Origin of the sequence: Bacteroides sp. AM10-21B, from assembly GCF_003472565.1 — a bacterium.
Classification (GTDB): Bacteria; Bacteroidota; Bacteroidia; order Bacteroidales; family Bacteroidaceae; genus Bacteroides; species Bacteroides propionicigenes.
This window is the reverse complement of sequence record NZ_QRME01000003.1, coordinates 1-57671: the sequence shown is the minus strand read 5'-3', so window position 1 is coordinate 57671 and position 57671 is coordinate 1. Positions and strand designations below refer to the sequence as shown.

Annotated in this window: 60 protein-coding genes and 2 pseudogenes (1 of these 62 running past the window's edge); 28 read left to right on the top strand and 34 right to left on the bottom strand. The window is 47.2% G+C overall.

The window, feature by feature from the left end; genetic code table 11:
- Together DW121_RS04330 and DW121_RS04325 are read right to left on the bottom strand one after the other, a co-directional pair.
- Window positions 1-1149, bottom strand: partial view of a SusC/RagA family TonB-linked outer membrane protein gene (locus DW121_RS04330; RefSeq protein ID WP_118323117.1) — the 5' end (the start) only. The gene continues 1980 nt to the left of window position 1, outside the view; 1149 of the gene's 3129 nt are visible here — the first part of the coding sequence; its start codon is at window positions 1147-1149; its stop codon lies off the left edge, out of view.
- Window positions 1150-1327: 178 nt separating this feature from the next.
- The gene (locus DW121_RS04325; RefSeq protein WP_117710790.1) at window positions 1328-1729 is read right to left on the bottom strand and encodes a response regulator; all 402 of its coding nucleotides are present in this window, start codon (window positions 1727-1729) and stop codon (window positions 1328-1330) included.
- A gap of 86 nt (window positions 1730-1815) precedes the next feature.
- Here DW121_RS04325 and DW121_RS04320 point away from each other — a divergent pair, with 86 nt between their 5' ends.
- From DW121_RS04320 to DW121_RS04295, 6 genes are all read left to right on the top strand, one after another.
- Window positions 1816-3450 carry an ABC-F family ATP-binding cassette domain-containing protein gene (locus tag DW121_RS04320; protein WP_117710791.1) on the top strand — a complete coding sequence of 545 codons (1635 nt, stop codon included), beginning with the start codon at window positions 1816-1818 and terminating at the stop codon, window positions 3448-3450.
- 79 nt (window positions 3451-3529) lie between these two features.
- Window positions 3530-4909 (top strand): FAD-dependent oxidoreductase, encoded by a 1380-nt coding sequence (locus DW121_RS04315; protein ID WP_118323116.1) that lies wholly within the window; start codon window positions 3530-3532, stop codon window positions 4907-4909.
- Window positions 4910-4971: 62 nt separating this feature from the next.
- A complete protein-coding gene (locus DW121_RS04310; protein ID WP_117710793.1) occupies window positions 4972-5379 on the top strand; it encodes a DUF6769 family protein in 408 nt (135 codons plus the stop codon).
- Window positions 5380-5491: 112 nt separating this feature from the next.
- Window positions 5492-6718: an efflux RND transporter periplasmic adaptor subunit gene (locus tag DW121_RS04305; RefSeq protein WP_118323115.1), complete on the top strand. Its 1227-nt coding sequence runs from the start codon at window positions 5492-5494 to the stop codon at window positions 6716-6718.
- A gap of 11 nt (window positions 6719-6729) precedes the next feature.
- On the top strand, window positions 6730-9894 hold the full coding sequence (locus DW121_RS04300) for an efflux RND transporter permease subunit (RefSeq protein WP_118323114.1): 3165 nt from the start codon (window positions 6730-6732) through the stop codon (window positions 9892-9894).
- 218 nt (window positions 9895-10112) lie between these two features.
- A complete protein-coding gene (locus DW121_RS04295; RefSeq protein WP_117710796.1) occupies window positions 10113-11342 on the top strand; it encodes a TolC family protein in 1230 nt (409 codons plus the stop codon).
- A gap of 84 nt (window positions 11343-11426) precedes the next feature.
- On the opposite strand, the gene DW121_RS04290 is transcribed toward DW121_RS04295, so the two are convergent.
- Window positions 11427-12173 (bottom strand): hypothetical protein, encoded by a 747-nt coding sequence (locus tag DW121_RS04290; protein WP_118323113.1) that lies wholly within the window; start codon window positions 12171-12173, stop codon window positions 11427-11429.
- Between the two features lie 315 nt (window positions 12174-12488).
- On the opposite strand from DW121_RS04290, the gene DW121_RS04285 reads away from it, so the two are divergent.
- Window positions 12489-13028, top strand: a complete 540-nt coding sequence (locus DW121_RS04285; protein WP_117710963.1) for a flavodoxin family protein — start codon at window positions 12489-12491, stop codon at window positions 13026-13028.
- 16 nt (window positions 13029-13044) lie between these two features.
- On the opposite strand, the gene DW121_RS04280 is transcribed toward DW121_RS04285, so the two are convergent.
- A complete protein-coding gene (locus DW121_RS04280; RefSeq protein WP_118323112.1) occupies window positions 13045-14520 on the bottom strand; it encodes a methyltransferase RsmF C-terminal domain-like protein in 1476 nt (491 codons plus the stop codon).
- 148 nt (window positions 14521-14668) lie between these two features.
- On the opposite strand from DW121_RS04280, the gene DW121_RS15590 reads away from it, so the two are divergent.
- From DW121_RS15590 to DW121_RS04250, 6 genes are all read left to right on the top strand, one after another.
- Window positions 14669-15391: a DUF6249 domain-containing protein gene (locus tag DW121_RS15590; RefSeq protein WP_222704295.1), complete on the top strand. Its 723-nt coding sequence runs from the start codon at window positions 14669-14671 to the stop codon at window positions 15389-15391.
- Window positions 15388-15933, top strand: a complete 546-nt coding sequence (locus tag DW121_RS04270; RefSeq protein WP_117710800.1) for an RNA polymerase sigma factor — start codon at window positions 15388-15390, stop codon at window positions 15931-15933. Before DW121_RS15590 ends, DW121_RS04270 begins: the two co-directional genes overlap by 4 nt.
- Window positions 15920-16246 (top strand): DUF5056 domain-containing protein, encoded by a 327-nt coding sequence (locus DW121_RS04265; protein WP_118323111.1) that lies wholly within the window; start codon window positions 15920-15922, stop codon window positions 16244-16246. Before DW121_RS04270 ends, DW121_RS04265 begins: the two co-directional genes overlap by 14 nt.
- A 151-nt stretch (window positions 16247-16397) precedes the next feature.
- A complete protein-coding gene (gene cls / locus DW121_RS04260) occupies window positions 16398-17588 on the top strand; it encodes a cardiolipin synthase (RefSeq protein WP_255419889.1) in 1191 nt (396 codons plus the stop codon).
- Window positions 17589-17672: 84 nt separating this feature from the next.
- Window positions 17673-18467, top strand: a complete 795-nt coding sequence (locus tag DW121_RS04255; protein WP_117710803.1) for a thymidylate synthase — start codon at window positions 17673-17675, stop codon at window positions 18465-18467.
- Window positions 18468-18513: 46 nt separating this feature from the next.
- A complete protein-coding gene (locus tag DW121_RS04250) occupies window positions 18514-19002 on the top strand; it encodes a dihydrofolate reductase (protein WP_118323110.1) in 489 nt (162 codons plus the stop codon).
- 2 nt (window positions 19003-19004) lie between these two features.
- On the opposite strand, the gene DW121_RS04245 is transcribed toward DW121_RS04250, so the two are convergent.
- On the bottom strand, window positions 19005-19481 hold the full coding sequence (locus tag DW121_RS04245; RefSeq protein ID WP_117710805.1) for an Lrp/AsnC family transcriptional regulator: 477 nt from the start codon (window positions 19479-19481) through the stop codon (window positions 19005-19007).
- Window positions 19482-20177: 696 nt separating this feature from the next.
- Between DW121_RS04245 and DW121_RS15680 the strand changes: the two genes are divergently transcribed.
- The 11 genes from DW121_RS15680 (at window position 20178) to DW121_RS04190 (ending at window position 25086) form a co-directional block, all read left to right on the top strand.
- Window positions 20178-20588: a hypothetical protein gene (locus tag DW121_RS15680; protein ID WP_032588465.1), complete on the top strand. Its 411-nt coding sequence runs from the start codon at window positions 20178-20180 to the stop codon at window positions 20586-20588.
- A gap of 62 nt (window positions 20589-20650) precedes the next feature.
- Window positions 20651-20986, top strand: a complete 336-nt coding sequence (locus DW121_RS04235) for a hypothetical protein (RefSeq protein ID WP_004310306.1) — start codon at window positions 20651-20653, stop codon at window positions 20984-20986.
- A 7-nt stretch (window positions 20987-20993) separates the two neighbouring features.
- Window positions 20994-21209: a hypothetical protein gene (locus tag DW121_RS04230; protein ID WP_005643957.1), complete on the top strand. Its 216-nt coding sequence runs from the start codon at window positions 20994-20996 to the stop codon at window positions 21207-21209.
- Between the two features lie 11 nt (window positions 21210-21220).
- On the top strand, window positions 21221-21442 hold the full coding sequence (locus DW121_RS04225) for a hypothetical protein (protein ID WP_008019901.1): 222 nt from the start codon (window positions 21221-21223) through the stop codon (window positions 21440-21442).
- A gap of 23 nt (window positions 21443-21465) precedes the next feature.
- Window positions 21466-21885 (top strand): PcfK-like family protein, encoded by a 420-nt coding sequence (locus DW121_RS04220; protein WP_004310304.1) that lies wholly within the window; start codon window positions 21466-21468, stop codon window positions 21883-21885.
- Entirely contained in the window at window positions 21882-23147 is a 1266-nt protein-coding gene (locus tag DW121_RS04215; protein ID WP_008645912.1) for a PcfJ domain-containing protein, read from the top strand. Before DW121_RS04220 ends, DW121_RS04215 begins: the two co-directional genes overlap by 4 nt.
- 24 nt (window positions 23148-23171) lie before the next feature.
- A complete protein-coding gene (locus DW121_RS04210) occupies window positions 23172-23429 on the top strand; it encodes a hypothetical protein (protein WP_008645913.1) in 258 nt (85 codons plus the stop codon).
- A 19-nt stretch (window positions 23430-23448) separates the two neighbouring features.
- Entirely contained in the window at window positions 23449-23679 is a 231-nt protein-coding gene (locus tag DW121_RS04205) for a DUF3873 domain-containing protein (RefSeq protein ID WP_008645914.1), read from the top strand.
- Window positions 23619-23924, top strand: a complete 306-nt coding sequence (locus DW121_RS04200; RefSeq protein WP_032567514.1) for a DUF6956 domain-containing protein — start codon at window positions 23619-23621, stop codon at window positions 23922-23924. Before DW121_RS04205 ends, DW121_RS04200 begins: the two co-directional genes overlap by 61 nt.
- A 53-nt stretch (window positions 23925-23977) precedes the next feature.
- Complete coding sequence (locus tag DW121_RS04195) at window positions 23978-24286, top strand: hypothetical protein (RefSeq protein WP_008645916.1); 309 nt, start codon at window positions 23978-23980, stop codon at window positions 24284-24286.
- 164 nt (window positions 24287-24450) lie between these two features.
- Complete coding sequence (locus tag DW121_RS04190) at window positions 24451-25086, top strand: hypothetical protein (RefSeq protein ID WP_117678617.1); 636 nt, start codon at window positions 24451-24453, stop codon at window positions 25084-25086.
- 72 nt (window positions 25087-25158) lie between these two features.
- Here the strand turns inward: DW121_RS04190 and DW121_RS04185 are convergent, their stop codons facing one another.
- The 21 genes and pseudogenes from DW121_RS04185 to DW121_RS04085 form a co-directional block, all read right to left on the bottom strand.
- A complete protein-coding gene (locus DW121_RS04185; protein WP_008645928.1) occupies window positions 25159-25686 on the bottom strand; it encodes a glycoside hydrolase family protein in 528 nt (175 codons plus the stop codon).
- A complete protein-coding gene (locus tag DW121_RS04180) occupies window positions 25683-26189 on the bottom strand; it encodes a DUF3872 domain-containing protein (protein ID WP_008645930.1) in 507 nt (168 codons plus the stop codon). Before DW121_RS04180 ends, DW121_RS04185 begins: the two co-directional genes overlap by 4 nt.
- An 18-nt stretch (window positions 26190-26207) precedes the next feature.
- Window positions 26208-27080 (bottom strand): toprim domain-containing protein, encoded by an 873-nt coding sequence (locus DW121_RS04175; RefSeq protein WP_008645933.1) that lies wholly within the window; start codon window positions 27078-27080, stop codon window positions 26208-26210.
- Window positions 27081-27087: 7 nt separating this feature from the next.
- The gene (locus tag DW121_RS04170; RefSeq protein WP_117681730.1) at window positions 27088-27663 is read right to left on the bottom strand and encodes a conjugal transfer protein TraO; all 576 of its coding nucleotides are present in this window, start codon (window positions 27661-27663) and stop codon (window positions 27088-27090) included.
- A 2-nt stretch (window positions 27664-27665) separates the two neighbouring features.
- Window positions 27666-28256 (bottom strand): annotated as a pseudogene (traN, locus tag DW121_RS04165) (conjugative transposon protein TraN); the annotation flags it as partial.
- Window positions 28257-28362: 106 nt separating this feature from the next.
- Window positions 28363-30174: a reverse transcriptase/maturase family protein gene (locus DW121_RS04160; RefSeq protein WP_044545269.1), complete on the bottom strand. Its 1812-nt coding sequence runs from the start codon at window positions 30172-30174 to the stop codon at window positions 28363-28365.
- A gap of 34 nt (window positions 30175-30208) precedes the next feature.
- Complete coding sequence (locus DW121_RS04155; RefSeq protein WP_228683657.1) at window positions 30209-30544, bottom strand: hypothetical protein; 336 nt, start codon at window positions 30542-30544, stop codon at window positions 30209-30211.
- Between the two features lie 191 nt (window positions 30545-30735).
- Window positions 30736-31140 (bottom strand): annotated as a pseudogene (locus DW121_RS04150) (DUF4138 domain-containing protein); the annotation flags it as partial.
- Window positions 31141-31194: 54 nt separating this feature from the next.
- Entirely contained in the window at window positions 31195-32619 is a 1425-nt protein-coding gene (gene traM, locus DW121_RS04145) for a conjugative transposon protein TraM (protein WP_117678604.1), read from the bottom strand.
- A complete protein-coding gene (locus tag DW121_RS04140; protein ID WP_032567516.1) occupies window positions 32600-32908 on the bottom strand; it encodes a TraL conjugative transposon family protein in 309 nt (102 codons plus the stop codon). The genes traM and DW121_RS04140 overlap by 20 nt, the downstream gene beginning before the upstream one ends.
- A gap of 5 nt (window positions 32909-32913) precedes the next feature.
- Complete coding sequence (gene traK, locus DW121_RS04135) at window positions 32914-33537, bottom strand: conjugative transposon protein TraK (protein WP_004308925.1); 624 nt, start codon at window positions 33535-33537, stop codon at window positions 32914-32916.
- 31 nt (window positions 33538-33568) lie between these two features.
- Window positions 33569-34573 carry a conjugative transposon protein TraJ gene (traJ, locus tag DW121_RS04130; RefSeq protein WP_005643924.1) on the bottom strand — a complete coding sequence of 335 codons (1005 nt, stop codon included), beginning with the start codon at window positions 34571-34573 and terminating at the stop codon, window positions 33569-33571.
- A gap of 3 nt (window positions 34574-34576) precedes the next feature.
- Complete coding sequence (locus DW121_RS04125) at window positions 34577-35206, bottom strand: DUF4141 domain-containing protein (protein WP_004308927.1); 630 nt, start codon at window positions 35204-35206, stop codon at window positions 34577-34579.
- 30 nt (window positions 35207-35236) lie between these two features.
- Window positions 35237-35620, bottom strand: a complete 384-nt coding sequence (locus tag DW121_RS04120) for a DUF3876 domain-containing protein (RefSeq protein ID WP_008645944.1) — start codon at window positions 35618-35620, stop codon at window positions 35237-35239.
- Window positions 35621-35664: 44 nt separating this feature from the next.
- A complete protein-coding gene (locus DW121_RS04115; RefSeq protein ID WP_032567519.1) occupies window positions 35665-38169 on the bottom strand; it encodes a TraG family conjugative transposon ATPase in 2505 nt (834 codons plus the stop codon).
- Window positions 38166-38498 (bottom strand): DUF4133 domain-containing protein, encoded by a 333-nt coding sequence (locus DW121_RS04110; RefSeq protein WP_007749041.1) that lies wholly within the window; start codon window positions 38496-38498, stop codon window positions 38166-38168. Before DW121_RS04110 ends, DW121_RS04115 begins: the two co-directional genes overlap by 4 nt.
- 10 nt (window positions 38499-38508) lie before the next feature.
- Window positions 38509-38820: a DUF4134 domain-containing protein gene (locus tag DW121_RS04105; protein ID WP_008645856.1), complete on the bottom strand. Its 312-nt coding sequence runs from the start codon at window positions 38818-38820 to the stop codon at window positions 38509-38511.
- A 201-nt stretch (window positions 38821-39021) separates the two neighbouring features.
- Window positions 39022-39762: a hypothetical protein gene (locus DW121_RS04100; protein WP_032567520.1), complete on the bottom strand. Its 741-nt coding sequence runs from the start codon at window positions 39760-39762 to the stop codon at window positions 39022-39024.
- Window positions 39759-40121 (bottom strand): DUF3408 domain-containing protein, encoded by a 363-nt coding sequence (locus DW121_RS04095; RefSeq protein ID WP_008645858.1) that lies wholly within the window; start codon window positions 40119-40121, stop codon window positions 39759-39761. Before DW121_RS04095 ends, DW121_RS04100 begins: the two co-directional genes overlap by 4 nt.
- 24 nt (window positions 40122-40145) lie before the next feature.
- Window positions 40146-40595 (bottom strand): DUF3408 domain-containing protein, encoded by a 450-nt coding sequence (locus DW121_RS04090; protein ID WP_032567521.1) that lies wholly within the window; start codon window positions 40593-40595, stop codon window positions 40146-40148.
- A 5-nt stretch (window positions 40596-40600) separates the two neighbouring features.
- Window positions 40601-41356: a ParA family protein gene (locus DW121_RS04085; RefSeq protein WP_117678590.1), complete on the bottom strand. Its 756-nt coding sequence runs from the start codon at window positions 41354-41356 to the stop codon at window positions 40601-40603.
- A 232-nt stretch (window positions 41357-41588) separates the two neighbouring features.
- Between DW121_RS04085 and DW121_RS15805 the strand changes: the two genes are divergently transcribed.
- From DW121_RS15805 to mobC, 4 genes are all read left to right on the top strand, one after another.
- On the top strand, window positions 41589-41768 hold the full coding sequence (locus tag DW121_RS15805; protein WP_080728637.1) for a hypothetical protein: 180 nt from the start codon (window positions 41589-41591) through the stop codon (window positions 41766-41768).
- A gap of 270 nt (window positions 41769-42038) precedes the next feature.
- Entirely contained in the window at window positions 42039-42464 is a 426-nt protein-coding gene (mobA, locus tag DW121_RS04070) for a conjugal transfer protein MobA (protein ID WP_005944180.1), read from the top strand.
- Entirely contained in the window at window positions 42443-43693 is a 1251-nt protein-coding gene (mobB, locus tag DW121_RS04065) for a conjugal transfer protein MobB (RefSeq protein WP_008645598.1), read from the top strand. The genes mobA and mobB overlap by 22 nt, the downstream gene beginning before the upstream one ends.
- A 32-nt stretch (window positions 43694-43725) precedes the next feature.
- On the top strand, window positions 43726-45735 hold the full coding sequence (mobC, locus tag DW121_RS04060) for a conjugal transfer protein MobC (protein ID WP_008645597.1): 2010 nt from the start codon (window positions 43726-43728) through the stop codon (window positions 45733-45735).
- A 113-nt stretch (window positions 45736-45848) separates the two neighbouring features.
- Here mobC and DW121_RS04055 read toward each other — a convergent pair whose 3' ends face one another.
- The 8 genes from DW121_RS04055 to erm(F) all read right to left on the bottom strand — a co-directional run bounded on the left by DW121_RS04055 (window position 45849) and on the right by erm(F) (window position 57619).
- The gene (locus DW121_RS04055; RefSeq protein WP_008645594.1) at window positions 45849-47843 is read right to left on the bottom strand and encodes an ATP-binding protein; all 1995 of its coding nucleotides are present in this window, start codon (window positions 47841-47843) and stop codon (window positions 45849-45851) included.
- A gap of 2 nt (window positions 47844-47845) precedes the next feature.
- Complete coding sequence (locus DW121_RS04050) at window positions 47846-49303, bottom strand: ATP-binding protein (RefSeq protein ID WP_008645592.1); 1458 nt, start codon at window positions 49301-49303, stop codon at window positions 47846-47848.
- Window positions 49304-49452: 149 nt separating this feature from the next.
- Window positions 49453-50070, bottom strand: a complete 618-nt coding sequence (locus DW121_RS04045; protein ID WP_008645591.1) for an RteC domain-containing protein — start codon at window positions 50068-50070, stop codon at window positions 49453-49455.
- Window positions 50071-50280: 210 nt separating this feature from the next.
- Window positions 50281-50694, bottom strand: coding sequence for a dihydrofolate reductase family protein (locus tag DW121_RS04040; protein WP_008655868.1), 414 nt, complete (start codon window positions 50692-50694; stop codon window positions 50281-50283).
- A gap of 279 nt (window positions 50695-50973) precedes the next feature.
- Complete coding sequence (locus tag DW121_RS04035) at window positions 50974-52296, bottom strand: sigma-54-dependent transcriptional regulator (protein ID WP_008645588.1); 1323 nt, start codon at window positions 52294-52296, stop codon at window positions 50974-50976.
- Window positions 52289-54607: an ATP-binding protein gene (locus DW121_RS04030; protein WP_008645587.1), complete on the bottom strand. Its 2319-nt coding sequence runs from the start codon at window positions 54605-54607 to the stop codon at window positions 52289-52291. Before DW121_RS04030 ends, DW121_RS04035 begins: the two co-directional genes overlap by 8 nt.
- Window positions 54607-56532 (bottom strand): tetracycline resistance ribosomal protection protein, encoded by a 1926-nt coding sequence (gene tet / locus DW121_RS04025; protein WP_008645586.1) that lies wholly within the window; start codon window positions 56530-56532, stop codon window positions 54607-54609. The genes DW121_RS04030 and tet overlap by 1 nt, the downstream gene beginning before the upstream one ends.
- Window positions 56533-56818: 286 nt before the next feature.
- A complete protein-coding gene (gene erm(F), locus DW121_RS04020; protein WP_004295323.1) occupies window positions 56819-57619 on the bottom strand; it encodes a 23S rRNA (adenine(2058)-N(6))-methyltransferase Erm(F) in 801 nt (266 codons plus the stop codon).
- Window positions 57620-57671: the final 52 nt, after the last annotated feature.

Here is a 57671-nt window from a genome sequence, read left to right as displayed (position 1 = left end):
CAGATTGAAACGTTGGTAGCCGGATTCAAGAGCAATACCCTTGTCATTCAGATAACCGGCCGAGAAATAGTACTGGTTGGTTTTTCCGCCGCCGGAAACATTCAATCCGATTTCCGTACGCAGCGCCTGCTGTTCCATTTCTTTCTGCCAGTCTACATTCCAAAGCGGAGTAGCACCGGCAACCAGCTTGCCGTCCGCACCTACCGGTTGCGGATAATTGGGACCATAAGGATTGGGACCACCCCCCATTAACTTGCCGACCAAGTCTTTTGAGGCTTGGGCAGCTGCAGTCTGCGGAGTATATTTATCTGTATTCAAAGCATATTGGTTACGCAACGCTTCCCAATAAAGTTCAAAATACCGGTCAGTACCGATACGGTCGTAATCTCGGATAGCCCTATTGGAACCGCCGAAACTGGCATTGATGCTAACCGTGGTTTTAGAGTCGGTTTGTCCCTGTTTGGTAGTTATTATAATGACACCATTAGCTCCACGCGAACCGTAGAGAGCCGCCGAAGCGGCATCTTTCAATACTGTCAATGAAGCGATGTCCTCCGGATTAATGGAGTTGATGCTACCATCGAACGGTACGCCGTCCACCACATACAGCGGAGCGCTTGAGGCATTGATAGAACCGATGCCACGAATACGTATCTCCGCATCCGTACCCGGCTGACCGCTGGGCGCACTTGCCTGAAGTCCGGAAACCGTACCCTCAAGTGCACGCGACACATTGGATACCTGCATCTTGGCAATCTCACTTCCTTTCACCGTAGAAGCCGCTCCTGTAAAACTATATTTCTTGGCAGTAGCATAAGCCACCACCATTACTTCATCCAGTTGTTCACTGTCCGGAATCAATTCCGCATTAATGACAGAACGTCCATTTACTTTTTGTTCAATAGCCTTCAGTCCGATAAAGCTAAAGACCAGCGTACCGTCTGTCGGTACGGTAAGGGTATATTTTCCGTCAACATCGGTCACTGTTCCGTTGTGGGTTCCTTTCACCAATACCGATGCTCCCGGCAAAGGTTCCCCTTCCGACATCACAACGCCCGACACACGAATATCACCACTTGTGGCTGCATACAACTCCACCACGAAGAGTATAAACAGTGATGTTAAGAAAAAGCGCAGTTTACTATTCATTCTGTTAAAATTTAGTTAGACTTCATTAACAGAAGAAAATATATTTTGTTCAAATGTACCTCTTCTTTTTTCAAAAAGTAAACGGCGCGGATAACCGGAGATTTCCACTCCTGCTATCCGCGCCGTATGCGCTTGATAATTTAATAAAGAAAATTCTATTTATTCCCGACCGGGGCTCCTACCACTTCAATTCAGGCAGATAACTGCTCAGGCAATTACGTAACGCACTCAGTGTTATCGGCTTCACCAATACTTCCGAAGCGCCGCTTCTCATGGCATTTTCACGGTCGGTAGAGAACGCATAAGCCGTCTGCATGATAATAGGCAATGTCCCGCCTTCCTCACGAATAATTCGCGTGGCATCCAATCCATTCATTACAGGCATCTTGATGTCCATCAGTATTGCAGCCGTTTTGTCACGATTCTCGCGAAACAAAGAGACGATTTCTTCCCCGTTCTTTGCCCACATTATCTCACATTTTTTCCCAATAATAGCTTTTATCAACTTAAAGTTACTATCATCATCTTCCGCCACAAGAATGAGCGGACGGTAATCAGCTGATTGATTTTCGGTTTCCATGACTTATACCATTGTTTATACCGGGCAAAGATAAGAAAAATAATATATTTGCATTATCTTTGCGCCTTATTTTTAAAAATGACATAATGATTTCTATTGACGGACTCGCCGTAGAATTTGGCGGCACAACCTTATTCAGTGACATATCTTTCGTAATCAACGAAAAAGACCGTATTGCCCTCATGGGAAAAAACGGAGCCGGAAAAAGTACGCTATTAAAGATACTTGCCGGAGTACGGCAACCTACCCGCGGTAAAATTTCAGCCCCTAAGGATTGCATCATCGCTTATCTCCCCCAACACTTGATGACGGAAGACGGACGTACCGTCTTCCAAGAGACTGCACAGGCCTTTGCCCACCTGCACGAAATGGAAGCCGAAATAGACCGCATGAACAAAGAACTGGAAACCCGTACCGACTACGAAAGCGACAGTTATATGGAACTTATCGAACAAGTGTCCGCCTTAAGTGAGAAATTCTATGCCATTGATGCCACCAATTACGAAGAAGATGTTGAAAAAGCATTGCTCGGTCTCGGATTCACAAGAGAGGATTTCAACCGCCAGACAAGTGACTTCAGCGGTGGCTGGCGTATGCGTATCGAACTCGCCAAACTGCTGTTGCAGAAACCTGATGTGCTTCTGCTGGACGAGCCGACCAACCACCTCGACATCGAGTCTATCCAATGGTTGGAAGATTTCCTTATCAATAATGGGAAAGCCGTTATCGTCATCAGCCACGACCGCAAATTCGTGGACAACATCACGACCCGTACCATTGAAGTGACAATGGGACGCATTTACGATTATAAAGTAAACTACTCCAAATATCTGGAGCTTCGCAAAGAACGCCGCGAACAGCAACAAAAGGCTTACGACGAACAACAGAAGTTCATCGCCGAAACCAAAGAATTCATCGAACGTTTCAAAGGAACTTATTCCAAGACTCTGCAAGTACAAAGCCGTGTCAAAATGTTGGAAAAGCTGGTGCTTTTGGAAGTAGATGAAGAAGACACCTCGGCATTGCGGCTGAAGTTCCCTCCTTCTCCGCGTTCCGGCAATTATCCGGTCATCATGGAGAATGTAGGAAAGACGTACGGCGAACACGTCGTATTCAAAAATGCCAACCTCACCATAGAGAGAGGTGATAAAGTAGCTTTTGTAGGCAAGAACGGTGAAGGTAAATCCACATTGGTAAAGTGTATCATGGGAGAACTGGAACACGAAGGTACTCTTACCATCGGCCATAATGTGCAGATAGGCTATTTCGCCCAGAACCAAGCATCCTTGCTGGATGAGAACCTGACCGTATTCCAAACCATCGACGATGTAGCCAAAGGAGAAATCCGTAACAAGATACGTGATTTGCTGGGAGCTTTCATGTTCGGCGGACCGGAGGAGTCTATGAAAAAGGTGAAAGTCCTGTCCGGTGGAGAACGTACACGGCTTGCCATGATTAAGCTGCTGTTGGAGCCCGTAAACCTACTAATTCTGGATGAGCCTACCAACCATCTGGATATGAAAACTAAGGACATCCTGAAACAGGCGCTCATGGACTTCGACGGCACTCTGATACTTGTAAGCCACGACCGTGACTTCCTCGACGGACTGGTGAGCAAAGTCTATGAGTTCGGTAACAAACGGGTAACCGAGCATCTGAGCGGCATCTATGAGTTCCTCGAAAAGAAGAAGATGGATTCGCTTCGCGAACTGGAACGGTAAACTTTCATTAACTAACTTCCCGCAACAAATAAATTGTTATTATTGTTTCATTTCCATAAATTCTTAATTACGAATTAAAATGAAACAATATGACGCTATCATTATAGGATTCGGCAAAGGCGGGAAACTGCTGGCAGCCGAACTTGCCAACCGTAACTGGAAAGTGGCAATCATTGAACGTTCCCCGCATATGTACGGGGGAACCTGTGTAAATACCGGGTGTATTCCCACTAAAGCGCTGATTCATGAATCGGAACAAGCCGAACGGCTCTACCGGGACGACTACAGTAATCAAGCCAAATATTATGCACTCGCCATCGGACGGAAAAATAAGCTCGTATCATTCCTGCGAGATAAGAATTATGAACATATAAAAGCCCATTCCAATATTACATTGTATGACGGTACGGCATCTTTTGTATCCGGCGATACTGTAAAAGTCGTTTCCCATGATAAAAAGGAAGTCCTCCTCAAAGGGAAAGAAGTTTTTATCAATACAGGCTCCACCCCTATCCTGCCCGAAGTGGAAGGTCTTAAAGGAAGCAAGCATGTATTCACCAGTGAAACCCTGCTCCAGCAGAGCAAGCTTCCCGCCCGCCTGCTCGTTCTGGGCGCCGGAACTATCGGAATGGAACTTGCCACCATGTATGCCGGTTTCGGAAGCAAGGTTACTTTACTGGAATCCGGCAACCGCTTTATGCCCAAATCAGACCGTGACATTGCGGAATCCATGCTGGAGTCTCTGAAAAGAAAAGGAATTGAGATACGTTTAAATGCCTATGCCCTGTCGGTATATGACACAGTCAATGGTGTGACACTGACCTATACGGACAGTTCCGACAACACCCCTTATTTTTTGGAAGGAGACGCCCTGCTGCTTGCCACCGGACGCAGGCCGATGACCGATGACCTTAACCTCCATGCAGCCGGCATACAGACCGATGCTCAGGGAGCTATCATCGTCAACGGACATCTTCAAACTACTTCTCCACATATATGGGCCATAGGAGATGTAAAAGGCGGTGCGCTGTACGACTATTTATCTATTGATGATTTCCGCATCATCACCAGCCAGCTGTTTGGTAATAAAAAACGAAAAGTCAATGACAGGCTTCCTGTTCCTTATGTCATTTTCACAGACCCTCCGTTGGCACATATCGGCATGACCGAAGAAGAAGCCGTAAAGCAGGGTTATTCACTCCAAGTATCCCGACTACCGGCCGCCGCCATACCACGTGCCCGTACCCTGCAGCAGATAGACGGTATGATGAAAGCCATTGTCAATGCACATACGGGACGCATAATAGGCTGTACCTTGTTTTGCATCGACGCACCCGAAGTCATTAATTTGGTCTCACTGACCATGAAGAATGATTTGCACTACAGTGTCCTGCGAGATTTCATCTTTACACATCCCAGTATGAGCGAAGGATTAAATGATTTATTCAAGGCTTTTTAGCATCTTGGGTTTGGCAGTTAAATGATTAACTTCTATCTTTGCGACCAATCAAAGAAAGAGGGATGAAAACGAAAAGGTACATTGCATATTTCCTGTTCTTCATCAGCATGATTATGCTGGTAGTGCCTGTCATTCCCCATCACCACCATGAAGACGGTGTAATTTGTATGAAAAACGATCTGCCGTCCGAGGGATGCTGCCACCATCAAAGCTCTTGCAACGAACATTGTTGCTGTGACACAGGCTGCATGACCACCCATTTTTATCAAAAAACACCCAATCCGGACAACAGCGACTTACAGCCCGGCTTCGTATGGGTAAATACTTTATTTTCCGAACCGATTCTCAAACTCTTGACCTTACCCGAAGAAACAGGTATAGGGCAAGAGTTTATCTATTTGGAATCTCTTCACGGCACGTTCATTACACGTGCCACAGGGCTTCGCGCACCTCCTTTTGTTCTTGCTTAACCGATAGTTGCCGGAAACAGATTCTCTGTCGGCACAGGAATGATGCAACTTGGTTGCACAATCCATTCACTAATTTTGTATTTCAAAACAAGTAAGAACAAAAACAATTATCATGAAGAAAGTTATATTCATGGGAGTTATAGGATTGTTCCTGTTAAGCTCCTGTAACAGCAAGTCCGGTGAAGGACATAACCACGAAACAGAAGAACATACCCATGCGGGACATGACCACGAAGGTCATGACCATGCAAGCGAAGCCCCCGACCATAAGCATGACGACGGGCACAATCATGGTGAAGAAGCCGCTACGGCACATAGTGACGAAATCATATTGCCGCCCGCCAAAGCACAGGCCGCCGGAGTTATGGCAAGTGTCATCGAACCGGGTAGTTTCAACCAAGTTATAAAAACCAGCGGTCAGGTTATGGCTGCGCAAGGTGACGAAAGTGTTGCCGTAGCCACTGTGGCGGGTGTAGTTTCCTTTCATGGAAAGGTAATAGAAGGTATGAGCGTCGGCAAGGGTACTCCTCTCGTAGTGCTTTCATCCAAGAATATGGCGGACGGAGACCCTGTACAAAGAGCACGCATCGCCTACGAAACAGCCAAAAAGGAATACGAACGAATGAAAGAGCTTCTCCCCGATAAAATTGTTTCGGAGAAAGACTTTGCCCAGGCTCAACAGGCATACGAGAATGCCCGTATCAGCTATGAAGCCGTTGCCAAGAATCATTCTTCCCAAGGACAGTCCGTACCCTCTCCTATCAACGGATATGTAAAGAGCCTCTTAGTAAAGGAAGGCGACTATGTCACAGTAGGTCAGCCGCTCGTAAGTATCACTCAAAACCGCAGGTTATTCCTGCGTGCCGATGTTTCGGAGAAATATTATCCCTATCTCCGCACTATCGGTTCCGCCAACTTCTGCACTCCTTATAATAATAAGGTGTACACATTAAAGGAGTTGAACGGACGCCTGCTCTCTTATGGAAAAGCATCGGGCGAAAACAGCTACTATGTGCCCGTTACTTTTGAGTTTGATAACAAAGGAGATATCATTCCGGGAGCATTTGTCGAAATATTCCTGCTCTCCTCTCCTATGGAGAATGTTATTTCACTCCCCCATACGGCTTTGACCGAAGAACAAGGCAGTTTCTTCGTGTACCTGCAAGTGGATGAAGAAGGATACAAGAAACAACTTGTCACTCTTGGAGCCGATAACGGCGAAAGGGTGCAAATCCTTTCCGGCGTCAAGGCCGGTGATAAAGTCGTGACCCAAGGCGCATACCAAGTGAAACTTGCAGGCGCCACCAATGCAATTCCGGCACACAGCCACGAACACTAAACCTTACCATCATGTTAAACAAGATAATACATTTCTCTCTTCAGAACCGCATACTGGTGCTGGTGGCATCGGTACTGCTGCTGATTGGCGGTACATATACCGCAATGCATACGGAAGTGGATGTGTTCCCCGACTTGAATGCGCCGACCGTAGTTATCATGACCGAAGCCAACGGTATGGCAGCCGAGGAAGTGGAACAACTGGTGACTTTTCCTGTTGAGACAGCCGTAAACGGCGCTACGGGAGTACGTCGCGTACGTTCTTCCTCCACCAACGGTTTTTCTGTCGTATGGGTTGAATTTGACTGGGAAACGGACGTATATCTGGCACGCCAGATTGTTAGCGAAAAACTGGCGGTTGTCAGCGAGTCCCTACCCTCTAATGTAGGCAAGCCTACCCTCGGCCCGCAATCATCCATCTTAGGTGAAATGCTGATTGTAGGACTGACGGCCGATTCCACTTCCATGCTCGACCTGCGCACCATAGCCGACTGGACTATCCGCCCGCGCCTTCTCTCTACCGGCGGTGTGGCACAAGTAGCCGTGCTGGGCGGAGATATTAAAGAATATCAGATACAACTCGACCCGGAACGAATGCGTCATTACAGTGTGACCCTTACCGAAGTAATGAACGCTACGCGCGAAATGAACCTGAACGCCAACGGCGGGGTGCTTTATGAATATGGAAACGAATACATTGTACGCGGTGTAATCTCCACCGACCGTGTGGAGCAACTGGCAAAAGCTGTGGTCAAGCTGCAAGACGGAAGTGCCGGGCTCTCAACTGCCAATGCCGGACGTTCAACTGCCGCTTCTCCTGTTTTATTGGAAGACATTGCAGATGTGCGTATCGGAGCCAAGCTGCCGAAACTGGGTACGGCTTCCGAACGAGGCAAACCCGCTGTGCTGCTGACCGTAACCAAACAGCCTGCCACAAGTACCCTCGAACTCACCGATAAGTTAGAAACCTCTCTAAAGGACTTGCAGAAGAATCTGCCGTCCGATGTAAAAGTCAGCACCGACATTTTCAGGCAAAGCCGCTTTATAGAAAGCTCCATCGGCAACGTACAGAAATCACTGGTAGAAGGCGGTATTTTTGTTGTTATCGTCCTGTTCCTGTTTCTTGCCAATGTACGGACCACCGTCATTTCACTGGTTACGCTTCCTTTGTCACTGATAGCTTCTCTGTTGGCATTGCATTATATGGGGTTCACCATCAACACAATGAGTCTCGGAGGTATGGCCATTGCCATCGGTTCACTGGTAGATGACGCCATTGTCGATGTGGAGAACGTGTACAAACGCTTGCGGGAAAACCGGATGAAACCGGAGACGGAACGTTTGCCGATACTGGAAGTCGTATTCAATGCTTCTAAAGAAGTACGTATGCCTATCCTGAACTCCACACTTATCATTGTGGTAAGTTTCGTACCCTTGTTCTTCCTGAGCGGTATGGAAGGGAGGATGCTCGTACCTCTGGGCATCGCTTTCATCGTGGCATTGGCGGCCTCTACCGTTGTAGCGCTGACAGTGACCCCTGTACTGTGCTCCTATCTGCTGGGAAAAGAAAAGATAAAAGATGAAAAACGCTCCACCGGCGATTCACCGGTAGCGCGTAAGATGAAAGAGTGGTATGGCACGGCACTTACCTTTGTGCTTGGACATAAGAAGAGCGTATTGGGGGGAACTATCGGTTTGTTTGCAGTGGCGCTTGCTTGCTTCTTCACATTGGGACGTTCGTTCCTGCCGCCGTTTAATGAAGGCTCGTTCACAATCAATATATCATCCCTGCCGGGCATCTCGCTGGAAGAGAGTGACAAGATAGGACATCGTGCCGAAGAGTTACTGCTTTCCATTCCCGAAATACAAACCGTAGCCCGCAAGACGGGACGTGCCGAACTGGACGAGCACGCCTTAGGCGTGAATGTCTCCGAAATCGAAGCTCCCTTTGAACTGAAAGACCGTTCGCGCAGCGAGCTGGTGGCCGATGTACGCGAAAAGCTGGGTACGATTGTAGGCGCCAATGTGGAAATCGGGCAACCTATCAGCCACCGTATCGACGCCATGCTGTCCGGCACGAAAGCCAATATAGCCATTAAGCTGTTCGGTGACGATTTGAACCGTATGTTTTCTTTGGGAAATGAAATAAAGAATACCATTCAAGACATTCCCGGCATCGCCGACCTGAACGTGGAACAACAGATTGAACGTCCACAGCTCATTATCTCTCCCAAACGGGAAGTACTTGCCAAATATGGCATTTCCTTGCCGGAGTTTTCGGAATTTGTCAACGTATGCCTTGCCGGTGAATCCGTATCCCAAGTATACGAGAAGGGAAAAAGTTTCGACCTCACCGTACGCGTCAAGGACGACTTGCGGGATGAAATGGAAAAGATACGCAACCTGATGATTGATACCGGTAACGGACAGAAAATACCGCTGAACTATGTAGTGGAAGTCCGCTCGGCAATGGGTCCTAATACCATCAGCCGTGAGAACGTGAAACGGAAAATCGTAATCTCCGCTAACGTTGCCGACCGCGACCTGCGCAGTGTGGTAAACGATATACAGGAGCGTGTAGATGCCTCGGTAAAACTGCCGGAAGGCTACCACATTGAATACGGCGGCCAGTTTGAAAGCGAACAGGCTGCAAGCCGTACACTGGCTTTGACTTCATTCATGTCCATCGTGGTGATATTCCTGCTGCTGTACCACGAGTTCCGTAGTGTAAAGGAAAGTGCAATTATCCTTATCAACCTGCCTTTGGCATTGATTGGCGGTGTTTTCGCCCTGCTCCTCACCACAGGCGAAGTCAGTATTCCCGCTATCATCGGCTTTATCTCATTATTCGGTATCGCTACCCGAAACGGTATGCTGCTCATCAGCCATTACAACCATTTGCAACAAGAAGAGGGCTGCGGAGTGTACGACAGTGTGATACGCGGTTCGCTGGACAGATTGAATCCTATCCTGATGACAGCACTGTCCAGTGCGCTTGCATTGATTCCGTTGGCACTCAGCGGCGACCTGCCCGGTAACGAGATACAAAGCCCTATGGCAAAGGTTATTCTGGGTGGATTGCTGACTTCCACTTTCCTGAACGGTTTCATCATTCCGATTGTTTATCTGATGATGCACGGAAAGAAGAAGGAGGAGCCGCATACGTATAACGAATGAACCGGATTCATGGAGCTACCGAACGATGCTCCCACTGCAACCGAGGTATGCTCCCGATACGACTGAACGATGCTCCCAATACGACTGAAGTATGCTCCCATAGGGACTGAACGACACTCTCACTATAACAGAAACGGGTGGGACATCAACAGTTCAGTCAGTCAGCAACTTACAACATCCGTACACGATAACGAATAAATAACTTAATAACAGAATATATGAAACAAATACTTATAACCACCGTCGCCCTCCTTATCTGCCTGGGAATAAGGGCGCAAAATCAAGGTATCGACTCCGTACTCCGCCAAATAGAAGCGAACAACAAAGAGCTGCAAGCCAATGCACAACTCATTTCCTCGCAGAAGCTGGAGAATAAGACAGAGAACAACCTTCCGGATCCTACCCTTTCATACGCTCATCTTTGGGACTCCAAAAACAGTGATGAAACCGTAGGTGAAATGGTCGTTTCCCAAAGTTTTGATTTCCCTACCCTATACGTGACAAGGGGAAAGATGAACCGTCTCCGTACCGGAGCACTGGATGCGCAAGCGGCAACCATGCGCCAACAAATATTGCTGCAAGCCAAAGAGGTGTGTCTGGACATCATCATGCTGCAACACCAACAAGAATTACTCGATGCACGGTTGAAGAACGCTGAGGAACTGTCTGCCATGTATGCCAAACGACTGGCTACAGGAGACGCCAATGCACTGGAAACAAATAAAATCAATTTGGAACTGCTGAATGTCCGCACCGAATCACGTATGAACAGCACCGCCTTGAACAATAAAATCAAGGAGTTGCTGGTGCTTAACGGTAACCATCCGCTTACTCCCGGACACCCCATGCCCGAAGGACCGGCAGTACCTACCGCCAACACCCTCGGCCTGACAGACTATCCTCTGATTCCTTTGCCGGCGGATTTCTATCAGGTATGTGATGAATTATTGGCTGCCGACCCTTCCCTGCAATCATTCGACAGCGAGAGCGCGGCAGCCCGCAAACTAATTTCGGCAAGCAAACAAGGCTGGTTGCCGAAACTGGAGTTAGGTTATCGCCGCAATACGGAATCGGGACATCCGCTGAACGGCGTTGTCGTAGGATTCTCCTTTCCTCTGTTTGCCAATAAAGGAAAGGTGAAGATTGCCAAAGCCCAAGCCATGAACATCGACTTCCTGAAAGACAACGCAAAAGTAAAGGCAAGTTCCGAGTTATGGCAGCTCTATGAAGAAGCCCGCAATCTGGATGCCTCCATGCAGGAGTACAAACGGACTTTTCAAGACCAACAAGATCTGACTTTGCTAAAACAAGCGCTTATGGGCGGACAAATCAGTATGATAGAGTATTTCGTTGAGGTCTCGGTTGTGTACCAAAGCAAAACTAACCTCCTGCAACTGGAAAACCAGTACCAGAAGGCAATGGCACGGATATATAAGAGTAAGTTGTAAGATAATCACGCAACTATATATTTCCAAGTAAGCAAATGTTATACGTAATATTTGCTTACTTGGAAATATATAGTTGCGTAAAATTCAAAGAATAAAGTCTAATGACTGCCTTTCCAATTCCATCTCATATTGTTTAACAAGAGCTTGATAACTTAGAAAAGTAACTCGCCTGCCTTTACGCAATTCATCAAATGCATGATAATACAGTTTATTTTCAAACTCTAATTTACGTCTTGCATCTGCAACTATTATCATTCTAACATAAAAATCTTGCAAATCATTAAATTTCAATAGAGAATTCTGAATATCGGTTGAATACTCTACTTCAAAAAAAGAATGTGGCATATTGCGTTCATTAAACCATATTGTGTCTATTGTAGCACTACGATTAACCAATTGGGCATATGAATAATGTGGTTGTTCACTAAGCGTGGAAAGTTCACGTAAGGCTCTTCCATCATAAAATTTTTTATTCTTGTCTTGATTCGGAATAAAAGTATTCATATTTCGATATTTACCGATAATCAATAATAAACCTTGATAATAAGCATGATTTGATTTTACTAAAGATTCCGAATTCCTATTTACTTCCGTTTCAACAAGGAATCCCTTGTCTTCTATTTGCTTTTTGTACTTCTCAAGTCCATATAGCCCTGGCTTGATTTTATAAATGCCTTTTGTTTGCTGAACAATCCGGCGAATACTGGCAAATGGAGTTTTTGTTTTCCACTCGCATTCCTTTATTTTAAATACCTCCGTATTTAAATCTCCCAAAGTAGCCATGCCGCCCAATCTGTCTAAAGTTTCAATAACAGCTTCGTATTGTTTCATTATTCTATATAGTTTTATCTATGTCATCATCAACCACACCTTTTATATTTTTATGTGCCGACTGCATATGGAATAATATTATTTTCTTTCCCACAAATAGTGTTACAAAAATAATCAATTGCCGCCTACTATTTGTCAATAATAATAGATTTATTTTTTCATTATATAAAAATCAACATCCATTAATTACAATCTCCAGTATATCGCCCCATAATAAGCCAAATCTGTAATTCAGGTATTCCTTTCTGTAATTTATCTACCGGCATTAAGCCTAAAAAGCGATAATTTTGTACCAGCAACCTAATAAGAATGAATATGAACAAGAAAATTTTAATTCTTTCTTCCAGTCCACGCCGTGGAGGAAATTCCGACAGTCTTTGCGATGAATTTATGCGTGGCGCCATTGAAACGGGAAATCAAGTGGAGAAAATATTCCTGCGTGACAAAACCATTCACTATTGTACCGGATGCAGCACATGCAGTCATTTGCAAAAGCCGTGTCCCCAAAAGGACGACGCACACGAAGTGATTGAAAAGATGATTGACGCAAATGTCATCGTCATGGCAACCCCGGTCTACTTCTACGCCATGAGTGCGCAGATGAAAACGTTGATTGACCGCTGTTGCGGTGACTACACCCGGATAACGAACAAAGAGTTTTACTTTATCGCAACCGCCGCCGAAGAGGACGAAAGCATTATGCAACGCATCACGGACAACCTGACGGGTTTCCTCGATTGCTTGGAGAACCCCGTCCTCAAAGGAACACTCTTTTGCGGAGGTGTATGGCTGATGAATGAAATAAAGGGTAATCCTAAACTGAAGGAAGCCTATGAAATGGGCAAACAAGCATAAATATACGTATAACGACCTAAATCACCGTACTTATCACCTCCGGCAGGTATCCGCTACGAATGCGCCATTCCTGCGGATAAAGGTTATTGGCGCGATTGCCGATGTTCTTGACAAAGCCGAGAGGTACGTGCCTATACGTGAGTAGAACAGCTCCACGGGGAGAGGCATCCGACAACACGACAGCCTCTTTCCGTAAATAAGCGATGGCCTTTTCGTAAGATAGCTCTTCACGCGGAAAGGCATCCGACGCCAGTATACGGCTCATTGCCAAGGCATGACAGGGCATCCAGTCCTTTCCTTTCTCTTCGGCAAGCTCTACTCCCGCCTGTACAACGCGCAAGGATGCCTGCAACACCGACAACTCCGCAAGGTAACGCTTAGGGAAGGCACTGACATTACTGCCTTTTTGAATAAACTCGTACTTTTCAGGAGCCAGCACCCACTTCTTCAAAGCCGAGAGCTGTTCTCCGGAAAGCCCCAAAGTTTTCATTCCTTTCCCATGAGGATTCTTCCCTTTTTTCCGAGAGTTTTCACCATTTAAGCCCTGAATTCCGGAAGTATACCCCTGAACAAATTCCGGTTCACCTCCAGACTTGCAAGCATTCCCTCCCTGTTTTCGGAGAACAGCTAAAAAGAATCCCTCTCCTTTGGTTTTATGGGGCAGAAAACGATAAACGGGAAAATCCTCTCCCTGCAACAAATTGCCCATGATATTCCAATCTTCCGATACATCAAGCGGCAGCACCTCTGCTTCAAACTCATCTCTTATCCAACGGATGTTTTCTTCATTTTCCTTCGTGTTGCAGGTACAAGTACTGTATATCAGGATTCCTCCCGGCTTCAGGCAAGACCAGATATCCGAAATAATTCTTCGCTGACGCTGCCAGCATATTTCTACATTCTCCGGACTCCACTCACTCACGGCAACAGGGTCTTTGCGAAACATTCCCTCGCCGGAACAGGGCACATCCGCCAATATAATATCAAAGAAATCTGCCAACGGCGTAAAGTCCGACGGATCACTATTGGTGACCACCACATCGGGATACCCCCACTTAGTCAAATTCTCGGCAAGTATCTGCGAACGATTGCGGATGACCTCATTGGCCACCAACAAACTGTCTTCGGGAAGAACGCTGCGTGCGTGCGTCGACTTACCGCCCGGAGCGGCACAAAGATCGAGCATCACTACCGGCTCCTCACCCATATATTGCTTCAAAGCTCGTTCTACAAACATGGACGAAGCCTCTTGCACATAATAGCATCCCGCATGAAACAAAGGATCAAAAGTAAACGTCAGGCGTTCTTTAAGATAAAAGCCAGAGGTACACCAAGGAACCGCATCCTTCCCGGAGCGGAATGCAAAAAGTTTTAACGGGTTCAGCCGAATGCTGACAGGTTGTTCCGACTCCAAAGAGATGACTAACTGCATATACCCCTCATTTCCTAAAAGAGTGCGGGTATATTCTGTGAAAGAAGCGGGTAGTTCCATGTATTGTACTGTTTTATGCAGGCAAAGGTAACATAAATATTTTGCGGTCAATAATAGCTATTCTAAAAAAAATATCGTCTCTTTGCAACTTTCTAAATGATTGGAAACGTCTAACACACAAAGAAACTAATAAAAAACAAAAAATAGCATGATTATGAAACGTATCATTTTTGCACTAATGACAACCATGATGCTCTGCACATTGGTACAAGGGAAGAACAGAACTGTAACGGAAAATGACAGTCTGGGAAACAAACAAAGGGTTATAGAGTTGAGAGACACCCTAATTAACGGAAAAGCCGTAACGGATACACTCAGCGTCATGACTTATGAAAACAGTTCAAGCAGTAATTCAGAAAGCGGTAATGATTATAAGCACCATAGCAGTGCTTACGACTTCGGTTGGAATATCGGACATGATGTGAAAGAAACGATTGTAGCGGTTACAGCTATCGTATTCGTATTCGGCTTTCCGCTGATAATTGTATTCATCATTTTCTTTTTCCGCTATAAGAACCGGAAAGCCAAATATCGTTTGGTGGAGCAGGCTTTGGCCAGCGGACAGCCGCTACCGGAAAACCTTTTTAAAGAAGCCGAGTCGATAGATACCCGTAGCAAAGGAATCAAGAACGTATTTGTCGGTATCGGATTATTCATCTTCCTTTGGGCTATTACCGGAGAATTCGGGCTTGGTTGTATAGGTCTGCTTGTCATGTTCACCGGCTTCGGACAGGTTGTCATTTACTACACGCAACAGAGCAAAAACGGGGAACCTTTTATCCAAGTAAAAAATGATAAGGAAAACGAAGAACAAAGTGTAAAGATAGGCGGCATCGAAATCAGCAACCGCCGGAAGAATGAAGAAAAATGAGTCAGCTCAATGATATATCGTTAGTCGCACAGGTCGTGGTGTTCCGCAACACCAGGGCCTTCGACCAGTTGGTAAGGAAATATCAGTCGCCCGTACGACGATTCTTTCTGCACTTGACTTGCGGCGACAGCGAATTGAGCGATGACTTGGCGCAAGATACATTCATTAAAGCATACACTAACTTGGCCTCATTCAAGAACCTATCCAGTTTTACCACTTGGCTCTATCGTATTGCTTATAATGTATTTTATGATTATCTTCGCACCCGTAAGGAGACAGACTGCTTGGAAACACGCCAAGTGGACGCTCAATGCAGTACGCAGCAAAGCGACATAGGACAGCGTATGGATATTTACCGTGCGCTGAGTATGCTGAAAGAAATGGAACGAACCTGCATCACACTCTTCTACATGGAGGACCAAAGCATCGAGAAAATTGCAGGTATTACCGGTTGCCCCGCAGGAACTGTAAAAAGCCACCTGTCACGGGCTAAAGAAAAAATGGCTACCTACTTAAAACAAAATGGTTATGACGGAAAATAATGACAGACTTTTAGTTGCTTTCTTTGCCGAACACCGGCAGGATATACCGGACCATGGCTTCACCCACCGCGTGATGCGTCACTTGCCCGACCGTACCCGCCGGATTTCACAATTATGGGTTACGTTCTGTTTCACACTGGCATTAGTGTTGTTCTTTACCTGCGACGGTCTACAACTGATACTGGGTACGCTTCGTGAAACGTTTACCGCCGCTACCCAAAGCGGCATCACCGAACTCGACCCGAAATCTTTATTGGTTGCAGGGATAGTATTGCTTTTCTTGCTCTATCGCAAGATATGCTCACTGGCTTAAACGTTTCGGAAAACAGAGAAGGTAAGGGCTAATTTTTTATAAACGGATGAACATATCTCAATGATATATTGTATATTTGCCAACTCATAAAACTAAATAAGCATACAAAGTTTTGAGACAGGTTCTATTCGTCATATTATTTACATTTTTCATTGGAAGCGTCCGGGCACAAAGCACCAGCGATTCTCTCGTGATGGGCTATATGCAAGAAATGGGAATACCGCTGACTTACAACAATAAAGTTGAGCTGTTAATGACCGGTCGCGAGAAGTTTATTGATTTATTTGAAACCATCCGCCATGCCCGGCATCACATTCATCTGGAGTATTTCAACTTCCGTAACGACTCTATCGCCAATGCCCTTTTCGATTTACTGGCGGAAAAGGCAAAAGAAGGCGTGGAGGTGCGCGCCATGTTCGATGCATTCGGCAACTGGTCCAATAACCAACCGCTAAAGAAACGTCATTTGCAGGCAATAAAGGCGCGCGGTATCGAGATTGTCAAGTTCGACCCTATCACTTTCCCCTATATCAACCATGCCATGCACCGTGACCACCGCAAAATTGTTGTTATCGACGGAAAAATCGGTTATACAGGCGGAATGAACATTGCCGACTATTACATCAACGGCTTACCCAAAATAGGTAAATGGCATGATATGCACATACATATAGAAGGAGATGCCGTACGTTATCTGCAAGGTATCTTCCTGACGATGTGGAATCAGGAAACCGGACAACACATCGGTGGTCCGGCGTACTTTCCCAACCTGCCCCAGTATCCGGACAGCATAGCCGAGGAAGTTTCAATAGTAGACCGTACTCCGCGGGAAACGCCCCGTTCCATCAGTCATGCTTATGCCGTCTCAATAGAAGCTGCCCAGAAAAACATTCAAATAGTAAATCCCTATTTTGTACCAACAAAATCCATTCGTAAAGCTATCAAGAAAGCACTAAAGAAAGGTACGGAGGTGGAAATAATGATACCGGCAGTATCGGATATTCCTTTTACTCCCGAAGCTTCTTTCTACATTGCACACAAACTGATGAAACGGGGAGCCAAAATCTACTTGTTTAAGGATGGATTCCACCACTCCAAAGTAATGATGGTGGACAGTTCTTTCTGCACAGTAGGTACGGCAAACCTCAACAGCCGCAGCTTGCGCTACGACTATGAGACAAATGCTTTCATCTTTGACCCGTCGACAACGCACCAACTGAACAGTATGTTTGAAAGGGATAAGAAGAACAGCATCTTGCTTACCCCCGAAATATGGAAGAAACGCTCCGGCTGGAAGAAATTTATCGGCTGGGTCGGGAATCTGATGACTCCTTTCCTGTAAGTCGTTCCACCATTTTTTTAATCTCTAATCTTTAATTTCCCAAGAACTTTGTCTACCTTTGGCAAAGCTTTTAATAAGTAATCCATGAAACAGTATTTAGACTTACTCAACCGTGTGTTGACTGAAGGCATAGAAAAAAGTGATCGCACCGGAACCGGCACTATCAGTGTGTTCGGACACCAGATGCGTTTTAATATGGACGAGGGATTCCCTTGCCTGACAACCAAAAAACTCCATTTGAAATCTATTATCCACGAACTATTGTGGTTCTTAAAGGGCGATACGAATGTAAAGTACTTGCAAGAGAATGGTGTACGTATCTGGAATGAGTGGGCTGACGAAAATGGAGATTTGGGGCATATCTACGGTTACCAATGGCGCTCGTGGCCGGATTACAAAGGCGGAACTATTGATCAAATCAGTGAAGCGGTAGAAACAATCAAACACAATCCGGATTCACGCCGTATCATAGTCAGCGCATGGAATGTAGGTGATTTGGATAACATGAATCTGCCGCCTTGCCATGCTTTCTTTCAATTCTATGTAGCCAACGGGCGACTCAGCCTGCAACTTTACCAACGAAGTGCGGACATTTTCCTTGGAGTACCCTTCAACATTGCATCGTACGCATTGCTTTTACAAATGGTAGCTCAAGTTACGGGATTGCAGGCAGGAGATTTTGTACATACTCTGGGAGATGCGCATATCTATCTGAACCACTTGGAGCAAGTAAAACTCCAACTAAGCCGCGAACCGAGAGTACTTCCGCAAATGAAAATCAATCCGGATGTAAAGAGCATCTTCGACTTTAAGTATGAAGACTTTGAATTGGTTAATTATGACCCGCATCCGCATATCGCCGGGAAAGTAGCAGTATAAGAGAAGAATCCTTCATCATTGAAAACCATTTGATTATACTAGATATATGATTAGCATCATCGCCGCAGTAGACCGCCATATGGGTATCGGTTATGAAAATAAATTATTATTCTGGCTTCCCAACGACCTGAAACGCTTCAAAGCGCTTACTACCGGCAATACAATCATCATGGGGAGGAAAACTTTTGAGTCACTGCCCAAAGGCGCCTTACCGAATCGGCGCAACATTGTCTTATCTACCCGCCCCGGCACACAATGTCCGGGTGCGGAAGTTTTTCCCTCACTTGAGGATGCTTTGAAAAACTGTACAGAGGATGAACAGGTCTATATCATAGGTGGAGCCAGCGTTTATCGCCAAGCTCTCCCCTTGGCAGATGCACTTTGCCTTACAGAAATAGATGCTGAAGCTCCCACGGCAGATGCTTATTTTCCGGAAGTAGACCCCAAAATATGGCAAGAAAAAAGCAGGGATTCCCATCCGATAGACGAGAAACATCCCTGCCCTTATGCTTTTGTCAATTATATCCGCCGATAGGATTATTCCTCTTCCTCGTCTATTACTATCGGCATCTGACGCCTAATAGCCTCATGGAATGAAATCAACGTCTCCGTACGCGATAATCCCAGCGGCTGTAATTTATCGTGGATAATGCTCAACAAGTGATGGTTATTCCGCGCATACAACTTAACAAACATATCATATTTACCCGTAGTAAAGTGGCACTCCACAATCTCAGGAATGGCTTCCAACGCTTTTGTCACGGCATCAAAAGTAGCGGGATCTTTTAAATAGATTCCGATATATGCACAAGTCTCATATCCTATCTTCTCCGGATCTATGACATATTCCGACCCTTTCAAGATTCCCAAATTAGTTAGTTTCTGAATACGCTGGTGAATAGCGGCTCCAGATACATTACAAGCTCTGGCTACTTCAAGGAAAGGAATACGCGCATTATCGGCAATCAACTGCAGTATTTGCTCGTCTAAAGTATCCAATTGATGATGTCCCATTTTTAATTTCAATAATTAATTAAATAAATAATTTCACCGTATTCCGCTACGGCAATGTGCAAAGTTAGCCATTTTTTCTCCAATAAAAATACGAATTATAACTTTTCTTGCTAAAAAGAGAATAATCGCATATATCAGGTTATACGGACAAAAGTCGTATCTTTGTAAAATGAAGTTACGAAAAGAGTGTAATTTATTGGAAATGAGCATTGGGTAATCGCTCATAATAGTAATAGGTTACGAATTAGTTAGTTATCTACTGCATTATTCTTCTGTGCGTTGCGTAACCTTCAAAGAACTCTTCGTATGCAAAAGTAACAATAAAACGGGAGATTTAGAAATGAATCTCCTGATTTTTCTTCTCACACAAGTTTTTCCGTAAAAGCGATTTTATCCGTCAGCACACCATCGCCCAAAAAGATTTTGAACGAACGTGTGCCGACTGCCGCATAAGCGGAGAAAAGGGCTTTGCCTCATGCCTAAACAATAGTTTAGACTGATGAGACAAGGCCCCTTTCTTTTGTGCTTATGCCAAAGAGGTGCTTTTACGGGGTTTTGACGATTTTTCTTTTTTCGTTGTCCTTTTGAGCCGGAAGCGGAAAGCCGTGTATGACCGCACATTCCATAAATGGAACAAGCCGTCACTCACGGCAGACAAACCGGGAAGAATGATTTTATCCATCCGACCAAACACGTTTGGCCAAACAGATAAAAACATACTTCCTTGCCGATGGTTTGCTCGGTTTCACGCTACCGGCTATGTTCTTTTCTGTTGGGGATGTCTTTTTCACGGATTTCTCTTTTGAAGTTTTCCTGTCTAATCTGCCTCCACTTCCGTTTACCTCCATTTTCGCGCCTTTCAGTGAGCCGCATCAGGCAGTCATTTTCGTGCTGGGTGCAAAGGTAACTCCGGGATTGTACGGGAAAGCAAGGTCAAGCCTCCTGTTTTCTGGAAAAATCTCCAGCCTTTCGGGTAGTATTTTTCCGAAAAACCTTGCATTCCCTAATCCCTACCTTTTTAAGCACCCGAAACGAAAACGACCGATGCGACAGAAAGACGCATTAAAAAAAATGTCGGATAAACGAGAAGCAGATAAGATAGTTTGAAACTCAACTCCCTCAGCTCTTGAATCCGCATTAAAAAACAAAAAATCAAAAACAAAACGGATATGAGAACGGCAATAGCAACAAAATTCGTGGCATGGGAAGTACCAAGTTTGGAGAACCTGCAAGGCAGCAAGGTGTACGGACTTCGCACCAAACTGAACAATGGTGAGAAATTGAGCCGAGAGGAAAAGGATTGGCTTACACGCAACGTGAACAGCAACACCTATTTCAAGAGCGCAGTACCCTTGCAAGGTTGGATGTTTGACTTTTCCGACATTCTCCGAACCTACATTGTAAAGCAGTATGGACATTGGGCGGAATACAAGGCTACCGACAAGACCGCACTCCGCAGTTTCCTATACGGCAGGATAGACAGCATCGTGGAACTTAACAAATGATACGGCTATGACAGCAACGGTAAATTTCAGACAAATGGCGCAATACATAGGGCTTGCGATATGCACCCTAATCATGCGCACCGCCTTTTGGGTGTCCGGCATCCTTTGGTACATCGTCAGAGAGATAATAAACGGAGTGTTCCGAGTGGCAATAGGGGTAATCGTGGCTATTCTTTCCGTTATCCTGTTCTTCGGCTTCATTCTTTGGTTATTCACCCTTTAATCCCTACCGACATGGCAAAGAGAAGAAGCAAGACAGTGGAGCAACAATGCAGATACTACGAGGTGGGCAACATCTTCGAGTACATGGTGGAAACATACCTCAACGGCAATATGTCCGTGTTCCGTGGACTCTACCACGAACTGAACAAGGACGCACGGAAGGACTTTATAGACTTCCTATTGAGCGAGGTTGAGCCGATTTATTGGAGGGAGATTTTGAAACATACTATTTGACAACTCATAAAAACGACAGCGATATGAAAGGAACAGACCATTTCAAGAGAACGATACAGATGTATTTGGAACAACGTGCGGAGGAAGACACGCTCTTTGCGAAGAACTACCGCAATCCAGCCAAGAACATTGACGATTGCGTTACCTACATTCTGAACTATGTGCAGAAAAGCGGTTGTAACGGCTTCACGGACGGAGAGATATACGGACAAGCAGTACACTACTATGACGAGAACGAGATTGAGGTGGGCAAGCCTATCCAATGCCAAGTGGCGGTGAACCACATTGTGGAACTCACGGCAGAGGAAAAAGCAGAAGCACGTCAGCAGGCAGTCCGCAGATACCAAGACGAGGAACTCCGCAAGTTGCAGAACCGCACCAAGCCGACAAAGGCGAAAACAGAAACCCAAGTTCAACCCTCATTATTTGATTTTGGCTTATGAAACCGAGAAACAAATTTGAAAAAGCAGTTCTTGCCCAAAGCAAGAAACTACGCCCGATAACCCCGATACAGATAAATTGGGCATTCCGTAATTGCGTGGAGCATTATGCACACCGCTTGCCGAAAGGTCGTACCACTTGTATGGATTGCGGTCATAGTTGGGTAATGACGGAGCAGACCGAGCATTGTACGTGTCCCGAATGTGGAGCAAGTTTGAAAGTCTGCCTCACCTATCAGCGCAAGGTAAGACAAAAGCAGTATTTCACAACCCTTACCACAAGCGGAGAATACCAAGTGCTACGAATGTTCTTGCTTGTCGTGGGTATGGAGAAAGGGGTTAATGCCAAGTCCTATGCCCTTGAAATCGGGCAGTATTGGTGGAATGAACAAGGGCGTAAGGCTGTTGTTGCCATTCCACGCACATTGGGATGCTACATCGACACGTTCTCATTCGCTTCTCCTTTTGCTATCCGCAATGACAATGAAGCGTACCGCCATATCTCATATTCCCCGATATATCCAAGATATAAGGTGTTGCCGACGCTCCGCAGAAACGGCTTTAACGGCAATTTCCACGACATTGTACCCACCAAACTAATACCGGCATTATTGTCGGACAGCCGTGCGGAAACGCTGTTGAAGGCAGGGCAATATCCCATGTTGCGCTACTATCTGTACCACTCTTTCAATATTGGAGAGTATTGGGCTTCAATCAAGATATGTATCCGCAACGGCTATACCATTGAGGACGGCTCAATGTGGCGTGACACCATAGACCTCCTGCGTCATTTCGGCAAGGACACAAACAGCCCGAAATACGTTTGCCCTGCCGACCTCAAAGTTGAACACGACAAGTTGGTGGCAAAGCGCAACCTGCAAAGGAAACATGAGTGGACTGAACAGCAACGCAGGAAAGCGATTGAGGACGAGAAACAATATCTGAAAGCTAAGGGCATATTCTTCGGACTTGCCTTTACCGACAGCCTTATTTGCGTCAAAGTCATAGAGAGCGTGGAAGAAATGGCAGAGGAAGGAAGGACGATGCACCATTGTGTGGGCGGTTACCACAAACGAAAAGACTCCCTTATCCTATCCGCCACCATTGACGGAAAACGAATTGAAACGATAGAGGTGTCACTAAAAACTTTTGAGGTGGTGCAGTGTCGTGGCGTATGCAACGAGAACTCCGAATACCACGACCGCATCATCGCCCTTGTGAACAAGAACGCCAACCTTATCCGCCAGCGGATGAAAGCGGCATAATATCGACATCTAACAACTAACATTATGGAAGTAAGATTTGAAAGCATGGTTTTCCTATGGGATGATAAAATCCCCACGATGTTCCTTGAATTTATGAACCTCCTCACTCTTTGTCAGAGTGAGGAGCAATTAAGGGCGAGCGTCAAGGACTTTGCCGAGAAACACGAACTTGACAAGTTCTTTTATTACGGCTTCGGCTCACATCATTTCTACCTGCACCAACGCTATACGAGTAACCCCGAAATAGTGATGCAGAACAGAGTGTTGTCAGTACATTTCTAACCATCTAAAAATAACGATTATGAGTACACGGATGACCATCAACGGAGTAAGCACCTGCACGCAAGCAGGGACAGAGAAATACGAGAAGTCCCAAACGGGTATCGGCAGACGTAAGCGGACACTTATGCAATACGACTACCGCCACACGGACGGGGAATTGTTCTCTTGTGTGAAACCCACGTTAGACGAGTGCCGAGCCGCACGGGACAAGTGGCTGACGGCAAAGGAAAGAAAGGAGGACAAGCGATGAACGAAGTTGCCTACCAAACGCTGATAGTCAAGTTCAGCGAGCCAATCAAGGCATTGGACGGAATGTTTGATGATGCCGAAGCATGGGGAGTTGATACCCTGAAGGGGTGGATAGACAACTATGAAAGTAGCAGGTTTACTGCCATTGACAGCCATACGGCAGTCATAACGAGCGAGTATAACATGGAGTGGCTGAAAGAGTGGCTGGAAAGATGCACACCCATAGCCGAGAAAACTGAATTTTGAACGTTGTGGCGGTGTCCGCACCGCCACAACATAACGCCTAAAATACAACGAATATGATAGCGAAGACAATTTTGGAGCAGATAGGTGGCAGACGCTTTGCCACCATGACGGGAAGCAAAGACTTCATAGACATGGGCAACGGCTTACGCATGAGCCTTGCGAGGAACAAGACGAGTGCCAACCGCCTTGACATCATCTATGATGCAGGGGCAGACCTCTACAATATGCGCTTCTACCGCAGGACGTTCAGCAAAAAGACATTCGAGTGCAAGACGAAAGACATAGAAACGCACGAGGGGATATATTGCGATATGCTGGAGGAAATGTTCACGATGGTGACGGGGCTTTACACCCGTTTTTGAACGATGGGCGGCGAAAGCCGCCTACTTTCTTTCAGTGAGCATGATGGCGGACAAAGAAAGTAGCAAAGAAACCTTTGTTCCAATCTTCGATAAAATTCTTATTTGAATATGTAAAATTAGCCATAAAAGGCTAATTTTGCATTGTTATTTTTTTGTATATTAATATGAATATAGAAGATTTACAACTAATTGTAGAAACAATATATCAGCACAATCCATCTGCATATAAACGAGGAGGAGATGTTGAGTTGTTGAATTCTCATATAAAAGCGATACAACATCTGAAAGAGGTCAATAAAATACATTATAAAGAATATAATTTGACTGATTTAGAAGCATTAAGTATCGTCATCCTTGAAGGCTTTGGTAGTTCTCGGTTCATACAAGAACCTCTGTATAATAGGCGTAAATTGAATGCCTTAACAGAAGTTTTAATCCAAAACTTAGATAGTGCATTAAGAAAAGCTCCTAAAAATACTCACCCTGTGTTATATGCCAATGATGGTTTTATGCGTGGTAATAATAGGATTGGAGATATTTTTACCGTAAATGGCTTTTTTACGACATCAATAGATGATTTTGATAATGCTCATTCTATAAAATGGATAATTGAGCCTTTACCGGAAGGTCAAACAAAAGCTTATGAAATATATAAAATATATAATCATGGAGAGGATTGTCCGTATCCTGAATATCAAGTGGAATTTGAAAGAGGAACAAAATTTGAGATAACTGACATAAAGAAAGGCAAAGAATATAATGTAGTTCATATAAAAGAACTGCCATCTCAAACTATCTGATAGCAGCAATATATTAGAAAATCCGATGAAGTTGCGGCTTCATCGGATTTTCTTTTGTCAGGTACTTATTATTTATGGTACATACAACAGTGCAAACTCCGCCTTTCTCCGTTTGAGCAGCATGGCGTGCCGTTTCCCCTTGTAGTTGCAGAAAGCGATATACTCCCGATAGATGTTCCTGTCGCCCGCCTCCAACTTTCGGATCAGCGTGCTTTTGGGAATCTTTCCGCTACCCAAAAGTCGATATGGACCGACATTGTAGGCGAGCGTGGCAAGCAGAAGCGAATCCTTCCCGAACTGCTGGAACATCGCGCAGAACTTCCGCAGGTCTTTTCGCAGAAGCGCGTCCGCCTGCCGCTTCGTCATGGTGCGTGCCGAATACCTTTCCCCCGGCTGCAACCGATGTCCATATCCTACATACGGGTGATGTTTTTCCGAATGCCAGCCCTCAAAATACTTCGTGCATCGCACCGCCCTCTCGAAAAGCGGCAGCCGGTAGATAGCCGCCTGCCCGTCCGTTCCCTCATGGCGTCTGTTCCGTGCGGACACGGAACAGACCGCCAGAAGCGAACAGAGGATAGCCATGAATACACGCATCATCGTGTAAGGGGCTTGAAGTTCCCGATGGGGACAACAGTGATAACCCCGTCATCCTTCACGTTTCGGTTGTTGAAGTCAAATTCCAACTCGTAGGAGTTGCTGAAATTGTCCTCCACTACCACGATGAAGTTGTGCGCTTCCTCACCCGCCGCCGTGTAGTACAGCCGGAACTTCTCGTTTTCAAGCAGGTAGCGGTCATTGGGCAGGAACGTGATTCCGTTGTCCATTTTCAGCGTGCCTTCCCCCTCGAACTGGAAATACCGGATGGTGTAGAGGGTGTTGGCGAAGTCGCCCGTCTTTTTCAGCTCACAGCGGATTTCAACCGTCTGCCCCTTCGTCACCTTGTTCGGCACGGGCATGGTTTCCACCGTGAAGGGATAGGATTGCTGTATGTCCATGTCGTCGTCACACGATACGAGCGTGAGCGACACGGCAGCGAACAGGCAGAGTGCCAACGTCTTGAAGATTGATATTCTCTTGTTTTTGTTGTTCAGTATGTTCATTGTCATTTGATTTTTAAGTTATTGTTCTTTTTTGGTTGTCAGTTGCAGATACTCGTTCAAGTCCTTGCAACCGTCATAGAGAGCGGAACGGTCATAGACACGTTCTCCATAATGTCCTTTCAGCGTTTTCAACGTGCGCCGTCCGGCTGCGTCATGGTCGAGATAACAGTCTATGCACCCGCAGCCGTCCAGATACCTCATTGCCTTTTCCACGTTGGCAACAGAGTTCAATACGAGGCACTCACCCTTTTCCAATCCGAACGTGGCAGCAGAAAGAAAGTCCATGAAGCCTTCAAAAACGCTGCACACGTCAGCCGGAGAGCCTTCCGCCTTGACCAGCGACACATCTTTCGGAGGCACGCATCCTTTGAAGAAGCGGCTGCGGATCTCATATCCACCCGCCACGTTCGGGAAACCGACGGCAAAATATCGTTTGCCACGCACACAGTAATTCAGTCGGCAGCAGTAGCGTGATGCGACAACGTAAGGAATGCTCCGTTCCGCCAGATAGTCTGTCAGTGGAGAACGAAGCAGAGGGACGGCTTCCACTCCCTCAAAGGCAGGTTCTGTCTGCTTCGGAATGTAGGTCGGTTTGTCAAACTCTGCAATCTGCATATTAGAGGTTCCCGCTATAAACTTCACTTGTTCCATGAAGTCGCCACTTCCGATAAACTCCCCGGCAAGCGTGAAGATGTCACCACCTTTGCCCAGACCGAAGTCGTACCAGAGCTGTTTCGCCACGTTCACACGGAAAGAGGGCGTGCGCTCGCCCCTATACGGGGCGATATACCACAGCTCGTTACCGCTCCTTCTGACAGGCTCATGCCCCAGCCGTGCGAGAAAAACCGCAATGGGCATTTGTCTGATGATGTCTATTTCCGTCCGTTCCATGTCCGTGTCAGTTGATGATGAACTTGATTCCGACCCCGAACTGCGTATGAAACTTCCTCGTGTCGCCACCCCACAGGCAACGCTCCCGGAGGTTGGCGAGCAGGGCGATACGGTCTGCCACGTAAAACTCCACATCGAGCGTCAGCGCACCGCCGTAGATGAAGGCGTCCCGGTCATGGAGCGTGGAGCCGTCATGCAGTACCTTTTCGCCCCAGTTCACCGATTCATATCCGGCAAGAGCCGAAGCACCTGCATAGACGAACACGATTTTACGGGCATCGGAAAGTATCTTGAAGTCGTATCCGCCCTCCACCGTGAACTGCGCCACGGGTATCTTTCCGTCCTTGTAAGGGTTGTTCTTCAACAGATATTCGCCGCCGAACACCCATTTGTTCCCCTTTTTCGTGTAGGTGGAGAGAGCCGCCCCGAAACTGTACCCGCCGTCGTTGCCGCCGGGATTGAAGCGGTCCGCCATGTTCGCCCTGACCTCGATGCCCTGCATCTTCGGCAGGCATCGCTGGGCGTGCGCCTGCCCCGTAACCAGGGCAAGCGACGCGATGATTATTGCGATGTACTTTCTCATGGTCAGCGCACTTGAAGTTCGTTGATGGTATTGGCACGTACCAAGTCCTCGTTCTCAATCACGAAAGACTGGTGACGCCCCCCGTTCTTCTCGTTGAGTTCCACCACGAGGCATTTATCGTCGGGGATAGTGAACTTCGCCATCGTGAACACCGTGCGCTCGCTCTTCTTGCCCGGCACGAGTGTGGCGTAATTCTGCGCACGGAGCGGCAGGATGATCTGCTCCTGCACGGCGGTACGCTTCGCCACCTTCTTGTCCACGATTTTCCATGTGATGTAGTCCACATCGAAAGGCACATTGCTCTGGTTCTTTATCTCCGTGTGGAAATAGAGCAAACCATTATGCGTGTAGATACCTTTCAGCAGATACTGGATACCGAATCGCTTGCAGCCGATGTGCTTCACCTCGCGCTTGTTCTGCTTGTGGATGGACTTCATGATAAGGCGTACCAGCATCGGGCTTTCGCTGCCCAGTTCCTTCAGATAGATTTCCTGCGCATTGTTCGGGCGGTTCACCTTCTCGCCGTCATGGATGAAGTCGCACATCTCCACATTGAGCAGCAACGGTTCGGAGGCATATTTCACGTGTAGGCTCGGCGATGGGCGCCTTACCACCTTTCGGTGGTAGGTTTCCCATAGCCTGCCCCCGAACCGTACGTGCAAGTCTCCCTGCATACGGCTCTCCACTGGTAATGTCAGTTTATTTGTCATGAGCATGAATGTTTGCATTACAATGTTTGCATACTGCCAACGTCTTACGCCATTTCTTAATCATCAGTCGGTGCCACTCCGTATCGGTATTTATACCTTTGAGTTTACGGACTTGATACATTACGGTCTTGACATTGGTTGCTCCACACAATTCACATTTGTGCTCCATGAGTCTCTCCGCAAGAGTGGGGAAAGGAAGTACAAACGTGTTAGGTAGATTATCGCAGGTTGCGTCTTTGTCCGGCTCTTGCCTTGCAAAGCCGTCATTATAGAGTATTCGGAACTTGGTTTCTCCTTTCTTTGCTTGATAAGGTATCGCCAGGTCATGGTCTCTTCTGTACTTTCGTATAACCTTGGCAGTTGATGAATTTAGTTTCTTTGCCAAAGTTTTGCAGAAACTATATCGCATTATGTAACCGAATTTACTTCCTGCAAAAGAGATGTTGTCCGCAATCCTATAATATTGGTACAAACCTCTGATTTCAGTTGTATAGCGTGCGCAGATTGTGGCTGGGTCTTCTTTGGTCAGGTAATTGCGTGGCATGGCATACCAGATTTCCTTTCCATTGATTACCCTAAGCTCCATTGCTTTCAGTTCCAATAATTTCTTTTGGACGGAGGCGATAGGCAGAGCCAGTATTATGCGTCCGCTGAACGGTCTCTTCAGCCATCCCAGCTTGTTTCGCTTCATGGCTTCGGATTTTCTGACAGAGATTTCATACCCAAGAAACTTTGCTGAATCCTGCGCATTTGTGATAAGGGTCTTTTCTTCGGAGAGTTCAAGCTTTAGTTTGTCTCTCATGAATATTGTAAAGTTCTCTTTCATTTTCGCACAGTCTGCTTTACTACCAATTACACCGATTAGAAAGTCATCGGCATATCTGATATATTTAAGTCTCTTGTAATTACTATCCATTGCCATAGATGCCGGCACTCTCCGTGTCTTAGCTTCCACCTCTTTCAGTTGTGTCAGCAATTCACGTTTCGTATCCTCATCAGTGGCGTTTCGGATAGTCTTGCGTAATCTTACAGCCTTTCGGCTGTAACTTGCGTGGAGTGGGTTTTCCCGCTTTTTCTTGCCCTTGTCGAATGATTCCGCATATTCACGCATGTATTTATCGAACTTATCAAGGTAGATATTTGCCAAGATAGGGCTTATTATCCCTCCTTGGGGAGTTCCCGAATACGTCTTGTGAAATGTAAAATCTTCGATATATCCAGCCTTTAGGAATTTCCATATCAGTCGAAGAAATCTTTCATCTGATATGCGCTCACGAAGAGTTTCAATCAGAATATGGTGGTCGATGTTGTCGAAGAATCCTTTGATGTCACCTTCGATGAACCAGTTCGCACCAGTGAAAAGAGTTTGGATGGAACGCAAAGCCGTATGACAGCTTCTTCTTGGTCTGAATCCATGCGAGGAATTCTCAAAATGTCCCTCATAGACAGCTTCAAGAATAAGTCTGACGACCTCTTGCACCATCTTGTCTTCGATTGATGGGATGCCCAATGGTCTTTTCTTCCCATTCTTTTTAGGGATATAGACTCTTCGGGCAGGCGTTGGCATGTAACTTTCATCCTTTAGCGCAGCTATCAGATGTCCTATTCTATCAACGCTCATTCCGTCAATGGTCTTACCGTCTGAGCCGGGTGTCATGTTGCCCGGTTTCGCATAAATGCTCTGGTAGGCTACATAAAACATCTGTTCATTGAATAGGATGCGGTACAACCTTTCGTACTTGTAATGCACATCTTTGCTATGTGCAGATAAACTGTTTAATATGGTCTCTGGATTTCTCATACGTCTCACACGTTATCGTTTGACAATATTAAAATTACCGAGCTGTTCCCCTTCGCCATGTACGTGGCTTTCCCACGCTCAGACTACTACGGGAACTCCGTTGCCATGCGGAGTTTTCAGAGCCTGTGCTCATAGCCTTTCGGCATCTCCGTGTAGGCAATCCCCATTTAGTGGACTTGATAACTTGGCTTGACAGACTGTCGGATGCAACGTACATCCCTTTCTGTTCTCTGACGGATATGTCGCAGTAAATTCCTTGCCCATCACTCCGTTCAATAAGCGTGGGTACTGCGAGGCAACGTATATAACTGCTTTCCGTTGCCACCTCTACATTAGTCATAGGACTATTGTTCAACCAATCAGGTTTCATCCTCGTGCCTGTCTTTTCCCATAGCAATTCAGTCGCAGTTTAGCAATTAACTGACTTATCGCGTTACCGACATGCTTCACTCCCCGTTTGGTTTCCCATTCGGATAAGTCGGTCTGGGATAGGTTTATAAATTGGAATACTAACCTAATCACTTGCCAAAGTGATTATTATCAAGCCCCTATTATGGGCGCACTGAAGGTATAGAAACTCCCGTCCTCTGTTATCACGGACATATTGGTTTCGTTCGGGAAGTTCCTCACGGTAGCCTTCACGCGGATGACGTTCTCCGCTCCGTCGGCTTTGCCCGCAATCAGGTCGGGCGAACCTAAATCGACGTAACGAACCTCCGAGGGGAAAATGACGTGGACGGTCTTGTCGTAGGTCACTTCCAAGCCGTGCGGAGGGACCATGCGGTCAAAGGTCAGCTTCTTTGTCAGCCCGTGATACAGGTCGCCGTCCGCCTCCTTCTGCGGATAGACCTCCTTTGTCAAGGTCGGTTGTTCACTTCCGTTGTCCTTTCCAACGGTTACGTTCTCCTGCGCGTTGGCAGTTACGATGCCCATAGCGAGGGCAAACATGATGATTACTTTTCTCATTACTTTGGATTTTAGTGGTAAATAAAAATTGGATTGTTGTTACTTTTTCTGTTTTCAATTCCTGTCCTGATAGAGCATTACCTTATACCCGGCTTTCAGATGCACCTTGACGGTACGCATCTTCTTGGCGATATACTGGCTTGTGCCTTGTATCAGCCCCTTGCCCAAATCGGAGGCAAGCTGCGCCCCTGCGTTGGTGGAGATATTGATGCTGCTGCCCAGCGAGCCGCCCATGTTGGCGGCAACCTCCCTGACGGCATTCATTTCCATCGAGTTGGGAATAAAGATACCGGGTTGCCCGTCCGTGTCATACACCGCCAGCTCCACCGGAATGATAGTGCCGTCATATTCCAACGACGTGATTCCTATGTCAAGCCGTTCGCCCTGAATCTTTGCTGTGCCTACCACCACCGCATTGCGGGGGATGATTTTGTCCGCTACCTCCATCGGCTCCAGCAGCCGGAGTTTGACAGCTTGCCCGTCGGTCACGCTCTGCGCCCCATAGACACACGCCGATATGGTGTTCTTGTCTGATACGGTCGTGACGCCCACCGCCGTATTGAAACTGCGGTTACGCTCCTGCGAGAATGAGGCGACAAACTCGGCGTTGCTCATCGGCTGTGAGAGCGAGGATACCACCTGATGCGTCACCTGCCTGACAGGTGCAGCCGTGTTCTTTCCGGCTTTCTGCACGGGGTAAGGCTCAGCCGCCTGTCCGACAGGTGGCTGTGTGCCGTTCTGTCCGCCCATGTACTTCGCCGCCAACTCGTAAGACTTCTCCATGAGTGCCACTTGGTCATCCATAGCGGACGCCTTGTCTTTCTCGCTCTCCAGTTTCGATTCCAGCGAGGCGATGCGCTCCAACAGTTCATCCATTTCCGCGTTGTCGTTCTTCGGCTGCTCGTAGAAGTTGCCGAGCGTGGCATTGAGGTCGCGGTAGGCGGCTGCGGATGATTGGATGGTTTTCGGAGCGGATGATGTTGATGTTGCTTCTTCCGCATTTCCGGGATTAGCAAGGTCGAAGTCCCTGCCGCCGTCCGTTTCCGCCACCTCGCGGTCGAACATATCGCCCAGTTCCTGCATGGCACGGCTGCGGTTCTCCTGCCGTTCTTCCATCGCCCCCTGCTCGTAGGCTTTCGCCTTGTCGCCGATGATCTGGCGGTTCGTCTTGTCCGCGTCGGGCATTTCGATGTTGTAACCTCCCGTCCCCGGTTGCTGCTCCTTGTCGGAAGACGGGGCGAATATCAGCCACATCGCCCCGATGAATACCAGCACCATAGCGGGCAACACTATCATTTTCTGACGTTTCAGCCTTTGGGCTTCGGTCAGCGGCTTGCGCTCCTTGGCTTTGCCTTCCTCCTTCGCGCCTTGGCCATTCAAGCAGGCTTGATGGCTCTCGGCTTGGCGTTGGTTCTTCGGTTTCCCGTTGTCGGGAGCCGCCTTGTTCTCGTTTTTAGGTTCATTCTTCGTCTGTTCCATATAAATAAGGTATTACATTATGATTGTTGTCCGGCTTTACGGACAGTTCCACTTGTCCGGCATGGTCTGTCACCATACGGCTGCCGTCATTCCTGCCGATGTCATAGACGGCTTTTCCGAAGGTGTAGAGGGCAAGCACCGTGAAGGCGGCGAGCATCGTCAGCACGATGCGTTTGCGTGTCTTCGGAGGCAAACCGTCCAGATAGCCTTTGAGCCTTGCCACCAGCATTTTCTTTTTGTCGTGGAGTTTCCAGTACGCACGCCAAAATGATTTCCTGATTTTCTTCATGTCCGTTACCTTTTGATGGTTTGTAAATCCTTGTTCTCGATGATGGTGAATCCCTCGATGGTGAAACCGTTGGGATTGTCGTCCGAACGGGACGAGTTCAAGAGGCGGCACGTCGTCACGAGGCTGCGCTCGGTGACGTTGCTTTGTCTGATGATCTTCTGCGTGGCGTAGGTCACGGCACGGTAGGGATAGCCGTTGAAATCGCATACCACGCTGTCCACCTTCAGCACTTGGTTGATATTCCCGGCGATGATACGGTTGTAGTACCCCTTCTCGGCGAAGTCCGAATAGTAGTTGTACACGCTTTTGTCCGCTAATAGCAGGGCGCGTTTCACATTATGCTCTATCGCGCTCTTTTCGGGCGAGAGCGTGAAGAACAGCTCGTGGAAGCGGCGCACGTGTTCCCTTGCCTCCGCCGGACGGTTCTGCGACAAGTCCTGCGAGAGAGCCAGCATCAGCGACTTGCCGTTGTCCAGCACGTAAATCTTTTCCCGTTGTCGCTCAGCGAAGCGGTAGGAACTCCACACGCTCCATACCGTTATCACGGCGCACAGCGAGAGGAAGACGATACCGAACAGGCGTATCTGCCTGAACGATGATTCGATGTTTTTGAGTGACTTAAATTCCATTGTTGTTTATTCGTTTTTAATTGTCAGTTGATTATTTCAGCAGTTTCCCGGCACGTCCGACCACGTTTCCTGCGGCTGCACCCGCCACGCTGCCCGCCATGCTTCCGGCTCGTCCTGCCGTCTGGTTCACGTTGCGACCGTAGCTTCCCATGCCTCCGGCTTGGATAATCCAGCCTGCCACCGTCGGGATGGTGAAGTAACCGATGATGCCGATTATCATGAAGACGATATACACCCCGTCGCTCGAATCCAGCGAAAAGTTCGGGTCAGCCTGCATCCGTTCGATGTCGCTTTGCAGCATCAGCACTTGGATTTTCGCCAGTATGGTGCTGAACATATCCGACACGGGCAGCCACAGATAGACCTGTATGTAGCGGCATATCCATTGCGTGAGCGTGCTTTGGAAGCCGTCCCATACCGATATGGCGAAGGCTATCGGACCGAGTATCGCCAGCACCACGAGGAAGAACGTGCGGATGGTGTCTATCACGAGTGCGGCGGCTTGGAACATCAGTTCCAATATCTCGCGGAAGAAGTCGCGGATGCCCTTCTTCATGTTGTACATCCCGCGCTCGATATACATCCCCGCCATCGTCACCATGTCGCCGGGCGACCAGCCCAGTTCCTCCAACTGTTTGTCAAACTCCTCGTTCGACACGAGGTAGGCGGTTTCGGGATTACGCATCATCGCCTCGTATTCCAGTTTATCCTTCTGCTCACGGTATCGGTTCATGTCCAGCGTTTCCGCCTCCAGCATCTTTGCCGTACCCTGCACGACGGGCGACATGATGCTGTTTATCGTACCTAATACCACCGTCGGAAAGAACATGATGCACAAGCCTATCGCAAAGGGGCGGAGCATAGGGAACACGTCTATCGGTTCGGCTCTCGCCAGCGACTGCCACACCCGGTAGGCGACGTAGAACAGCGCGCCCAGCCCGGCAATGCCTTTCGCCACACCCGCCATGTCCCCGCATAGCGGCATCATCTGCTCATAGAGCGAGCGCAGAATCTGGTGAAGGTTGTCGAAATTCATAGGCTACCAGTATCTTTCGTTCATGTTCCCGTACAGCCCCATGATGCGGTCGAGGTCGTTCTTCTTTTTTGCCCGCAGGTAGCTCACGCTGATGTTCTTGTTGGTGTAGTAGCTCACGAGGTTGCGGTAACGCTTCATCTTGGAGTAACAGCGTTCCACCACATCCATGCGCTCCTTGTCCGTCATGGAGAGCGTGGTGATGTTCACCACGTTCTTCAGTTCCGTCAGCACGTCGTTGGATTCCTCCAACAGCTTGGTGTAGCCAAAGGCGATGGCTCCCAGTTCCTCCACCGTGAAGTTGTCGTCACGCATCATCTTCTGGAAGCTGGTCACATAGGTGTCGGTGATGTCACCCACCATCAGGATGGTCTGCTGCACCTTCCGGGCGTCCTTTACCAGATTGTTCACGGATTTGAGCGCGTCGTAATACTTCTTGCCCTGCTCGTAAATCTTCACCGTCTCTTGAAAATTTTTTATCATATTCTGGGCGGTCGTGGAAGTGTGTACCACGTTCTTCGAGGTGTTCACGATGCTCTGCGCGATGTTGGACGGGTCTATCACCGCCCACTGTGCGCTTGCCCTGCCGACTGCAAACAGGCACAGGCAGATAATAAGTGTTATTCTTGTTCTCATGTTACTTTGGATTTTAGTGGATTTCATTATTTATTGCTTGCCTATCGGATGGTCCGGTTTCGGGTTCACGCGCACATAGTCCCCGTTGGGCGAGAAGGTCAGGATGTCCGTTGCTTCGTTGTAGGACACGTCGATACGGAAGCCGGTGTTCATGAACAGGTTGCCGTTCTCTTCCTGCAAGAGATAGGTTTCCGGCTTCAGTTTGCGGCGCAGCCCGCTACGCTTGAACACCGTCACCTTATAGGCTTCGCCCTCCTTGTAGATAAGCACGTCGGGCTTGCCCTCTACGCTTTCCCAGTTTCCGCAAAGCAGGTCACGGCGGTTGTCCGCTACATCGCAGGATTGCAACACCATGACCGCCAGCCCGATTAAACACTTGCTGACTTGCAGCATTTTCGTTCTTGATATACTCATACGCATTTTCTTTTTTAGTTGATGAATCTGTTTTTACTTATTGCCTATTCCTTGTTTCTCCGTCTTTCGGCAAGCTGCCGGATGGCGGCTTCAATGTCGCCGCCCAGCTGCTCCGCCAGACGGTACACCTCTACTTTTTCCGTTTCTTCGGTGGTGTACGCCAGATACTCTTCAGCACTAACTTCGGTGGCATAGACCGCCGACTGCGTGCCGCCCAGTCCTATCCACACTTCCTTGTAGAGCCTTGACGGGTTGTTCGCCATGTTGATGGAGAGTATCTGCGACTTCTCCTTCTCCGTCAGACCCAACAGGGACTGTATGGCATCAAACTTGTTCATGTACTTCCGCTGGTCGAGAAGGATTTTGCAATCGGAGTTGTTGATGATGCTTTCCTTGACCACGGGCGAGGAAATGATGTCGTCCACCTCCTGCGTCACCACGATTGCCTCCCCGTAATACTTGCGCACGGTCTTGTACATATAGCGCAGGTATTCAGCCATGTTCGCCGAAGACAACGCCTTCCAAGCCTCTTCCACAATCAGTTGTTTCCTTACGCCTTTCAGACGGCGCATCTTGTTGATGAAGGCTTCCATGATGATGATGGTCACGACCGGGAAAAGCTCGCGATTCTCCTTAATACTGTCAATCTCGAAGACGATGAACCGCTTGCCGAGCAGGTCGATGTTCTCCGTGGAGTTGAGCAGGAAGTCGTAGCGTCCGCCCCGGTAATACTGCCGCATGGTGGTGAGCATATTGTCGATGTTGAAGTCTGACTTCTCCACCTTTATCTCACGTTCCGCCAGTTCGCGGCGGTAGTCGTCGCGCATATACTCGTAGAAGGTGTTGAACGAGGGAACGATGCTCCGGTCAGCCCTGATACGCTCGATGTAGGCGTTCACCGCACTGCCCAGTTCGCCGCTTTCCGTCTTCGTCACTTTGTCATCCTCCGACTTCCAGAGCGTCAGCAGCAATGTCTTGATGCTGTCCTTCTTCTCCACGTCGAACACGTAATCATCGGTGTAGAACGGGTTGAACGAAATCGGTTTCTCCTCCGTGTAGGTGAAATACACGCCATCCGCCCCGTTTGTCTTGCGCCGGATCATCTCGCACAAGCCCTGATAGGAGTTTCCCGTGTCCACTAATACCACGTGCGTACCTTGCTCGTAGTATTGCCTCACGAGGTGGTTCATGAAAAACGACTTGCCACTGCCCGAAGGACCCAACACGAACTTGTTGCGGTTGGTCGTGATGCCCCGCTTCATCGGCAGGTCGCTGATGTCGAGGTGCAACGGTTTTCCCGTAAGCCTGTCCACCATCTTGATGCCGAAGGGCGATAATGAGCTGCGGTAGTTGGTTTCCTCCGTGAAGAGACACACCGCCTGCTCAATGAAGGTGTGGAAACTCTCTTCCGCCGGGAAGTCCGCCGCGTTGCCGGGCATCGCCGCCCAGTAGAGCGTCGGGCAGTCGATAGTGTTGTGGCGGGGGACGCACTCCATGCTGGCAAGCTGGCTGCCTACGTCGTTCTTGATATGCTTCAGTTCCTCCGCGTCATCGCTCCATGCCATGACATTGAAGTGAGCCCGTACCGAGGTCAGCCCGTAGGAATGGGCTTCGTTCAGGTACTGGTCTATCCACTCGCGGTTGATGCTGTTGCTCCGGCTGTATCGGGAGAGCGACTGCATATTCCTCGCGGACTTCTCGAATTTCTGCAAATTTTCCTCGCTGTTGTCGATAATCACATACTGGTTGTAGATGTGGTTACAGGAAAGCAGCAGCCCCACGGGGGAGGCGAAGGAGAGGCGGCAGTCCGAACGGTCGGTGGAGAGTTTCTCGTAGCGGATGTCGGTAGCCACCTTTCCGGGCATATCCTCCGCGTTGGAGAGGGTGTGCAGGCACAGGCGGTTGTCACCGATGCGCATTTCCCTTGCCGAGAGGTCGATGTCTTGCAAGGCCGTGTCGCCTTCGGGCATGAGCGAGAAGTAACGCTCTATCAGCCCAGCGGACTTCTCCGTCCCGACAAGCTCGTCGGTGGAGAGGCGGCGCAGCCTGACAAAGCCGCTGTCGTTCATGATGCGCTCGAACTGTTCGGCGGCTTCCATGAACTTCCCGGCGGTTTCCCTGTCCAGCTCCTTCGGGATGATATGTCCCCGGCACAGCGTACTGAAGTTGCTCTGCATCCGGTTACGTTCCTTCGTCGTCTTGGTCAGGTAGAGATAGCAGGAGTGTTTCAGGTACGGACGCTCGTTGAAGTGTCGTTCAAAGGAGCGGCTCAAAAAGCTCATGTCATCCTTTTGCAGTTCCGGCTTGTAGCGTTCCTTGATGAACCAGTCCTGCTTATGCACGACGCAGAAGTCCGGCAGCACCTTGATAGCCTTGCACCAGCAGCCGTGTATTGCCTCGTACTCCGCGCCTGTCACGGTATAAAGCTCCGGCAGTTCCACCTCGAAAGCCACCGTGATGTCGGCGTCTTTGGAAATGATGCAGCCATGCTCCACCGACAGCAGCGGGAACTTGTTTTCCAGTGTTGTCATTTTGGATGTATTTCTCATGTCGTTTCTTCCTTTCGTTGCCGTTTGAATAATCGGGTGATCCGCCGCCGGTTGATAAGGTATCGGGGATGGCTCCTTGCCGCTCCCAATTTCATCAGCCCGTGTTCGCCGTACCGGGCGTTCAGCGCGAAGGTCTGCCATACGAGGACGGAAGACGATGCCGCGCCGAAGCCGATACATATCCACTGGTCGATGCCGACCATGTAGAGGATGACGAACAGGACGAAGAGAGCCAGCAGACCTCCGCAGAAGATGAAGAGGTACTGAGCCTTTAGACCCTTGAACTCAACCGGACGGCCGATACCCTTGTTTATCGGGTATTCAGCCATACATTGTTTATTAAAGGAAGAATGAGCGCAGGATAGTCGCAGCGACAATCAGGAAGATACAAGCCCCGAACCATGAGGCGGCTGTCTTGCTCGTGTCGGGGTCGCCGGACGAGAACTTGCCATAGACTTTCACGCCTCCGATAAGACCGACCACCGCGCCGATGGCGTAGATTAATTTCGTGCCGGGGTCGAAATACGAACTCACCATAGAGGTGGCTTCGTTAATACCTGCCAGACCGTTTCCTTGCGCAAATACGGAGGCGGTTGCGGCAATCATGAGTGCCGCAGAGATGATGAACTTTTGTCTGATGTTCTTGTTCATAAACAGTTCTTGTTTTGTGCCGTCCAAAGGGTGGATAGTCCTTTTTCGGGCGGTTGATACTTGATTACTTTACTTTGGTTTAGTGGTTGCCCGTTTGTTTCTACGGACTTGGGTGTGTCCGTTGCGGATTGGCTGTACCTTGTACCGCCGTGCGCATGGGTGTCGTCATTTTACGTTTTCATTTCCATTCTTTTTTAGCTGTTATACATAGTTTCGGAAGTCGAACTCCTCGATGTTGTCGGGAATCACGAACACCTTTTCCTTTTGTTGTGTCACGGTCATGTTCACCGTGTCCACGAAAACTGCCATCGCCTTTGCAAGCCTCTCGCTCATTGTATCATCGGTCAGGCGTTCCGTTATTCTTGTGAAAAGCTCTGTCCCGTCCAGTTCCGTCATGACCTTTCCGGCGTGTCGCATTTCCTCATCGGATGGTGATTCCTTCCGTATGGTGCGTACTGCCATGTCAATATCCTCGAAGCTGCTTCCCGAAGCCTGCTTTTTGTCTGGTTCTTCATCCTCCGGTTCATCTTCTCCGTACTCCAGTTCCGAGGGCGGGATGCTCGTGAAGGTTTCATCGAGTTTGTCCTCCGGTACTTGTGTCGGGCGTGAGACGGTTTCCGTGTTTCCGTCGTCAAAAGTAGCCTCTTCCTCCGACAGCTCAATGCCTTTATCCGAAGTGGCGGCTTCTTGCGCCAGTATGGCAGCGGTTGTCCGGGTCGATGCCATCTTGAAACGGCTCTTGCCAATGATGTCCGAGGTGTCTGCGTGAGGTATTTCCTTATCCTTTCCTTGCTCTGCCACTGTACTGTCCAATGATCGCCACAACCCGGCAATATGTCTGAAGAAACGGATGAGCTTCGTGTCCATGATGCGGTCATAAAACAGCAGGAACAGGAACCACACGTTGCAAGCAACCGATACGATTAAAAACGCCTTTGTCATAATCTTACTTTTTGGGCGTTTTCAATCTGTTCCATGTACTGCTGCCCGTATTGCCGGAAATGGTCGCGGAGGATGTTGTCCACGAACTTGCCGATGCTCAAACCGTTTCCCATCCGACTGGCAACGATAGTGACTTTCTCATGAATTTCTCGGCTGATGTATATACATTGCCGCGTTTTGATTTCCGATGCTTCCAAGAAAACAGAGAGCGGCTTGCCCCTGCCTTCATCCTTGCGGAAGTCGCTGCCGGTCTTTTCCTGACCGTATCCGTTTGCACACTTTGCTGCATTGGCAGCGGTTCTTTCACTCTTTCCTGTTTGCAGGCACTCAGCCTGACGGTTCTTCTTTGTTCTTTTCATACTTCTTTGTTGTTTTTGGGGTATTTATAAATTATAGGATTCCATGTGCCGTTTGAACGATTCGTCTATCTCGTCTTGGAACAGCGTGAAATGGTGTGTCAGCACGTTGTCAAGAAAAGCCGCGATAGTCACCTCGTTGCCACCGATTACATGAAGCATCTTCTGTATGCGGTCGTGGTACTCCTTGCGGATATAGACCTGCTTGCCGAGTCTTGCCGTGACGTTGGACCCGCATATGAATACGGTGTCATAATCCAATTTTTCCGGCTTGCTGTTCCTGCGCCTGCGTTCCGGCTCCTCTTTGGAGTGCGAGGCAGGTGGAGAAACGGCTTCCTGTATCGCTTCTTTCGGAGGTGGAGAAGTAGCGTTTCCGTCCGTGCTTCTCGCTTCCGGCGGAATGCTTGTATCGTCCAGTCGAAACGAGTTGATTACGGCTTCGCTGTCGATGTCCTCGATTCTTGTTTTCTTTGCCATGCCATTCAGTTTTTGATGATGCCGAGAATCTCATCGACGAGTTTGTCGAGGTTGCTGCCGCGTACCAGTATTTTGTCCGCCGGAAACGCCGTGGAGCGGAATACTGCCTTGCGTTCTGCCGCCGTCTCCTTGCGGAAACGCTTGCTGTCCGGCAGATGTGTTTCCAGAATGGACAGGGCGAACTCGGCACAGACCTTGTCGTATGCTTTGTAAAGTTCCGTCTTTTCGCGCCCGTCCACCATGTTACACACGAGGTAAATCCCTTTGATACCGGACTTGCCCGTGCTTATCATCTGTTCGTTGATAACGGTGGCGAACTTAATGGAACTCTCCATCACCACACGGTCGGCGATGATGGGCGTGAAGATGTAGTCCATTTTGGAAATGGTCTGCACCACATCGGCATTGTTGATGGTTCCCGGCAAGTCGAAGAACACGAAATCAAGGTCGGGCTGCGCTGCCACCAGATTTTCGGCAGTCTTTACCGCATCTTCCGCACGGCTGCATCTGATGGTGTACGGGTTCTTCTTCAGCCGTTTGAGCTGCTCATACGCCATCACCTTGTAATGCCCGTCCTCCATGACAGCTTTCATGTCGCGCTTGCGCATGTCATGGATACTGTACTGTGGAAAATCGCAGTCCACCACGGCTACGTTGTAGCCTTTCACATAGTGCAGGTAGCTTGCTACAAGCACCGTCAGGGTTGTCTTACCCGCTCCACCTTTCTGCGTGGAGATTGCCACATAAGTTGCTTCTTTCATTTGTTTGATAATTTATTTGGTTATACATCTGTCCGGTGGCGGTAGCGTATTGCCATTAGTACGTACGCACGCGCTCCCATTCATTTATTTATTCACTCCTTAATCCGGCTGTGCCTATGGGTAATCATCGGTTTGTCCAACCGCCCATGCTTTTATCCGTCCGCATGGACGTGTGCTTGGAAAACTGTCTGAATACATACACCTGTTTTCAACCGTTTGGATTGATGCCCGGATTGGTGTCCGAACATCCGGCGGAAGGAGTGTATTTTCAGTCCCACATCCGAATCACGCTGCAAATAAACAAGGATATTTTGGAACTTGTATTACTTCTCCGGCAAGTGGCAGCACGTTGCGTCGGTTGGCACTGATTGTCCGGGTCAAGCCCCTGTCCGATACCGCTTTAAGGGCGTAACTTTGCACCCGAACGGCAGGGTTCGCCGCAGGTGGCGCAGCCCGGAGTTTGAAAGGCATTCCCCCAATCCGTCCCCGACGGATTTTTATGTTCACCTGAACATAGCAAGATGTCTTTTCAGCCGCTCAAAACGTTTTGAGCAGCCACGAAAAGCACTTGCCCTTGCAGGGGGCGGGCTTCCTCTCCGAAGTCGGGAAGCCTTTCAAACCTGCGGTGTCTGTGCCAAGAAGCGGCGGCTTATGCCGTCCATCCGCTAAATCCAAAGTTTATATGAAAGAGAAAAGAAACAAGACCGGGAGAAATCCCAAACTTGACCCGGCGGTGTTCCGTTACACCGTCCGTTTCAACGAGGAGGAACACAACCGTTTCCTCGCCATGTTCGAGAAGTCGGGCGTTTACGCCAAGTCGGTTTTCATCAAGGCGCACTTCTTCGGGCAACCGTTCAGGGTGCTGAAAGTGGACAGGACGCTGGTGGATTACTACACCAGACTGTCCGATTTCCATGCGCAGTTCCGCGCGGTAGGCACGAACTACAACCAAGTCGTGAAGGAACTCAGGCTGCATTTTTCCGAGAAAAAGGCGATGGCGTTGCTCTACAAGCTGGAGCAACAGACCGTCGAACTCGTGAAACTGAGCCGTCAGATTGTGGAACTTTCAAGGGAAATGGAGGCGAAATGGTCGCAAAAATCAGTGTAGGAAAGTCGTTGTACGGCGCGCTTGCCTACAACGGGGAAAAGATCAACGGGGCGAAAGGGCGGCTGCTCACCACCAACCGCATCTACAATGACGGCACGGGGACGGTGGACATACGCAAGGCGATGGAAGGTTTTCTCGCCTGTATGCCGGAGCATACGAGGGTGGAGAAACCGGTACTCCATATCTCGCTCAACCCGCATCCCGACGACGTGCTGACAGATACGGAATTGCAGGACATCGCACGCGAGTATCTGGAGAAACTCGGCTACGGGAACCAGCCGTACCTTGTTGTCAAGCACGAGGACATAGACCGTCACCACCTGCACATCGTGACAATCAATGTGGACGAGAAAGGCAGGCGGCTCAATCAGGATTTCCTCTTCCGCCGCAGCGACCGCATCCGCAGGGAACTGGAACGGAAGTACGGGCTGCACCCGGCGGAGCGTAAGAACCTACGGCTGGAAAATCCGCTGCGCAAGGTGGACGCTTCGGCGGGCGACGTGAAGAGGCAGGTCGGAAATACCGTCAAGGCTCTGAGTGGACAGTACCGTTTCCGGACGATGGGCGAATATCGCGCCCTCCTATCCTTATATAATATGACGGTGGAGGAAGCGCGGGGAAACGTGCGCGGGCGTGAGTATCACGGGCTGGTCTATTCCGTCACCGATGATGCCGGGAACAAGACTGGCAACCCGTTCAAGTCCTCGCTTTTCGGGAAGTCCGCAGGCTATGAAGCCGTGCAGAAGAAGTTTGCCCGTTCCAAACAGGAGATTAAGGACCGGAAACTCGCCGACATGACGAAACGCACCGTGCTTTCCGTGCTTGAAGGCACGTATGACAAGGAGAAGTTCGTTTCGCGGCTCAAGGAAAAGGGCATCGACACCGTACTGCGCTACACGGAGGAAGGGCGCATCTACGGAGCCACGTTCATAGACCACCGAACGGGCTGCGTGCTGAACGGCTCGCGCATGGGCAAGGAACTTTCCGCCAACGCCTTGCAGGAACACTTTACGCTGCCTTATGCCGGACAGCCGCCGATTCCGCTGTCCGTTCCGGTGGAAACAGAAGAGGATATGCGCGGACAGACCGCATCCGACCACGAGAACACGGCGGGCGGTGTCGGTCTGCTCACTCCCGAAGGTCCGGCTGTGGATGCCGAGGAGGAAGCCTTTATCCGGGCGATGCAGCGCAAGAGGAAAAAGAAGAGGCGCAAGGGCTTGGGAATGTAACCGTAAGTATCAACATCAAAATTTTTCAATCTATGTCACAACAAGAAGACGATTTGAGGGCATTGGCGAAAATCATGGATTTTCTGCGTGCCGTGAGTATTATTTTAGTGGTCATGAACGTGTACTGGTTCTGCTATGAAGCCATACGGCTCTGGGGCGTGGACATCGGCGTAGTGGACAGAATCCTGATGAACTTCAACCGCACGGCGGGGCTGTTCCATTCCATCCTCTACACGAAACTGTTCGCCGTCCTCCTGCTTGCCCTGTCCTGTCTGGGGACGAAGGGCGTCAAGGGAGAGAAAATCACTTGGGGAAGGATCTGGACGGCACTTGCCGCAGGGTTCGTGTTGTTCTTCCTCAACTGGTGGATACTGGCATTGCCGCTGCCGGTTGAAGCGGTGACGGGACTTTACGCGCTGACCGTAGGCACGGGCTATGTCTGCCTGCTGATGGGCGGTCTGTGGATGAGCCGCCTGTTGAAACACAACCTTATGGATGACGTGTTCAACAACGAGAACGAGAGCTTCATGCAGGAAACACGGCTCATCGAAAGCGAGTATTCGGTCAATCTGCCCACCCGCTTTTATTATAGGAAACGTTGGAACAACGGCTGGATCAACGTGGTGAACCCATTCCGCGCCTCCATCGTGCTGGGTACGCCGGGCAGCGGAAAGTCATACGCGGTGGTAAACAGTTTCATCAAGCAGCAGATTGAGAAGGGCTTCTCGATGTATGTCTATGATTTCAAATTCAGTGACTTGTCCACGATAGCCTATAATCATCTGCTCAACCACCCGGAGGGATACAAGGTGAAGCCGAAGTTCTACGTGATAAACTTCGACGACCCGCGACGCAGCCACCGTTGCAATCCCATTCACCCAGATTTCATGGAGGACATTACGGACGCTTACGAGAGCGCGTACACCATCATGCTCAATTTAAACAAGAGTTGGGTGCAGAAGCAGGGCGACTTCTTTGTGGAATCGCCCATCATCCTTTTCGCGGCTATCATCTGGTATCTTAAAATTTTTCAGAACGGCAAGTATTGCACGTTCCCCCATGCCATCGAGTTCCTGAACCGCCGTTACGAGGATATTTTCCCGATTCTGACCTCTTATCCCGAACTGGAGAACTATCTCTCGCCATTCATGGACGCGTGGCTCGGAGGGGCTGCGGAGCAGTTAATGGGGCAGATTGCTTCGGCGAAAATTCCGCTGTCACGCATGATTTCCCCGCAGCTCTATTGGGTAATGTCGGACAGCGAGTTCACGCTGGACATCAACAATCCCGAAGAACCGAAAATTCTCTGCGTGGGCAACAATCCCGACCGACAGAACATATACGGGGCGGCTCTCGGTCTGTATAATTCCCGTATCGTTAAACTTATCAACAAGAAAGGGATGCTGAAGTCGTCGGTCATCATAGACGAGCTGCCGACGATATACTTCAAGGGGCTGGACAACCTTATCGCCACCGCGCGAAGCAACAAGGTTGCCGTGTGTCTGGGTTTTCAGGATTTCAGCCAGTTGGTGCGTGACTATGGGGACCGCGAGGCGAAAGTGGTGATGAACACGGTCGGCAATATCTTCTCCGGGCAGGTGGTGGGCGAAACAGCCAAGACGCTCTCGGAGCGGTTCGGAAAGGTGCTTCAAAAGCGGCAGTCCATCTCCATCAACCGGCAGGATGTTTCCACCTCCATCAACACGCAGATGGACGCGCTTATCCCGCCGAGCAAAATTTCCGGCTTGACGCAGGGGATGTTCGTCGGTTCGGTGTCCGACAACTTCAACGAGCGTATCAAGCAGAAGATTTTCCACTGTGAGATTGTCGTGGATGCCGAGAAAATGAAGCGCGAGGAGAAAGCCTACAAGCCGATACCCGTCATTACCGACTTCGCGGACGCGAACGGCAACGACTGCATGAAGGAAATGGTGAAGGCGAATTACAGGCGCATCAAGGAGGAGGTGAAACAGATTGTCGCCGACGAGTTGGAGCGCATCGCTGGTGACGAGAATCTGAAACATCTGTTGCAACAGAAATAATATATAACAACAAGATGTATCAGACTCCCGTTTTGAGAATTACTCCTGCTACAGCTATCTGTGACAGGAGTAATTTGTAATTCTTTATATTGAGCATTATGACTATATTAAGTTCAACTAACCATTGCGGCCGTGTTATTTGAAACTTCATTCATTACCTCATTTAATGATTGGGATTTAGATAAAGTGGCTCTTTCTATTTTGAGCTTATCAAGCAAATATTTCAGCCTACGTTCCACCTCATTTGTTATTTCACTCCATTTTTTTACATAGAGGCTATAATTACTGTCATTTTGGACTAAACCAGTAAGCTTATTTATGACCCTTCGACCTACAATATCATCATAGTCTTGTCCTATCAAAATGAAAGTCCAGAACTCATTAGCATCATTAAAACAATCTTGTTTTAGAATAACATCCATATATTGTTCTAATTGATTTAACTGTTCTGATTTTAATTGTTTTATAGTTGTCGGATTTTTGATTTCCACAACTATATTATGAGGTCTCCCATCCCTAAAATCAGTACCAGTAAGAAATAAATCCATTTCTTTGTATTTATTAGGGTGAGCAATATATTTTTTCTCGCTAACTCCACGCAGAATATAAATGTATTTTCTTAAAGCCTCTTCAAATTTGACCTCTTCCGCACATACCATTCTATATTCTTCGCCAAAAATCCAATAGTGTTTTTCTATGAACGACTGCAAATCACGAACTTCATTGGCTTGTAAAGTATGATTAAAAACAATCTTTTTTAGATTCTCCAGTGTCAGCAATCTGTCTGAAATAAGCTTAATCGTGGAAACGACTTGTTTTAACCTCGTTATTTCTAATATTTTTGCAAATTCTTTCCTATCGTTCGAGTCTAATTCAACAACTGCATCTAAAATCTTAAACAGACTATCGCGCTCACCGCTATCCATCACCAAATTTAGAAGTTCTAAGAAAACTCTTTTTTGTTCTTTGTTCAACTTCATGAAAACAGCAGGTTCTACTTCGTATAGTTCCTTTACGAAGTTTTCCAAACCTTCTCTACGCACTATATCCCAATCTTCAGTACCAAATTTAGGGAAAACATCTTCATTCTTATATTTGGTTACCATAACTTCTGCTTGCTCCTTTAGGAATGGGCGTCTTTTCTTTTTGAGAAACTCATTGAGTTGCGTAATTAGTTCCTTAAATAATTTTCTATCAGCAGAATTATCAAACAATTTAGGTTGAATAGCATTATCGTCTAATTCGTTATCACAATTGATTTCATTGAAGAAATCATCAATCACAATTACAGAATGCCAAAAATTATCTCCTTTTTTATTTAATAATGTCGTTTTGGTAAATTTTAACTCCAAGTCATTATTCAAGAAGTAAAATCGAGAATATTCATCATTCATCTTTACATTCCATCGGATATACTTGCATTGAAAGTTGATGTTATTTTTCTGGTTATGTGATAATATCGGTGATATTGATTCTTGTTCTGCTATTATAGAAGAATAATCTAATTCTTGCCCATTGATGTATATTTGATATTCGGATTTCAATTCTAAAAACCACGCAAATTCAGCCTTTAGATAAGGGATAAGAGTCTTCGTTATAAACAAACTGGAAATATCAGAAGAAATCTCATTAAAAACGACACAAGTACCTGTTGTTGTGTCATCAGATACAAGTGGCTCTGTTGTAGTGTAGTCTTTTAAAGTATCGCTATCAATTCTAATGTCATAAGACATTATTTGTGCATCTTTACTATAGCGTGTTTCCCAATTAGCAAATCTCGCAAATTTATAGAAAGTAAAACGACCATAACCGTTTTTTCCTCTTGTAAATTCAGTATTATTCTCGTTGGCTATTCTCTTTTGAGACTCATAGAATTTTTTGAATTTTATAGGTAATTCTTCATAGCAGATGCCTGTACCATTGTCTGTTATTCTAATATTTTTGATTGTGTCCAATTCTGCATTGTCAATTTCAAAATCAATATTTACAACGGTTGCTTTTGCATCAAATCCATTCCATACATATTCGGCAATAGCTCGCTCTGGAGTATATTTATTCAATATTTTCCTAATGCCAGCAGATGTTATTTCTACAGTTTGCGAGTTCATGACTATTTATTTTTAATTAAATCCAGACCTTTCTCCGTAAGACGGTATTTCTGTCGCGGGTGTTTCGGCTTTTCCGGATAAATCGGTTCTACTAAATCCAACCTTATTGCAGGATACAGATAAAGCTCCAGAAAATTGCTTTTGTCCTTCAATCCTATCATTTCCATAACATCTTTTGTCGATAGTGTCTGATTCCCGATTGCAGACAGAACTTTTCCCACTTGCGGGGTAACTGTCGGGTAACTATCGGGCGACTGTGGGGTGACTGTCGGGTATGACCCGACTGCTTTCCGGGTATAGCGGAAAACGACCCATACGCTGTTTCCGTCCGTGTGAAATTCGGGGTCCGGAATGCCGACACGCCGGCACTCGCTTATCATAAGCCCGATGCCCCGTCCCCAACTTTCCAAGACCTCGCTTTTATACAGCACGTTTGCTATGATTAGATTTTGCGGTTCTGAATTATGCCCGCTTAACAGTTTTTCCATTGTTATATCCGGCGGAAATGTCCCGCTGTTCTCTATTTCCACACGGTCGTCATAGATGGCGATTCCCACCGAACTGCCGGGACGGTGGTACAGGCGGTGGCACAACGCATTTGTGCAGCACTCTCTCAATGCCTTGTACGGGATTTCCAGTTCTTCCTCACGGTACAGCCCTTCTATCTTACCGGAAAGTGACAGATGTTTGAAAAAGAACGCCATTGCAGCATCCAGCAGCGCGTAGATATTCCCAGTGACACGTTGATTGTCTATAAACTCGTCTTTCGTCGTGCCTTTGAAACGCGCCAGACGGAGCAGGCATTGGGGATAATAATAAAAATCATGACCGAACAGCACTGCTGAAGCATTGTTAAGTTTCCCGTCATGCAACAGACTGAATTTTTCGAGAATGGTCGGCAAGTCTTCCCTTATGGTTGCTTCAGGTAAACGACCGCTTCTGATTCCCCCGCGAACAGCACTAATGACGGCATGTTCGTCAAGGTCGGATATTTTAAGGTCAGGATTTGCTATTGCCTCCCAAGCGTATTTCCCGCCCCGCTGTATCAGATATTGGTTATATATCTCCTGCGGCATGATGGATGTCGCGCTTTCCACCCGCAGGTAAGCCCGTCCTTTGTAAGAGAACGGACGCATATATCTTTGTTCTTCCGCAGACAGTGCGATGACACTTTTGCCAGTGTCTGGTATTTCAGTATAAGAAACTTCAACTGTGGCAAACGGCTCGATACGCCGGATCGCGTCCGCTATATCCCGCTTGGTTTTGTCGCTCACGTCTTGTCCGATGATTTTTCCCTTGTCGGTGACACCGAACAATACCGTGCCGCCTTCGCCGTTAAGGAAGGCGCAAAGCGTTTCCATGCCGCGCTCCAACTGTCCGGTGGTTTCCTTGAACTCCACCCGTCCGCATTCTTTTTCGGCTATCAACCGTTTTATTATGTCGAGGTTGTCTATGCTCATATACAATTCTGTAACGTGGGTACAAAGATAGTGCTTTTCGCTGGTTTTCGGGCGAATAGATAACGAAATGTATCTACACAGCAGGACAAAACCTACAAAAAATCAGAGAATGACATAACGTCACCCCCTGATTCATCATTGGTACAGGATTATTTTCTCAAACGTTCCATTTCCTCGTCGCGGAGCATCCTCTCGTTCAGTTTCTCCTGCATCCTGTCAAGGAAGTAAGTGCGGCTTTCGTTTTTCCGGCGTTTGATGTCGATATAGAAACGGTAGCAGTCCTTTGATTCGATACCGAAAATCTTGTAGAGGAGCGGGGCGAGCTGTTTGAGCGGCATGTTGCCGTTGTTGATGCAGCCCATCTCGTTGATGCCGTAGATAAGTTCCACGAGGTCGATGGCGTTGCCCGTCCATTGCAGGGGTGAGGCGGGATTTTCGGTTGTGTTGTCGGAGGATGTACGGATGGGGATTAGTGGTGGCACTTGGGGAGCGGCAAGGAACTTCTGCATCTTCCTCACTAAAGAGAGTGCCTTGCTGATATAGGCTGCAACCTCCCTCTTTTCTTCGGGAAGATTGCGCATGGGATGGTGCTGCAACTCGATTTCGATGTAAGCCAGTGCGATGATGGTGCGGTTGGTGTCCACATTGCCGCTGCATAGCTCGATTACTTGCGTGGCGAAAGCCGTATATGCCGTTTCCATATTGCAGTCCCCGGCTTCGTTTATACGGCGGAAGAACTCGGTTTCCGCCAATAAGAAATAATTCATATCCTGTCAATTTTGAAATTTTACACTCTGTTTTTCGGTATGCGCACATGAATATGATTGGCAAAAAGCGTGTTCATAAAATAAAAAATCCGGCACACTCTCTGCAAGGTGCTGGATTTCAGTGTGATAATTTTGCAATTTATTTGTCTGTCAGGAATTATTTTCGACTTAAAGTGTTCATTTCCTGAACATTCGTCCATTTTCCGGACATCAAACGCACGCTTTATAGATATGGCGGACCACTCCGTTGCGGTACACCTTCTGCGAGGTCAGCGTCCATTGTTCCTGTGGCAAGGCGGACTGGAAGAAACGCTTTCCCGTTCCGGCAATGAAAGGAAGCGTATAAAGTATGATTTCATCCACCACACGCATACGTAACAGCCCATTGATGTAGTCCGCCTTTTCAGGAGTGACTTCCGCCAGATAGCAGATGTCTGTTGCGGATTTCCGCCATTCGTCGAGCATAGAGATGGAATAGTCGGGTGTGATATGATAAAGGGCGTTTTCCCTTATCTCGTTGATACCGCAATCTTCAAGGCGCAGTTCCTTATACGCTTTGCAATATAACTCGGAGCTTTGACAACCGTCCATCGTGAGGACGGCAAGAATCTGTACTTTACCCATTAGCGTTTCCTTTCGTTGGGCAAGGGCAAAAAAGTAGCGTGCAATCCACGCTATCACTAATGGAGGCTCTGGAATGCCCTTAACAGGAATAGGTGAATGCACGCTATGCGTAGGCATAGCATAAGCAATCACGCAATAGTTCCTGTTAATGTTAATTTTCCAGATTCCCATTAGGACGCCTTGCGGTCTTATGTTATATATAGGCGGCAAAAGGCTCTGCCAATCGCCGTTACCTTCTGATATGTCATGCAAAGATAGCCATTTTCAGCGAATTGCGGGCTATGGTTGCTCAAATTTATACTTCAATCCATATTCTTCCAGTTTATTATAGAGTGTTGTCCTGCCTATTCCAAGCAATTCGGCAGCGACCTTCCGGTTCCCGTCAGCCTGCTTCAAAGCACGCAGAATCCGCTCTTTATCTTCCTCGTCGTTGCGTAGGGAGAAGCCGGTAACAGAGGTTGTTTCGGTTATCCCAAGTTCCAGATGCTCTTTTGTGACAAGTCCCGTCTGAGCCTGCAACACCGCACCCATGATTTTCTGTCGAAGTTCGCGCACGTTGCCCGGCCATGAATGGGTCAGCAACGCTTTCCGTGCTTCGGAACTGAAACCGCTAACCTTGCACTCCAATTCCTTATTGGCAATCTCACGGAAGAACTCCGCCAGCGGCATGATGTCCTCCTGACAGTCACGTAAGGGCAGAACGGTTATTTCAAAGTCATGTAGGCGGTATAACAAATCCTGCCGGAAACGCTTTTCATTGACCGCCTTTTCCAGATTCTCGTTGGTGGCGGCGATGATGCGGACGTTGAAACTGCGGTCGGACTTGTCGCCAACGGGACGGAACCGCCGTTCCTGTATGGCACGGAGTAACATCTGTTGAGTTTCTGGTGCGAGATTACCCACTTCGTCTAAAAACAATGTGCCGCCTTCCGCCTCGTGGAAATAGCCTTTCTTTGTGTTTTCAGCACCAGTGAACGCTCCTTTGACGTGTCCGAAGAACGCCGATGGTGCAAGCTCTTTGGTGAGTGAGCCGCAGTCCACCGCCACGAAAGGCTTGCCTGAACGCTTGCTTTTATCGTGCAGTAGATGGGCAATATGCTCTTTGCCAGTACCGTTCTCCCCGAATATCAGTACGCTCATGTCGGTAGGAGCTACCAGCCTTATCCGGTGCATGATTTTCTGAAAGGCTGAACCGTCACGGGCAAATACGGGCATGCGGCTTCGCCCGATATTCCGCTCTTTCAGTATGGTGCGGAGCAAAGGCACGAGTTTGTCCTCCACGAGTTGCTTGGGTATGTAGTCCAGCGAACCGAGTTTCATGCTTTCAACCGCCGTATGTACTTCGGCATAGTCGGTCATGATGATGAACGGCTGCGTCATGCCTTCTTTGCGCATCCAGCGCAATAGGTCGATGCCGTCACCGTCAGGCAAACGCAAATCAGAAACTACTATATCATTGTCAGTGGCTTGTTGCAGAAGTTTCTTCGCTGTCGAGAGGTGGAAAGCCTGCACGGTACGGAATTTCTCCCGTGCCAGCAGGTTGCAGACAAACTCGCAATATACGATGTTGTCCTCCACCACGATGATTTTTGTTTTATCCATTTTCGTATTTTCTCCTTTCTTCTTTTGCCAGCCGGATTATCTCCGAACCCTTATCCAATACGGCAGTCACGGCGTTGTTCAATGCTTCATAATCGGGAACGGCACTCCCATGAAGCTGTTTATAAAGTTCCCTTAATGGTTGGTCGGCACGCAGTATCTCCCACGAACTATGTAGGTGGTGTGTCAGGGCGTCCAGTTCTTGAAAGTCTTTCCGTTGTTCCGCATCCCTGACCGACTGCATTTCCTTTTCGGTTTCCGCTATCAGTTTATCCAACATGACGGATTCATTGCCGTAAGACAGTAGGGAGGAGAAATCAGGCTTTTCATTTTGTTTACCTTTCATGGCGCACTTGTCGGAAACTTCCATCAGCTCCGATATGGAAAACGGCTTGAGAAGGCAATCGGAAAATCCACGTTCTAAAAGTTCCTCTCTGTTGCAACTGCCCGAAGCGGTTGTTACAATAATCGGAATGATCCTTGAATTGCCCACATTGGAGGTGCGTAGCAGTTCCAACAGCTCGAAGCCGTTTATATCCGGCATATTCAAATCGGTCAGAAGCAGACTGTATTCTTTCCGGCGTATCATTTCCATCAGTTCCGCAACATCGGTGCAAGTGTCGCAATGTATCCCTTCTTGTGCATACATTTCTTTCAGCATTAGGAGAAGTACCTTGTCATTGTCGATGGCAACAATATCATGGAGTGTTCGGTTATGATGAATCTGTGTTTTATTTATCCGTTCCGGCAATTCCTCGGCTGACTGCATGGGTATCTCCACCGTGAAACGGCTGCCCTTGCCTTTCTCGCTCTTCAGCTGGATTGTGCCGCCGAGCATTGTCACAATGCGCTGAACAATGGAAAGACCTAATCCGAAGCCGTCCTTTGCGGCAGCGTTTGACAAACGTTCAAACGCACCGAACACACGTTGCTGTTCCTCTTCGGTCATACCCGAACCCGTATCTTTGACGATAAGTTTCAGCATACCGTTATCATACCCCATTGTCAGAGAAACGGCACCGTTCTCAGTGAACTTGATGGCGTTTGACAGCAGGTTATTTCCAATTTGTAGAATGCGTTCCTTATCGGTCAGTACAACAGCATCCGTGTGATTCGTCACAGTAAGAGCAAGTCCCTTGTTTATGGCAATTGGCATAAACTCTGATTCGAGCGTATGCGCTATTGATGAAATCCTACACGTGGAGAAATTAGGCTGTTCCTTGCCGTCGTCCAGCCGGAAGAAACTCAGAAGAGTATTAAGCATTTCACGCATACGGTCGGAGGATTGCTGAATATTTCGGATATACATCCCGGTTTTATCCGCATTGAAGTTTTTTTGTATCAGTCCGGCATAGCCCGTTATTGCAGTCAGCGGTGTGCGTAATTCATGGGTAATGGTATGTACGGCTTTCTTGCGGGAGGTTATCAGTGCCTCGTTTCGCTTTGCCATTTGTTGCAGTCGCTCGATTAAATCTGCGGTTTCCTGTTTATATCGCTTGATGCGGTTGGCATTTCGGTGTATGATGATATATGATATGACCAGTAGCAGTATAACGAACCCTGTCAAGCCCCCAATCTGAATGAACGACCGTTCCCGCATGGCTGTTATCTCGGCTTCCCGCTTTTGTAGGTCAGTTTGTACTTTCCCGTCTATTTGAACAACCAGTCCTTGCAGTTGCCTGTTAAGTTCCGCATTTCGTGCGGCAAGGCTATCGGCATGAACCGATAAGCGGCGGCTTTGTGCCTGTTGTTCGGTTCTCATATTCCGGTTAAAGGAACGGTGCATCGTGGTAGTCACAGTTGGTTTCGCTTCTTCCTTTTTGCCGAAGATGCCCAAGAAACCTTTGCGCTTGGACTTCTTGGGCTGTTCCTGTACACTCTTCTGCACGATTACAGGTACTTGACTGGTTATCTTATCGTTGATGGCTTGTTGTTGTTCAAGTATTTGAACGATTTGGCACATCTGCCGTTCCTTATCTTCGAGAAGATGGCGTACGCTGTCTATACGCTCTGCCGGATAGGTAGCTTTGAAACGGCAGAGCATACTATCCATTGCCATACGCTGTGCATGGTAATGTTCGATATCTTTATCGTTCCATTCCAGTATTGTTTCACCAAATAGAGAAAATTTTATCATTTGAATATTGATATTGTTTATCTCTTTTCGGAACTCGTCTATTTTTTTATTGTCAAGTTCTAATGCTTCTATCTCCTGCCATTCATAGAAGCTATTATATGCTATACATCCGATAAGAACGGAGATAAGTATATACCCCAACCGTATTGTCTTATAGAAATTCCTGGATCGTTCCATTATTTTGATGATACTGATTTTTCAAACATGAATAAAAGTTTATCCTTTTCTTCCATACGGGTATTATCAGAATAACCGCCTTTTGTTATTTGATACCCACACGGCTTAACCATAAAAGTGCCTAAGCCTTTAGTGTATGAACTTACTTCTGAAGCATAGTCTTTACTTGTATTTAATGGAACTTTCCCTTCAATAAGACACCACTCTTTATTACAACTGATACCTTTAATCTCAGACATCATTTTTTGCAGATCTGTAATAGCTTTGGAACTTGCTACTTGTGGTATCTGTAACTCAAAATAGAGCATCGGTTCGAGAATATCCACTCCTGATTGTTGCAAAGCCAACCTGAAGACATAAGGAGACAATTGTCTAAAATCGGCAGGGGTACTTATCGGACTATAATAAAGGGCATAAGTAAAGGTTACTTTCAAATCCGTCACTTCCCATCCATGCAATCCCGATTGGCAAGACATACGGATTCCTTCAAAAACGGCATTTTGAAAAGAATGGTTCAGATAACCAAAGGAGATTTCACTTTCGATTTGCACCCCTGACCCTATCGGTAAAGGTTCCAGAGTCAGTCCTATTGAGGCCCAGTAAGGGTTGGGAGGGACTTCGATATGGATAATCTTATTCACCTTCTTTTTAGGTCGTTCTTTGTAGATAGTCTTGATTTCATCAAAATGGGTCTTTACGGAGAATCGTTCTTCCAGCAATGTTTGTATGATTTCTTTTTGGGTTAAACCATATAACGAGATTTCCAATTCATCACTATATGAATTTATGGAAAAGGACAGAGACGGGTCTTCAATAAACAATACATTTAGAGCGGATATCAACTTGCTTCTCTCTTCGGGCTTGTCTGGTCGGACAGAAGATTTGAGGGCGGGATGCTGATGAGATAATCCTTGAATCAGACAAGGTTTAACACCTAAATAATCTCCGATTCTTAATTCTTCTATATCTTCTATAATTGCGATATCATTAGCAACCACTTCATCAACATTTATCTCTTTGCCCTGATAAATGGTTTTTAGATTTTTAATCTTGATGAATTTTTCCGAATCATTGACTTTTATAACGGTTCGAAGTCTCAGACTTCCGTCAATAATTTTTAGAAAACTTCTTTTATGCCCTTTGGGGGCATGTTCTATTTTATAAAGATAAGCTGAAAGTCTATTTGGGACTGATGCCGGAGGAAATATAAAAGAAATGATGGCGTCTAACAACTCATTGATGCCAATATTGCACATTGCTGATCCATGCAAGACCGGATAGGCTTTGGCTTTTGCCACAAGAGCGATTATCGCATTCCAATAATCTGCCGGTAAGATTTCTTTATCCGCCAAATATAGTTCTAATATATCGTCGTCATGGTTGCATACAAATTCTTTGTGTTCTGCCCTTATATCTGTTGAGGTGCAAATCGGGTAAACTACTCCATCGACAACCGTTTGCATAAACAAGACGTCTTGCGACAGATTTGTTTTTATGTCCAGATATAAACGCTCAAGATTTACGCCGGCACGATCAATCTTATTGATAAATATAATTGTCGGGATTTGCAGTTTTTGCAAAGTCTTGAACAGCAACTTTGTTTGTGCTTGTATGCCTTCCTTTGCCGATAATATGAGGACTGCTCCATCAAGCATTTTGAATGTCCGCTCCACCTCTGCAATAAAATCCATGTGTCCCGGAGTGTCAATGATATTGCATTTCACACCATTCCAAACAATAGATGTCGTAGAAGCCCGAATAGTAATTCCTCTACGTTTTTCTATATCCATAGAGTCTGTTATGGTGTCACCTTTATCAACACTGCCGCGCTTTTCCGTTGCTCCGCAGGCAAATAGCAGATTTTCGGTTACGGAAGTTTTTCCTGCATCAATGTGAGCAAGAATTCCTAAATTTATAATGTTCATTTGATTAAGCAATAATATACTACAATAGATGCATTGCCGAAACGCACCTTTTAATACCTCCTCGTAGCATGTGGAAAACTACAGGATTCTTAACTCGTATTAATATGTATATTATTACTGCCGCATAATTGAACGCAAATTTACGAAAAAAAAGTTCCCTGACAAAAGCACAAAGAACTTTTTTAATCTATACGTATTTTTATTTGGTATTATTAATTTGTTATGCGGCAGCTTAAAAGACGACACCAAACCAGAAAAATCATCTTGACAACCACCCGACTTTGAACTACGAAGGATGAAATTTTTCAGGGACAACTTCCAGCATTTCCAAAAAACAGTTTACCCATTGACTTGGAGACAAACAAACAATTTGAGCATTAAGGTTTAAACCGAATTTTTCCGAAATTGACCTGACCTGACTTTTCCTGAAAATCGACTTTAAAGCTGTTTTTACAGATAAATCAGGTTTCTCTAACAGACAGGAAATAAATGCTAAGTATTTGGCTTTAAACTTAAAATCAAAAAATAACTGTTTTCTTTTAATGTTTAACAGGGCTGATTTGACAGTTGGCGGTGGAAAGAAACTTTCAGGACCTACCTCATAGACAAGTTTCAAATCAAAAAAAGTATGATAGAAAACGGTATATGGATTGTAAAGCTTCCTCGAAAATAACTTTTGTGTAGGTTCTAACTGAAGGACAATGGAACCTCCCAGAAAATTTCCAAGACTCTCAAACATCAGGATTTTGAAAATATCGGAAGTAATGCCATAAGGAATATTTGACACCACTTTGAAAGGAAATTTCGGAACTGCAAAATTCCTAAAATCACAACCGACAACTTGAACATTTCGGGCATCAGAAAATAATTTTCGTAAATGTTCAACCAAAGCTGTGTCGTTTTCAATAGCAACAACATTGTTGGCGATTTTTAATAAATGAACAGTAAGAAACCCCTTGCCTGCCCCAATATCTAAAACCGTATCCTGATTACTTATATTTGCTTGTCTTATTGCATCTTTTATTAGCACTTTATCAATAGTAAAGTGCTGACCCGTAAAACGAACGGGCAATTTCTTTTTTGTCATTAGTAAACCCGTTGGCGGAATTAATTTAAGTTGATAAATATGAGTAAAAAGT

What these genes read in the sequence shown, in the direction of transcription:
- DW121_RS04325 (WP_117710790.1), bottom strand. Translation starts at nt 1,729, where the DNA reads ATGGAAACCGAAAATCAATCAGCTGATTACCGTCCGCTCATTCTTGTG.
- DW121_RS04320 (WP_117710791.1), top strand. Translation starts at nt 1,816, where the DNA reads ATGATTTCTATTGACGGACTCGCCGTAGAATTTGGCGGCACAACCTTA.
- DW121_RS04315 (WP_118323116.1), top strand. Translation starts at nt 3,530, where the DNA reads ATGAAACAATATGACGCTATCATTATAGGATTCGGCAAAGGCGGGAAA.
- DW121_RS04310 (WP_117710793.1), top strand. Translation starts at nt 4,972, where the DNA reads ATGAAAACGAAAAGGTACATTGCATATTTCCTGTTCTTCATCAGCATG.
- DW121_RS04305 (WP_118323115.1), top strand. Translation starts at nt 5,492, where the DNA reads ATGAAGAAAGTTATATTCATGGGAGTTATAGGATTGTTCCTGTTAAGC.
- DW121_RS04300 (WP_118323114.1), top strand. Translation starts at nt 6,730, where the DNA reads ATGTTAAACAAGATAATACATTTCTCTCTTCAGAACCGCATACTGGTG.
- DW121_RS04295 (WP_117710796.1), top strand. Translation starts at nt 10,113, where the DNA reads ATGAAACAAATACTTATAACCACCGTCGCCCTCCTTATCTGCCTGGGA.
- DW121_RS04290 (WP_118323113.1), bottom strand. Translation starts at nt 12,173, where the DNA reads ATGAAACAATACGAAGCTGTTATTGAAACTTTAGACAGATTGGGCGGC.
- DW121_RS04285 (WP_117710963.1), top strand. Translation starts at nt 12,489, where the DNA reads ATGAACAAGAAAATTTTAATTCTTTCTTCCAGTCCACGCCGTGGAGGA.
- DW121_RS04280 (WP_118323112.1), bottom strand. Translation starts at nt 14,520, where the DNA reads ATGGAACTACCCGCTTCTTTCACAGAATATACCCGCACTCTTTTAGGA.
- DW121_RS15590 (WP_222704295.1), top strand. Translation starts at nt 14,669, where the DNA reads ATGATTATGAAACGTATCATTTTTGCACTAATGACAACCATGATGCTC.
- DW121_RS04270 (WP_117710800.1), top strand. Translation starts at nt 15,388, where the DNA reads ATGAGTCAGCTCAATGATATATCGTTAGTCGCACAGGTCGTGGTGTTC.
- DW121_RS04265 (WP_118323111.1), top strand. Translation starts at nt 15,920, where the DNA reads ATGACGGAAAATAATGACAGACTTTTAGTTGCTTTCTTTGCCGAACAC.
- DW121_RS04255 (WP_117710803.1), top strand. Translation starts at nt 17,673, where the DNA reads ATGAAACAGTATTTAGACTTACTCAACCGTGTGTTGACTGAAGGCATA.
- DW121_RS04250 (WP_118323110.1), top strand. Translation starts at nt 18,514, where the DNA reads ATGATTAGCATCATCGCCGCAGTAGACCGCCATATGGGTATCGGTTAT.
- DW121_RS04245 (WP_117710805.1), bottom strand. Translation starts at nt 19,481, where the DNA reads ATGGGACATCATCAATTGGATACTTTAGACGAGCAAATACTGCAGTTG.
- DW121_RS04235 (WP_004310306.1), top strand. Translation starts at nt 20,651, where the DNA reads ATGAGAACGGCAATAGCAACAAAATTCGTGGCATGGGAAGTACCAAGT.
- DW121_RS04230 (WP_005643957.1), top strand. Translation starts at nt 20,994, where the DNA reads ATGACAGCAACGGTAAATTTCAGACAAATGGCGCAATACATAGGGCTT.
- DW121_RS04225 (WP_008019901.1), top strand. Translation starts at nt 21,221, where the DNA reads ATGGCAAAGAGAAGAAGCAAGACAGTGGAGCAACAATGCAGATACTAC.
- DW121_RS04220 (WP_004310304.1), top strand. Translation starts at nt 21,466, where the DNA reads ATGAAAGGAACAGACCATTTCAAGAGAACGATACAGATGTATTTGGAA.
- DW121_RS04215 (WP_008645912.1), top strand. Translation starts at nt 21,882, where the DNA reads ATGAAACCGAGAAACAAATTTGAAAAAGCAGTTCTTGCCCAAAGCAAG.
- DW121_RS04210 (WP_008645913.1), top strand. Translation starts at nt 23,172, where the DNA reads ATGGAAGTAAGATTTGAAAGCATGGTTTTCCTATGGGATGATAAAATC.
- DW121_RS04205 (WP_008645914.1), top strand. Translation starts at nt 23,449, where the DNA reads ATGAGTACACGGATGACCATCAACGGAGTAAGCACCTGCACGCAAGCA.
- DW121_RS04195 (WP_008645916.1), top strand. Translation starts at nt 23,978, where the DNA reads ATGATAGCGAAGACAATTTTGGAGCAGATAGGTGGCAGACGCTTTGCC.
- DW121_RS04190 (WP_117678617.1), top strand. Translation starts at nt 24,451, where the DNA reads ATGAATATAGAAGATTTACAACTAATTGTAGAAACAATATATCAGCAC.
- DW121_RS04185 (WP_008645928.1), bottom strand. Translation starts at nt 25,686, where the DNA reads ATGATGCGTGTATTCATGGCTATCCTCTGTTCGCTTCTGGCGGTCTGT.
- DW121_RS04180 (WP_008645930.1), bottom strand. Translation starts at nt 26,189, where the DNA reads ATGAACATACTGAACAACAAAAACAAGAGAATATCAATCTTCAAGACG.
- DW121_RS04175 (WP_008645933.1), bottom strand. Translation starts at nt 27,080, where the DNA reads ATGGAACGGACGGAAATAGACATCATCAGACAAATGCCCATTGCGGTT.
- DW121_RS04170 (WP_117681730.1), bottom strand. Translation starts at nt 27,663, where the DNA reads ATGAGAAAGTACATCGCAATAATCATCGCGTCGCTTGCCCTGGTTACG.
- DW121_RS04160 (WP_044545269.1), bottom strand. Translation starts at nt 30,174, where the DNA reads ATGAGAAATCCAGAGACCATATTAAACAGTTTATCTGCACATAGCAAA.
- DW121_RS04155 (WP_228683657.1), bottom strand. Translation starts at nt 30,544, where the DNA reads ATGAAACCTGATTGGTTGAACAATAGTCCTATGACTAATGTAGAGGTG.
- traM (WP_117678604.1), bottom strand. Translation starts at nt 32,619, where the DNA reads ATGGAACAGACGAAGAATGAACCTAAAAACGAGAACAAGGCGGCTCCC.
- DW121_RS04140 (WP_032567516.1), bottom strand. Translation starts at nt 32,908, where the DNA reads ATGAAGAAAATCAGGAAATCATTTTGGCGTGCGTACTGGAAACTCCAC.
- traK (WP_004308925.1), bottom strand. Translation starts at nt 33,537, where the DNA reads ATGGAATTTAAGTCACTCAAAAACATCGAATCATCGTTCAGGCAGATA.
- traJ (WP_005643924.1), bottom strand. Translation starts at nt 34,573, where the DNA reads ATGAATTTCGACAACCTTCACCAGATTCTGCGCTCGCTCTATGAGCAG.
- DW121_RS04125 (WP_004308927.1), bottom strand. Translation starts at nt 35,206, where the DNA reads ATGAGAACAAGAATAACACTTATTATCTGCCTGTGCCTGTTTGCAGTC.
- DW121_RS04120 (WP_008645944.1), bottom strand. Translation starts at nt 35,620, where the DNA reads ATGAGTATATCAAGAACGAAAATGCTGCAAGTCAGCAAGTGTTTAATC.
- DW121_RS04115 (WP_032567519.1), bottom strand. Translation starts at nt 38,169, where the DNA reads ATGAGAAATACATCCAAAATGACAACACTGGAAAACAAGTTCCCGCTG.
- DW121_RS04110 (WP_007749041.1), bottom strand. Translation starts at nt 38,498, where the DNA reads ATGGCTGAATACCCGATAAACAAGGGTATCGGCCGTCCGGTTGAGTTC.
- DW121_RS04105 (WP_008645856.1), bottom strand. Translation starts at nt 38,820, where the DNA reads ATGAACAAGAACATCAGACAAAAGTTCATCATCTCTGCGGCACTCATG.
- DW121_RS04100 (WP_032567520.1), bottom strand. Translation starts at nt 39,762, where the DNA reads ATGACAAAGGCGTTTTTAATCGTATCGGTTGCTTGCAACGTGTGGTTC.
- DW121_RS04095 (WP_008645858.1), bottom strand. Translation starts at nt 40,121, where the DNA reads ATGAAAAGAACAAAGAAGAACCGTCAGGCTGAGTGCCTGCAAACAGGA.
- DW121_RS04090 (WP_032567521.1), bottom strand. Translation starts at nt 40,595, where the DNA reads ATGGCAAAGAAAACAAGAATCGAGGACATCGACAGCGAAGCCGTAATC.
- DW121_RS04085 (WP_117678590.1), bottom strand. Translation starts at nt 41,356, where the DNA reads ATGAAAGAAGCAACTTATGTGGCAATCTCCACGCAGAAAGGTGGAGCG.
- mobA (WP_005944180.1), top strand. Translation starts at nt 42,039, where the DNA reads ATGAAAGAGAAAAGAAACAAGACCGGGAGAAATCCCAAACTTGACCCG.
- mobB (WP_008645598.1), top strand. Translation starts at nt 42,443, where the DNA reads ATGGTCGCAAAAATCAGTGTAGGAAAGTCGTTGTACGGCGCGCTTGCC.
- mobC (WP_008645597.1), top strand. Translation starts at nt 43,726, where the DNA reads ATGTCACAACAAGAAGACGATTTGAGGGCATTGGCGAAAATCATGGAT.
- DW121_RS04055 (WP_008645594.1), bottom strand. Translation starts at nt 47,843, where the DNA reads ATGAACTCGCAAACTGTAGAAATAACATCTGCTGGCATTAGGAAAATA.
- DW121_RS04050 (WP_008645592.1), bottom strand. Translation starts at nt 49,303, where the DNA reads ATGAGCATAGACAACCTCGACATAATAAAACGGTTGATAGCCGAAAAA.
- DW121_RS04045 (WP_008645591.1), bottom strand. Translation starts at nt 50,070, where the DNA reads ATGAATTATTTCTTATTGGCGGAAACCGAGTTCTTCCGCCGTATAAAC.
- DW121_RS04040 (WP_008655868.1), bottom strand. Translation starts at nt 50,694, where the DNA reads ATGGGTAAAGTACAGATTCTTGCCGTCCTCACGATGGACGGTTGTCAA.
- DW121_RS04035 (WP_008645588.1), bottom strand. Translation starts at nt 52,296, where the DNA reads ATGGATAAAACAAAAATCATCGTGGTGGAGGACAACATCGTATATTGC.
- DW121_RS04030 (WP_008645587.1), bottom strand. Translation starts at nt 54,607, where the DNA reads ATGGAACGATCCAGGAATTTCTATAAGACAATACGGTTGGGGTATATA.
- tet (WP_008645586.1), bottom strand. Translation starts at nt 56,532, where the DNA reads ATGAACATTATAAATTTAGGAATTCTTGCTCACATTGATGCAGGAAAA.